This is a genomic window from Rhizobium sp. 1399, from assembly GCF_031455475.1.
Lineage (GTDB): Bacteria > Pseudomonadota > Alphaproteobacteria > Rhizobiales > Rhizobiaceae > Rhizobium.
On the sequence record NZ_JAVDSU010000001.1, the window covers coordinates 945,093 to 1,000,379 of the forward strand.

Sequence of the window (55,287 nt, forward strand, 5' to 3'; positions counted from 1 at the left end):
GCCGAGACGAGACCGGCAGGCAGGACGCCGAGCGGCGCGAGTGCCTGCCTGGAGGAACATGAAGGGCCCTCTGCCTCGTCGGCATTCTTTGTCTTGTTGACCTGCATCTCGACGAGCGCGCCGCCGACGGCCCATACCGCCGGCACACTTGCGAGAACCGTCACGATATAGACTAGGGCAGCTGCGGCATTTTCGCTGTCGCCGTTCGACATGCGGCGCACATCGATGACCAGCAAGGCAAGCGGCAGGATGGACAGGAGGTTTGAGAAGACGGCTCCACGGACCTGGACCAGTGCGACGGCCCAGCTGACGCTCAAGAGCGCCAGAAGGACGAGATGGACCTGCACGCGATCGCCCTGCACGGAGCGGAAAATGCAGACGGCGATCGCGAGCAGGCCAGGCGCATAGAATGCGCCGATGGAAAAGGGATCTGTCCGGCTGAGCGCGAGAATGGATTGCGCTTCCGAGACGTTGCGCAGCCAGAGCTCGACCAGCATGGGATCGAGATCGGCAAGCGGATTGCGCAGGCATTCAGGCGCAATGACCATAACCGAACCGAAAACGGCGGCACCGACCGCCGCAAGCACTGCGAAACGCAAGCCGCGGCCGAGACGGCTGGCAAAGACCGCGGAGGCAAGCAGCAGGCCACCGCCAATCGTCGCCAGGCTGTAGAAGCCGAGCGAGAGATTGTCGCAAGTCACCGCCGAATAGTGCTGTGGCGGCACCGTTGCAAAGAAGAGGATGCTGATCGCAACAGCGAGGCTAAGGCCGAAAGCCCTGGTGGCGGCGGCGAACGGCTCGCCTTCCCAGACCCAGAGAAATGCCACGACCAAGCAATAGATGGCAACGAAGGGCGTGGTTTCCGCACCGATCGCAATCGCCAATGCGGCTGACACGCCAGCGACGGCGTAGTTCCAGGCGCGCTGTTTTTCATCGAAGAGCATCGCCACCATGGTCGCGACGAGCGCGAGCTGGGCATTGTGATGATCGATGGCGCCGGGCGCAAAACGATTGCCAGTATAGATCGCCATGCCGGCAAAGCAGAAAGACAGGTGCATGCCGGCAAGGCCGCCGACACGACGGCCGGCAAGGCCCATGGCAAGCATGGCAGGAAAAACGAGCGACAGGGGCCAGACCACGAGTGCAGCAGCTTCCGCAGCATCATGGCCGAGGAGGAGGCCGAAGAAGCGAATGAGCGCAGCGATCGGCAGGTCGATCAGCCGCGACCAGTGCATGAGCGTGCCTTCCCCCAGACCGAGCCGATACTGCATCAGATCGAACCAGCCCTGCCCGTTCAGGAAATCCCTGACCTCCACCAAGCGCATGCCGTCGTCATTATCGGGGCCGACATAATCGACCGGACCTCCGGCATATTTCATGACGGTGATAATGCCGATCAGGATAACGGTGTAGATGAGAGCGGATGGCAGGAGACGCGTCAGCATCTGCCGGATACTGCCGACGAATCCAGTCCTGGCTGATGCGGATTGCGCCTTGGCGATCGGCTGCACTGCGTTCATCATGATAGCCAGGTCGTTGCGTGATGGGCAAACCTTAGCCTTGGCTTGTCAAGAAAGTGTAAACCACAGGACGTGACAGCTTTCGTTTCTTATAGGGGCTTGTTAACGCTGCATGGCGTAAATTCGCCGCGGTTTCTTTGTAACGAGTGTAACCCCATGGCGCGATCGCTCAGCGAAAGTCCTGATATTGCCGTTCTGCTTCCCTGCTACAACGAAGCGGCGACGATTGGGGCTGTCGTCAGGGGTTTCCGGGCGGCACTGCCCGATGCGCATATCCATGTCTACGACAATAATTCCACCGATGGCACGGCGCTGCATGCCATGCTCGCCGGCGCGCATGTCGTGCGCGAGCGGCGCCAGGGCAAGGGTCATGTGGTGCGGCGCATGTTCGCCGATATCGATGCCGACATCTACATCATCGCCGACGGCGACGGGACCTATGCGCCCGAGGATGCCGAAGAGCTGGTGCGGACGCTGCTGACGGAACGGGCCGATATGGTGGTCGGCACGCGGCGTGGCGTGCATGACGATGCCGGCCGGCAGGGACATGCCCTCGGGAACCGGCTGTTCAACATCCTCTATCGCGCGATCTTCGGGCCTGACTTCACCGACATCTTCTCCGGCTATCGAGCCTTCTCACGCCGTTTCGTCAAGAGTTTCCCCGCGGTTTCCGGCGGCTTCGAGATCGAGACGGAAATGTCGGTGCATGCGTCGCGGCTGAAATTGCCTGTCAGTGAACTGGAACTGCATTACGGGAGGCGCCCGGAAGGCTCGCATTCAAAGCTGTCGACCTTCCGCGACGGCGGCAAGATCCTCTGGATGTTTGCCATGCTGATGAAGGAAACGCGGCCCTTCGCTTTCTTCGGCACGATCAGCGCCCTCTTCATGCTGGCAAGTCTCGGCTTCATGGGGCCGGTGCTGGCAGAATATTTTGCAACCGGCCTCGTCAGCCGCATGCCGACCTGGGTGCTTTCGACGGCACTGGCGATGATCTCCATCATGCTGTTTACTGCCGGTGTAATCCTCGATTCCGTTGCGCGATCGCGGGCTGAGCAGTTGCGCATCCATTATATGAGCCTTGCGGCACCGGTTTCGGTAAAGGATAAAACCTCAGCCATAACGCTTGATGGCAAGAAAGCGGATGCCGCATGAAGAAGCTCGTTCGTTTCGCGATCGCCGGTGGGCTGGGTTTTATCGTCGATGCGGGCGTGCTTGCGCTGCTTCTGCACGTGACGCCACTCGGTCCCTTCATCGCCCGGCTGTTTGCCATTGCGCTCGCGATGGCGACGACATGGGCCTTCAACCGGACTTTCACGTTCGACCGATCAGGCCGGTCGCTGGCCGCAGAAGGCTTCCGCTACGGGTCGGTCGGCGTGACGGCCGCCCTCGTCAATTATGGGCTCTACTCGGCGCTGCTTCTATCGCTACCGGCGCTGCAGCCGCTTGTCGCGATGGTGCTCGCGACCGCAGCGTCGATGTTCTTCAGCTTCTTCGGCTATTCCCGCTTCGTCTTCCGCGGCAAAGCCGAGAAAAATTAAACGGCTTCCCAACCATCCTGCTCGCTGGCGCGGTAGATGGCGTCGATGACCTTCTGGTTGAGCTTGGAATCTTCCAGCGTAACGATCTCTTCCTTTTCGCCTGCAGCAGCGCGGGCAAAAGCTTCCGCCTGGCACCTGTACTGGCGGCTGTCCTGGAAGCGGATGATCTGGGATTCGTTATGACCACGATTGGTCACTTCGATCTCCTCAGGGCCCCAGCGATTGGCGTTGAAGGGCGACTTGACCTCGATATAGCCGTCGGTGCCGTGGAAGACCATGATCTGGCGGCCGGCCATCTGGGTGGAAATATAGAAGCTCAGCTCGAAATCGCCGAAATCGGCCTTCACGCTGGAATAGATATCGGTGCCGAACTCGGCATCGCGCTCGGTGATCGCCTGGACCCAGGACGGCTCTTTGCCGGTGGAGAAGCGGGTACTGATGACGGGATAGACGCCGATGTCAGGCAGGCCGCCGCCACCAAGCGCCGGGATGTTGCGCATGTTGCCGGGGTCGCGGTTGTAATAGGTGAAGGCGCCCTGTACATGCCGAAGTTCGCCGATCGCACCATCTTGCAACAAGGAACGGACCTTCCGCCAGACCGGCGAATAGGCGACCATGAAGGCTTCGCTGATGATGACCTTGTTGCGGTTGCGGGCGGCGATGAGATCGTCGATCTCGGAGGCCTTGAGCGCAATCGGCTTTTCGCAGAGCACGTGCTTGCCGGCATCCGCAGCCTTGATCGACCATTCGATATGCTGGGAGGTCGGCAGCGGAATATAGACGGCATCGATCACGTCGGACGCCAGCATTTCCTCGTAGGAGCCGAAGGCATGCGGCACGGAGAAGCGGTCCGCCATGTCACGGGCGCGCGCAAAATCACGGCTGGCAATGGCGGTAATAACGCAGTTTTCCGCGTCCTGAATGGCGGGAACGACATTGTCCCGGCCGATCTTGGCCGTTGAAAGTATACCGAAACGCAACATGAAAGGTCCTCCTGAAATCCATCGGGCGCACCTTATTCAGCCCTCTCTTGCGGCGCAATGGCGCGACGGCCGATCACGGAAGTTTGGTTTCCTTCCAGGACACTCCGCGCTAGGTTACCGATGGACGGCGTTCTGCCGTTTCAGATTTCAATCACTTCAGCATTTTGGGAGAGCGCCATGGAAATGCGCCGGCTTGGAAAAACAGGTCTTTCGATCTCGCCGATCGTCTTCGGCGGCAATGTCTTCGGCTGGACGGCCGACGAGAAAACGTCCTTCGATATTCTGGACGGCTTCTTCGATGCGGGTCTCAACACGATCGACACCGCCGACGCCTATTCCGCCTGGGTGCCGGGCAATAAGGGCGGCGACTCTGAAGAGATCATCGGCAAGTGGCTGAAAAAGGGAAAGGTCTCCCGCGACAGGGCCGTGATCATCACCAAGGTCGGCTCCGACATGGGTCAGGGCAAGACGCTGAAGGCCAACTATATTCTGAAGGCAGTTGAGGACTCGCTGCGCCGGCTGCAGACCGACTATATCGACCTCTATCTGTCGCACTGGCCGGATGCCGATACGCCGCATGAGGAATCGCTTGGCGCCTATGCCAAGCTGCTCGAACAGGGCAAGATCCGCTCCGTGGGCTGCTCGAACTATGATGCGAGCCTGCTGCAGGCCTCCTTCGATGCCGCCGACAAGGCAGGCCTGCCGCGCTATCAGGCGCTGCAGCCGGAATATAACCTCTATGAGCGTTCGAGCTTTGAAGGCCCGGTTGCCGATCTCTGCGTGAAGGAGGATATCGGCGTCATCACCTATTTCAGCCTCGCAGCCGGCTTCCTGTCGGGCAAATACCGCAGCAAGGCGGATACGGAGGGCCGGGCCCGCGAAGGCCGCGTTTCCCAGTATCTCAATGACAAGGGCACGCGCATTCTCGCAGCACTCGACACGGTCTCGGCCGAGACGGGCGCCATGCCGGCGGAAATCTCTCTCGCCTGGCTCTTGCGCAAGAAGGGCGTGACGGCGCCGATCGCCAGTGCTACGAGCCTTTCGCAGCTTGAAAGCCTGGTGAAATCGGCCACGCTCAAGCTCTCCGACGAGGCAATGGCGCTGCTCGACGAGGCCGGTGCCTAAAACGAGGTGATGACGTGACCGTGACAATCCGCGATGCGAGACCCGAAGACGAGACGCGCTGGCGTGCTCTCTGGGCGGACTATCTCGCTTTCTACGAGGTCACCGTCGATGCCGATATTACCGATTCCACCTGGCGCCGGGTCTTCGATCCGGCGTCGGCAATCTTCATGCGAGTGGCGGAACTCGACGGCGAAGTCGTGGGCTTTACACTCTGCCTGACGCATGAAGGCACATGGATCCGCGGTAGGGACTGCTATCTCGAAGACCTGTTCGTATCAGAAAATGTGCGCGGCAAGGGTGTCGGCCGGGCGCTGATGGACGACCTCGTAGCCCTCTGCAAGAAGAACGGCTGGTCGCGGCTCTACTGGCATACGAGCGAGCAGAACAAGACGGCCCGCGCGCTCTATGAGACATACGTCAAGAGTGACGGCCACATCCGCTACCGCATCAATTTTTGAGTTGCGGAAAGCCCTCATACCATTCGGAATGATCACCTTCCCAATTGGCCATGCCCGGCTTGGTCAGGATGCCGCGCGGGCGCACATAGCTCTGGATCACCCGCTTCGGCCGCTCATGCCACTGGATGTTGAAGGCCCATAGTTTCGGGAAGAAGCAGAGCGAGGCATAGGGTAGGTGGTCATGGATCCACCAGGCGAGCCTCTGCCAATCGCTTTCGTCACTATAACGATCGACCACCCAGGGAACGGCGATGCAGGCGGCCGCTCCCATGCAGCCGTCGAAGTCGCGCATGTCCCAGATATGATGGGCGGCGGTGGCGGCATTGGTCGAGCAGTTCAGGTTGTTCTCATTGCCGAAGCGATTGACCGCAGGCGAGCGGTAGCCGGAGCGGACGTGAAGGCGCCCGAACGTCGCTTCCAGAGGCTCCAGCAATTCCTCGCAGAGACGCCGGCCCGTCTCGACGGCAAGATCGGGATCGTCGGGGATGTTCGGGATACGATAGAAATCGGCGATCTCTGAGTGGAGGAAATCGCGGAAGAAGAAATTCTTCGACAGGCGCACCCGGCCGAGATCCTCGAGCCCCTTCATCGATCCCGGTTTCTTCATGTGCGATCCTCTCCGATTGCTCCAGACATCATTGCCCGGAAAATGGAGCCGTTCCACCCGAAATGCGCCGGGAACAATTAGCGCGGTATTCGCTTCTAAGAGTGTCGCCGAAAGGGCGCGAATCCCCCAACGAAGGAACGGAACAATGGCCAAGGAAAAGACACTGGAAGATCTGTTTTACGATACGCTCAAGGACATCTATTTCGCCGAACGGCAGATATTGCGCGCCCTGCCGAAGATGGCGCGCGCTGCCCAGTCCCAGGAACTGAAGGCGGGTTTCGAGAAGCATCGCGAAGAAACCGAAGGTCATGTCGAGCGGCTGCAGCAGGTCTTCGAAATCATCGGCAAGCGCGCCCAGGGCAAGACCTGTGAGGCGATCCAGGGCATCATTGCCGAAGGCGAGGAAATCATCGAGGATTTCAAAGGTACTGCCGCGATTGATGCAGGCCTGATCTCCTCGGCTCAGGCCGTCGAGCATTATGAAATCGCGCGCTACGGGACACTGAAGACCTGGGCGCAGACGCTGGGCTTCAAGGAAGCCGTCACGCTTCTCGATCAGACGCTGCAGGAAGAAGGCAAGACCGACCAGCTTCTGACGAAGCTTGCAACGACTGCCGCGAACCAGAAAGCGTCTCGCGCAGCCTGATACTTGTCCTCATACCGGCAAGGAGAGCGGCCGGCGCCGGCCGCTCTCCTTCTCCCAGCCTTGCCTTCGCCGACGACCCCGCTATCATTTCCTTCAGAATGTGAGGCGAGGTGTCGATATGGCCGACAGGCAGGCAATCGAAGCGACGGTTCATCTCTATGTCGAGGGCATGGCCTTCGCCAATGAAGCAGCCCTGAAGAAAGCCTTTCACCCGAAGAGCTCGATCATCGGGCACTATCAGAATGCGGTGGAATGGCTCTCGCGCGATGAATTCATCGCGGCAATCCTTGAGGAAGGGGCCGCACCACCCGGAACTCAGCCTTATATGGACATCGGCAGCATCGATATTTCCGGCGATGCGGCGACTGTGAAAGTGACCGACGATTTTGCCGGCATGCGCTTCACCGACTATCTGTCACTGTTGAAGATCGACGGACGCTGGACGATCGTCAGCAAGCTCTATCATCTTCACATATAAAAGACCGGCAGCTTGCGCCGCCGGTCTTCTCAAACTTTCTGTTAGTCGGATCAGCTTCTCAGGACGCCGCCGGTGAACTTGGTGACGCTGGCGACGATCTTCTGCGTCAGCGCCTCAAAATCCTCGTCGGTCAGCGTGCGGTCGGCCGGCTGGATCTGGACCTCGATCGCAACAGATTTCTTACCCTCGCCAACCGAGGCACCTTCGAAAATATCGAAGACGTTGACGCCAGTGATAAGCTTGCGATCGACGCCGGTGGCCGCCTTGATGATGGCGCCGGCTTCCACCGTCTTGTCGACGACGAAGGCGAAGTCGCGCCTGACGGCCTGGAAGGGCGAAAGTTCGAGCGCCGGCTTGGTACGGGTCGCCTTCTTCTTCGGCTCGGCCATGGCGTCGAGATAGACTTCAAAGCCGCAGAGAGCACCGGACACATCAAGCTTTTCAAGCGTGGTCGGATGGAACTCGCCGAAATAGCCGAGGATCACCTTCGGACCCATCTTGATCGTCCCGGAACGGCCGGGGTGATACCATTCCGGACCACCCTGCTCGATCTGGATATTGCCCGTCGGCAGGCCGCAGGCTTCGATAACGGCAAGCGCATCGGCCTTGGCATCGAAGACATCGACCGGCTTGCCGCCGCCCTTTGCCGCATTCGACCACATGCGGCCGGCGCCGGAAAGCGATGCCGTGCCACGGCGGATGCCGCCGGCGACGCGCCGCTGGCCTTCCGGCGTGTCGTTTTCGTAGGTGCCAGAGACTTCGAAGATCGCCACATCGCCATAGCCCTTATCGGCATTGCGCTGGGCAGCCGTAAGCAGGCCCGGCAGCAGCGAGGGGCGCATGTCCGACATTTCAGCTGCGATCGGATTTGCGAGCTTGAGGGCCGGAGAACCGCCGCCGAAGAGCTTTGCCTGATCTTCCGGAATGAAGGACCAGGTGACAGCTTCCAGCATGCCGCGCGAGGCGAGCGCGCGCTTGGCGGAGCGGGTGCGGATCTGCAGCACCGTCAGGATGCGGCCGTTGACAGCAGCGTGACTTTCGAGCGGCGCCGGCTTGATGTTGTCGACGCCGTGGATGCGCATGACCTCTTCGACGAGATCGGCCTTGCCGTCCACGTCAGGACGCCAGGAGGGAACGGCCACGGAGACGCGTTCACCGGAGCCGGAGACCTTGAAGCCGAGACGGGTCAGGATTGTGTTGCTTTCGTCCGTCGAGACTTCGAGGCCGGTCAACCGCTTGACCTCCGAGTAGGGGAAGTCAACGATCTTGGGCTCGTAACCCTTGTAGCCGACAATCTCGGCCTTTGCCGCGCCGCCGCCGCAAAGTTCCAGCACCAGTTCCGTCGTGCGCTCAAGGCCGGGAACCATGTATTCCGGATCGACGCCGCGTTCGAAACGGTAGCGCGCATCGGTGATAATGCCGAGCGCGCGACCAGACTTGGCGATGTTCATCGGATCCCAGAGGGCGGATTCGATCAGCACGTCAACGGTTTTTTCATCACAGCCGGAATGTTCGCCGCCCATGATGCCGCCGATCGATTCAATACCGTTCTCGTCAGCGATGACGACATTGTTCGGGCCGAGCTTATATTCGCGCTGGTCGAGCGCCAGCACGGTTTCGCCTTCCTTGGCGCGACGCACAGTCAGGTTGCCCTTGACCTTGGCGGCGTCGAAGACGTGCATCGGCCGGCCCTGGTCGAAGGTCATGTAGTTGGTGATATCGACGAGCGCATTGATCGGGCGCAGGCCGATGGCGAGCAGCCGCTGCTGCAGCCAGCGCGGGCTCGGACCATTCTTCACGCCGCGCACGAGCCGCAGGCCGAAGCCCGGGCAGAGTTTGGGATCATCGAGATCGAGCGTCAGCTTGACCGGCGTTTCGCCTTCGACGGCGAAGGACGGCGCAGGTCGCGTCTTCAGCGTGCCGAGGCCGGAGGCTGCAAGATCGCGGGCGATGCCATAGATCGAGGTGCAGTCCGGACGGTTCGGCGTCAGGTTGATCTCGATGACCGGATCGTCGAGATGCGAATATGCGGCGTAGCTCGTGCCCACGGGCGCATCTTCCGGAAGGTCGATGATGCCGTCGTGATTGTCGGAGATCTGCAGTTCCTTTTCCGAGCACATCATGCCGCGGCTTTCGACACCGCGGATATTGCCGACCGACAGCGTCACGTCGATGCCGGGAACATAGGTGCCAGGAGCAGCAAAGGCGCCGACGAGGCCTGCACGCGCATTCGGTGCGCCGCAGACGACCTGCACCGGAGCACCTTCACCGATATCGACCATCAGCACCTTCAGGCGATCGGCCTGCGGGTGTTTTTCGGCCGAGAGAACCTTGGCGATGACGAAGGGCTTGAAGGCCGCCTTGTCGTCGACATCTTCCACTTCCAGCCCGATCTCAGTCAGGCGGATGCAGATCTCATCGAGCGTGGCATCCGTTTCCAGATGATCCTTCAGCCAGGAAAGCGTGAATTTCATAGGTCCAATCCTCCCTTAAACGCTGAGACCGCCGAACAGCGTCGGCATGTCGAGCGGGCGGAAGCCATAGTGATTCATCCAGCGGACATCGGCATTGAAGAAGTCGCGCAGGTCGGGCATGCCGTATTTCAGCATGGCGATACGGTCGAGGCCCATGCCCCAGGCAAAGCCCTGATATTCGTCCGGATCGAGCCCGCCGTAACGCAGCACGTTCGGGTGGACCATGCCACAGCCGAGGATTTCCATCCAGTCGGTGCCTTCGCCGAACTTGACGATCGGACCGGAGCGGTCGCACTGGATGTCGACCTCGAAGGAGGGCTCGGTGAAGGGGAAGAAGGACGGGCGGAAACGCATCGTCACGCTGTCGACCTCGAAGAAGGTCTTGCAGAACTCCTCCAGCACCCAGCGGATATTGCCGACATTGGCCTTCTTGTCGATGACCAGGCCTTCGACCTGATGGAACATCGGCGAATGCGTGGCATCGGAATCCTGGCGGTAGGTCTTGCCGGGGATGATGATGCGGATCGGCGGCTTCTGCGATTCCATCGTGCGAACCTGCACCGGCGAGGTATGCGTGCGCAGAACCTTGCGCTCGCCCTTCTCATCCGGATTGAAGAAGAAGGTGTCGTGCATCTCGCGGGCCGGATGTCCCTCGGGGAAGTTCAGAGCCGTGAAATTGTAATAGTCGGTCTCGATATCGGGGCCTTCGGCAATCGAGAAACCCATGTCACCGAAGATTGCGGTGATTTCGTCGACAATCTGGCTGATCGGATGGATGCGGCCGCGCTCGGCCGGTGAGGAACGGACCGGCAGACTGACGTCGACCGTTTCAGCCTTCAGGCGGGCGTTGATCGCAGCTTCCTTCAGCACCGATTTGCGGTCGGCAAGGGCGTCGGTTACTTCGTTCTTCAGTGCATTGATTGCTGCGCCGCGGGTCTGTCGCTCTTCCGGCGTCATGGCGCCGAGCGTCTTCAGCAGCTCAGAAATCGAGCCCTTCTTGCCGAGCGCGGAAACACGAACGGTTTCGAGCGCAGGCTCGTCATTGGCGGCGGCAATTTCGGCAAGCAGAGAGGATTTAAGCTGGTCGATATCTGACATTGTCTTCTTTCCGTCCAGATCAGGCGGCGTTCGAAAGGCGGGCGCGGCAAGGCCGCGCAAGCAGTACAAAGAAAGAAAAACCCGCGCTAGCCCAAACCAGCGCGGGTTTCCCAAAATTCAAAAAAGCGTCAAGCTTGGGAAGCGCTGGTTAACGAACCGCGCCTTCAAACTCGTTAGCCGTGCCGGTTTCCTTGAGGTACTCAAGGGCCTTCTTGGCGGCAGCAACCAGGGCACCGAATGCTTCCGGCTCATGGATTGCCATGTCGGAGAGAACCTTGCGGTCGACTTCGATGCCAGCCTTGTTCAGGCCGTCGATGAAGCGGCCGTAGGTCAGGCCGAATTCGCGGACGGCAGCGTTGATACGCTGGATCCAGAGGGCGCGGAAGTTGCGCTTGTTAACCTTGCGGTCGCGGTATGCGTACTGCTTGGCGCGGTCAACGGCAGCCTTGGCGGTACGGATGGTGTTCTTGCGGCGGCCGTAGAAACCCTTGGCCTGCTTCAGAACCTTCTTGTGCTTGGCGTGGGCGGTGACGCCTCTTTTTACACGTGCCATTTCATGATCTCCTTAATCTAACGCGTTACCGGAATAGTCTCAGAGACCGTTCGGCAGATAGTTCTTCACAACCTTGCGGCCATCGGGTTCTGCCAGAACCATGGTGCCGCGTGCATCGCGAATGAACTTGTTCGTGCGCTTGATCATGCCATGGCGCTTGCCAGCGGCAGCCGCCTTGACCTTGCCGGTGGCGGTGATCTTGAACCGCTTCTTGGCAGAGGACTTCGTCTTCATCTTGGGCATTTTGCTACTCCGTTCTGAGAGCTCCTCACCCGCTTCATCAAAGAAGCCCTTCTGCGAAAGCCCTGTTACGGTCTTCGCCAAAGGCGTGGGAGCGTTTGTTGTTGATCTGCGGGGCCAGTGACGAAACCTGCCCGCAAGCATTCGAAACTGCCACGGCATGCCCTGCCGGTCAGTTCGGACGCGCGCTTATAACCGCAGCGTCATGAAAGTGCAACGGGGCGGATGATGATTCTTGCACCCGCAAGAATCACAAAAGCCGCCCTGTCGGACGGCTTTGAGCGAAAGGATGCGGCACCGGTTACTTCGGCGCCAGCACCATCATCATCTGGCGGCCTTCGAGCTTCGGCTCGGCTTCGACCTTGGCAATCTCAAGCGTGTCGGCCTTGACCTGCTGGAGAAGCTTCATGCCGAGTTCCTGGTGGGCCATTTCGCGGCCACGGAACTTCAGCGTTACCTTCACCTTGTCACCTTCGTCAAAGAAGCGACCCATCGCCTTCATCTTCACTTCATAGTCATGAGTGTCGATGTTCGGACGCATCTTGATTTCTTTGACTTCAACCACCTTCTGCTTCTTGCGCGCTTCGGCGGCCTTCTTCTGGTTGGCATATTTCAGCTTGCCCAGATCGAGGATCTTGCACACCGGCGGCTCGACATTGGGAGAAATTTCGACGAGGTCGAGGCCGGCTTCTTCCGCCATTTTCAAGGCCTGGTCGGTAGGCACGACGCCCAGATTCTCACCGTTCGCCCCAATCAGCTGAACTTTGGGAATGCGGATTTCACGGTTCGAACGCGGTCCATCCTTCACGGGCGCGTCGGTTTTAAAGGGTCTGCGAATGGTCGTATTCTCCTCGCGTTGTTCGGAACGTTGCAGCTTCGTGTCCCAGTTCGAAAGGGGGCACAAACGGGTCACGCCATCACTGCAACGGATTCAATAACATCCTATAGCGGAAAAATCACCCGCTGTCAGCCTGCCAAGAATCTGTTTTATAGACCAAAATAATAGGAGTTCTGCCCAATGTCCGACGAGATGCCCATTCTTCAGCCGAAGTTCCTGACAGTCGGTGAAGACGAGGACGCACGGCAGATCGCCATGCTGCTGCGGCCGGCGCGGACAGGCGCCGACCTTCCCGCCCTCTTCTGGCTATCCGGCTACCGATCCGACATGAGCGGCAGCAAGGCCGTCGAAATCGACCGGCTGGCGGAGGAACTGGGTGCCGCCTGCATCCGCCTCGACTATTCCGGTCACGGGCTTTCCGGCGGTACCTTCACCGACGGCACGATCTCGCGGTGGCTGCAGGAGGCGCTCGCGGTGATCCGCGATACCGCCCCCAAACGGATGATCCTCATCGGCTCTTCGATGGGCGGCTGGATCGCACTCAGAGTGGCGCAGGAGCTTGCGAAAGACGGCGGTCCAAAGCTCGAAGGCATGGTGTTGATAGCGCCGGCGCCGGACTTCACCTCTGATCTCATCGAGCCGCACCTCAAGAAGAAGGAACGCGCCTCGCTGGAGGAGCGCGGCTATTTCGAGGAACGCTCGCAGTATAGCCCGGAGCCCAACATCTATACACGCGCCCTCATCGAGGACGGCCGCCAGAACCGGGTGCTGACCGGCATTATCGAAACAGGCTGCCCGATCCATATCCTGCAGGGCATGAAAGATGCTGACGTGCCCTATCTGCATGCGATGAAACTCGTGGAACATCTTCCTGCCGACGACGTGGTGCTGACCTTCATCCGCGACGGCGACCACAGGCTGTCGCGCCCCCAGGACATCGAGCGGCTGCGCAGCGCCGTCAAAGGCCTCATCCGATAGACTGAAGCCAGTCGTCCACCAAAGAATATGCAACTGCCCGAATAGAGGACTTTGGTTGAGCAAGTTATGCTCAGATATCCCTAAGGTTATGTTGCATTTTAACCATGTCTACGAGTTGCAAGGCCCTCCCAAGAAGTAACGATTGACTCCTTTCAGCCCTCTCCGTTAACTGTTTGTTAATAAATGAAGGGCGATGCAGGGAAGTAGGGCGTGCGGATCAAGGGTTTCCTCGTGGCCATGATGGCCGTGTTTGCAATGGCGCCGGCCGCTATTCCGGCTCCTAGCAAAAATGCCTCCATGGTGACCGGCAATGCGACATCGCAGCCGGTCGGTCATTACGACTTCTGTCAGACGCACCGCAGCGAATGCGGTGCCAACCGCAATACCGGTCCGCTCGCCATGACCGGCGCCAAGTGGGCCACGGTCCGTTCGGTCAACGCGACCGTCAACCGCACCATCACGCCGATGACCGACAAGGAAATCTACGGCAAGGACGAGGTCTGGGCCTATCCGACCACGGCTGGCGACTGCGAGGACTTCGCGCTTCTGAAGCGCCGTATCCTCATCCAGCGCGGCTTCTCACCTGCCGATCTGCTGATGACAGTTGTCCGCAAGCCTGATGGTGAAGGTCATGCGGTGCTGACGTTGCGTACTGCCGAGGGCGATTTCGTGCTCGACAACCTGGCTTCCGACGTCAAGCCGTGGTTTGCGACGCCCTATAGCTTCATCAAGCGCCAGTCGAGCTTCAATGCCGGTCGCTGGGTCACCATCGAGAATGGCCGCGACGTTCTGGTCGGCGCTCTGAAATAATTAATTTTGAGGGGACTGTGGGAAAGGCCGGCGAAAGCCGGCCTTTTTCATTTCTGAGCTATGCTTCACGCGTTCCCGATGAAAATACCGGCTGCGAGCACGAGGCTGCCGCCGACGACCACCTGGAAGGCGGCGCGCAGGAACGGCGTCTCCATATATTTGTTCTGGATGAAGGCGATCGCCCAGAGCTCGAAGAAAACGATGATGGCGGCGGTAATGGTCGCGGTCCAGAAGTCCGGGATCAGGTAGGGCAGTGCGTGGCCGAGACCGCCGAGCGCCGTCATGATGCCGCAGGCAAGGCCGCGCTTGATCGGCGAGCCGCGTCCCGAGATCTTGCCGTCGTCATGGGCGGCCTCCGTGAAGCCCATGGAGATGCCGGCACCGACCGAGGCCGACAGGCCGACGAGGAAGGTCTGCCAGGTATCCTGCGTGGCAAAAGCCGCAGCGAAGATCGGCGCCAGCGTCGAGACCGAACCATCCATCAGACCGGCAAGGCCCGGCTGCACATAGGTCAGGACGAACTGGCGGCGCGCGGTCTCATCCTCCTCCTTTTTTACATCGTCAGGCGTGTGCTTGTCGCCCAGCATGCGGGCGATGTCCTCATGGCCCTGTTCGGCGAGAGCGAGATCGCCAAGCAACTGACGGGTGGAGGCATCGGAGGTCTGCTTGATCGCCTCGACATAGAAGCGGTAGGCCTGCTCCTCCATCGCCTCGGCTTCCTGCCTGATGGCATCGAGAGACAGGTTGGCACGCAGCCAGTCCGGTTTGCGCTCGTAAAAGCCCTCGACATGCTCGCGGCGGATCAGCGGGATGCGTTCACCGAAGCGCTGGCGGTGAATTTCGATCAGCGACTTTCGGTGCGTGTCCTCCACCTCCGCCATATCTTCAAACACCTTGGCAGAGGCCGGAAACTCCTGTCGCAAATGCTCCGCGTAGGCGAGATAGATGCGAGCATCATCTTCTTCCGAGGCGATGGCGAGCGCCAGGATTTCCTGCTCGGAGAGAGAGCGGAAGGAACGTTTCGGTGATCTGAAAAAACGGGCCAACATAAGGAATCTCCAGTAATTTAGAATTATTCTAAATCTAAAGAGGCAACCCGCGTGGGTCAAGATCAAAGCCCGGCGGGATTGACAGAATGCCGCGATCTGCCGATCGCGCTTTGCTGAGGCAGCACGTCAACCTATATGGAAGCTGCTGCAGCACGCGGCACCGGGGTTAAAGATGAATAGCGAGATACAGGGACGGGCCGCGCATGTTGCCGCGATCCGTGAAAAAGCCGAGGCTGAGATGAAGGCGATCGGCGTGGACGAGGCCTTCATTTCGAAGCTGGTGGAGACTTTCTACGGGCGGGTGCTCAGGCATCCCGAGCTCGGACCTGTCTTTGATGCGCGGCTTTCCGGCCGCTGGCCCGAACATATGCAGAAGATGAAGAGCTTCTGGTCGTCCGTCGCCTTCCGCAGCGGCGCCTATGGCGGCAAGCCGGTGCAGGCGCATTTCGGCGTTACGAACATGACGCCGGAGCTTTTCCCGAAATGGCTTTCGCTGTTTTCGCAAACGCTCGACGATGTGGCACCGACGCCGGAAGCCAAGGAGTGGTTCATGGCGACTGCGGAGCGGATCGCAAAGAGCCTGACGCTGTCGCTCTTCTACAATCCGGCGCTTGACGATCCCGCGAAGAAGATGGGCTGACGCTTTACTGCCTTGCCGAAAAGGTCGCGCCAGCGCTCGCGGCGACGACCAAAGCCGTTCCGGCCATCTGCAGAAGCGTCATAGGCTGTGCCAGAATGACGAAGCCTGCGAGGGCTGCAATGGCGGGTTCCAGGCTCATGAGGATGCCGAAGGAGGCCGTCGGCATGCGCCGCAGCGCGATCAGCTCCAGTGTGTAGGGCAGCAGTGGCACCAGAATGGCGAGGCCCGCCATTTCAATCAGGCCGTCGGCATCAAGCTTCGGCACCGTGCCAGCAAAGCCGAAGGGCGTTGCGACCACCGCGGCAACCATGAGCGACATGGAAAGCCCTTCCAGCCCCTTGAAGCTTGCGCCGATCTTCTTCGTGAGCACGATATAGATCGCCCAACCGGCTCCCGCGCCAAATGCAAAGAGAACACCAAGGGGATCCCCAACCCAGCCTTCCCCGTCATGAGCGAGGGCCAGAACGCCGAAAGCGGCAACGAGCGGCCAGATGAGGCGCCGGCTCAATCCGTAGCCAATGGTCGCGACGGAAAGCGGTCCGAGAAAATCGATCGCGACGGCGAGACCGAGCGGAATGCGCTCGATCGACGAGAAAAAACTCATCGTCATCAGCGCCGTGGTCGTGCCGAGGACCAGGGCACTTGTCCACTGGGCGCGGCTGTAGCTGAAGATGCGCGGGCGCACGACGATTGCCAGGATGATGGCAGCGAAAGCGAGGCGCAGCCAAGTGGCACCGACCGGCCCATAGGTTGCGATGGCGGAGGAGGACAGCGCCGCCCCGAACTGGATGGAGGACATGGACATGAGGCACATCAAACCGCCGGCAGCCACGCCGCCAAATGCAGCAGGCGTCTTCGCCGTCAGCGTGCCCGTTCCGGCAGTCGTTCTTTCTTCCATGTTCTTCTCCGATTGCGCGCTCTTCGTATGAGAGCAGCGCATGAGCGACAAATTCAAACTTCTGATAGGGACAGCAAAAGGCTTGATGCGATATCAGAGGCGGCCTGAGAGCATCACCTCTTCGGCCTCTTCGAAGCTCATGTCGAAGATCTTCTTGCCGATCTCGAAGCTGAAGCCGTTGCGGGCGAAGGCGGAGAGCTCCTTTGCCTTTCGTTTTTCATCAAGCTCGACGCGGCGGAACGGGCCGAAGGCGCGTTTGCGGGCGAATATCGCCGCGGCATAGAGATCGTCAGCCTCTTCGAGTGCTGCCTCCACCTTGTCGCTAGAGACGCCTTTGACCGCAAGCTTCTGGGCAATGGCGCGCTTCGACTTGCCGCTGCGCACGGCGGAACGCGTGCTGATTTCAGCATAGGCGCTATCGTCGATCGCCTTGTTGTCATAGGCAAATTTGACGGCGAAATCGGCGACAGCCTTGATCTGCGCTGCGCTGATGTCCTCGAATTTCTCCTTCGCCTTGCGGGTGATGGCGTCAAAGAGCTGCTTTTCCGTCATCATGCGCCGCTCGAGACGATAGATGGTCGAGTTGCGTGCCCAGCTCAGCATGCGGGGCGTCGGGATATCGGATGGAACGGTCTCGTCGGTCATCAGGAGGAGATCAGACTTCCAGACCCTTGAGCACATTGGCGACATTGAGGCCGATCTCCGGCACTCCGTAGCCGCCCTCCATGCAGGTGACGACCGGCAGGCCGGCGGCTGAGATCAGCTCGCCCATGCGAATGAAGTCCTCCGATTTCAGCTTGAAGAAAGAGATCGGATCGCGCTCGAACGTATCGACGCCAAGCGCCACGACGATAGCTTCCGCACCGAAGGCCTTGATGCGGAAAAGCGCATCGGCAAGAGCTGCCGACCAGGTATCGAAACTGGTGCCGGGCGCCATCGGGTAATTGCGGTTGGCGCCCTCGCCCTGCCCTTCGCCGGCTTCATCGGCATGACCGAGGAAATAGGGAAAGGCGTGGATGGGATCACCATGCAGCGAGGCGGTGAAGACATCACTGCGACGATAGAAGAGATCCTGCGTGCCATTGCCATGATGGAAATCGACATCAAGCACGGCAACCTTCCTGGCGCCATGATCCAGCAGACGCTGGGCCGCCACGCCGGAATTATTGATGAAGCAATAGCCGCCGAAGAGATCGATGCCCGCGTGATGGCCCGGCGGGCGGCAGAGCGCGAAGGCGAAGCGGTGGCCGGCATTCAGCCAGTCCGAACCTGTCATCGCGCAGCGCATGGAGGCAACAGCCGCCTCATAAGAGCCCTTGGTGATGGATGTGTCGGCGGCATTCGCATAATGGCCGATCGCGCCGACGATGTTTTCCGGTATGCGCTGGCTAGTGCGGCGGATGGGGAAGGAATTGGCGATCGCCTCGCCCTTATATCCTGCCGCCACCCAGCGATCCCACACTGTCGCCAGGAACTCCAGATAGGCCGGATCATGCACCTTGCGCGCCGTTTCGAGACCGTGCGGTTCGGGGGCGACGACATCCGAAAAGCCCGCCTCCCTCACCGCGGCGAGAATCCATTCCGCCCGGAACGGCGCCTCGAAAGGCGTCACGAGCTGGCCATCATGCAGCTCCGTCTTCGCATCACGCAGCTTGTGGTCTTCGGAATAGATGACGCGCACGAGTGTCCTCCGCAAATCAGTCTGTCAGACTCAAGCCTTACACAGGCCCGTCTAAAGAAAAAAGCGCTGAACACGCCTTGATCGCCACTGCAGATGACGCCACGTTCAACCCGATTTCAGAATGCGTCCCTTTTCCTCAAGAGATTAAGCCCGATGAAAATCCTGATGGTCGATGTCGATGGCGTGCTGGTTCACGGACGGCCGGCGGATGGTCTGCCGCTCTTCACTTATCTCGAGCGCGACCTAGGTCTGCCTGCGCCGTTGCTTCAACAGGAATTCTTCAAGCCTTACTGGGTCGGCATCGTCACCGGCCAGGAGCCGATCGAACCCCGCCTGACGGAGGTTCTCGGCCGGATCGCACCGCATCTTAACGCCCAGACCTTGCTCGACTACTGGTTCGAAAACGACTCCCGCCTCGACCGGCAGCTGCTCGACGATCTCGCCCGCCTAAAGGACAAGGGCACGCTTCTTTACCTCGCCACTAACCAGGAACACCAGCGCGCGGCTTACCTGCGTGACGTGCTGGGGCTCGGCGCGCTTTTCGACGGCATGTTCTATTCTGCCGCACTTGGCGCGCGAAAGCCTTTCAGCGATTTCTTCCGGCTTGCGACGCAAGACGTTGGCGCTGCCCCTGATGACATCGGCTTCATCGACGATGTCGAGGAGAATATCGTGGCGGCCAAGGATTTCGGCTGGAAGGCTCTGCATTGGACGCCGGCTTCAAGACTGGCCGACGCGATAGACACCTTTACACAACGCGATCAGGCCACGCGCTTGTAAAAGAAGGTGGTGGCGCACAGGCCACCTTCAGGCCAGAGCGCATAATCGGGAATGACGCCGACCCGCTCCCAGCCGAGACGTGGGTAGATGGCTTCAGCATCGCTGCCGGTTGCCGTGTCGAGGACGAGAATCGTCTTGCCGCGACGGGCCGCTTCCCGTTCGGCCATGTCCATCAGCAGGCGCGCCAAACCATGGCCGCGAGCGGAGCGGTGAACAAGCAGCTTCTTCAGATCGCCGCGGTGCGGCTGGTTCGGCATCTGCGAAGCGCCGACCTGGACGGTGCCGATTATTTTGTCATCCATTTCGGCGCCGAAGAGCAGAGTGGCGCCATCGGCCACGGCTTCGGCGACGCCGCGCCAATAGGGTTCAGCATCCGCAGGTGTATAGGGCTGCATGAAACCGACCGAGGCGCCGCCATTGACGCAATCGGCAAGCACGTCGCAGAGGTCGGGAATCGCCGCGTGTGCCTCGGCGGCGGAGAGAAGGCGGATGGTCGGCATGATAGGTCCCCTGTAAATGAGCGTGTGAATTAACGGTCGCCGCGGTCCAGCACGACACAATAGCGTGCCGGCGCGTGACCCGGATTGTGAAAGACATGGCCGTCGCCGACCGGCATGAAGAGACAGTCGCCCGGCTTGAGGCGATGGACGGTCTCGCCGACGGTCATTTCCAACTCACCATCGAAGAGCCAGACGTGCTGTGTCATGCCGCGGCTGGCGGCATGCGGCGGGAAGCTGACCCGTGCGCCAGCCGGAAATTCGACATCAACGATATCGACATCCGAGGCTGTGCCCGGCGGCGAGACGGCGCGGCGCATATAGCCGGTTTCCGGATCGCGCCAGATCTGCTGGTCCTGACGACGCGAGAGCGGCGACGCTTCCTGCCCTTCATCGGCAAAAAACTCTGAAAGCGACAGGCCGAGCGCGGCGCAGACCCTCGCCAACAGCGAGGCCGTTGGGCTCGCTTCTGCGCGCTCGATCCGGGAGATCATCGCGCGGCTCACGCCGGAAGCAGTAGCGAGATCATCCAGTGTCAGCCCCTTTTTCGTCCGCAGCGTGCGAATGCGGAGGCCGATTGCCTGCTCGAGTTCCTGTTCCATTATCCGAATCCGAATTTCCACTATAAGAGAAATAGAGGATCCGATGATGGAATCAAGTCCCCGCGAGCCGCCTTGCTTTCACCATCGCGCCGTCGATATATGGCAGCGGCATTCACGAGCGGAGAGCAGCATGGACGGAACCACGCAAGGCACTGAGACGGCGGCAAGCTTCACGACATCCGCCTGGGACCGGATTAAGCCCATCATGGCCGAGATCGAGCGATTGCCGCTGCTGGAACGTCTCTCTGACGGTACGCTGCCGGCGGAGGTTTTCCGCCATTACATCCTGCAGGATGCGATCTACCTGAAGCACTATGCCCGCTGCCTTGCGATCGTCGCGGCCAAGGCGCCCGACAATGCGCAGGTGCTGCGCTTTCTCGGGTCGGCGCAGAAGGCGATCACCGTCGAGCAGGGTCTGCATGCGGGTTTCCTGACGCAGTTCGGGATTTCGAGCGCGGATGTGACGGCGGCAGAGCCCTCGCCCTCGTGCTTTGCCTATACGAATTTCCTGTTGGCGACGGCCTATCACAGCTCCTATGCGGTGGCACTTTCGGCGATCCTGCCCTGCTTCTGGATCTATTGGCATGTCGGGGAAGGCATCAAGAGCAGGCCGGCGATCGAGGGCAATGTGTTCCAGGCCTGGATCAACACCTATGGCGATCCGCAATTTGCAGCCGGCGCGCGCGAAGTGATCGCGCTGACTGACATTGCCGCCCGCGCCGCCTCGCCGGTGGAGCACCAGCAGATGATGGAGGTTTTCGTGCGCGCCTCCCAATATGAATGGATGTTCTGGGATTCGGCCTGGCGGCTGGAGACCTGGCCGGTCTGAGCCACACGCCACAGTCTGCAAAATAGGGTAAACCCCGGTATAATTACCGCTTTGCGGGCGATCTGCGCGCTGCTATATGGCGCGCATGAGCACCAATTCGACGACTCCGCTATCCCATATCCGCAACTTCTCGATCGTGGCCCACATCGACCACGGCAAATCGACGCTTGCTGACCGCCTGATCCAGACGACGGGCGGCCTCGCCGAGCGCGAAATGTCCGAGCAGGTGCTCGACAACATGGATATCGAGCGCGAGCGCGGCATCACCATCAAGGCACAGACCGTGCGCCTGCACTACCAGGCGAATAACGGCGAGAAATACATTCTCAACCTCATCGACACACCCGGCCACGTCGACTTCGCCTATGAAGTCTCTCGTTCGTTGTCGGCCTGCGAGGGTTCGCTGCTTGTCGTCGACGCCTCGCAGGGCGTGGAGGCGCAGACGCTCGCCAACGTCTACCAGGCGATCGACAACAACCATGAGATCGTAACCGTTCTCAACAAGATCGACCTGCCGGCCGCCGAACCCGACCGCATCAAGGAACAGATCGAGGAAGTGATCGGCATCGATGCGTCGGAAGCCGTGCTGATCTCGGCCAAGACCGGCCTCGGCATTCCCGATGTGCTGGAAGCGATCGTCCACAAGCTGCCGGCGCCGAAGAGCCCGGGCGGCGAAAAGGCGCCGCTGAAGGCGCTGCTCGTCGACAGCTGGTACGATACCTATCTCGGCGTCATGGTTCTGGTGCGCGTCATCGACGGTGTGCTGACCAAGGGCCAGACCGTGCGAATGATGGGCACGGATGCGAAATACCAGGTGGAGCGCGTCGGCGTGCTGACACCGAAGATGGTCAATGTCGACAGCCTCGGCCCCGGCGAAATCGGCTTCATCACCGCTTCGATCAAGGAAGTGGCCGATACCCGCGTCGGCGATACAATCACCGAGGACAAGCGGCCGACGGCTGAAGCGCTGCCGGGCTTCAAGCCGGCGCAGCCAGTGGTGTTCTGCGGTCTCTTCCCGGTCGACGCGGCCGATTTCGAGGATCTGCGCGCCGCCATGGGCAAGCTTCGCCTCAACGACGCTTCCTTCTCCTTCGAAATGGAATCGTCTGCTGCCCTCGGCTTCGGTTTCCGTTGCGGCTTCCTTGGCCTTCTGCATCTCGAAATCATCCAGGAACGGCTGGAGCGCGAGTTCGATCTCGACCTCATCGCAACCGCACCGTCCGTCGTCTACAAGATGTACATGACCGACGGCACGGAGCGCGAGCTGCACAACCCGGCCGACATGCCCGATGTCGTCAAGATCTCGGAAATCCACGAACCGTGGATCCGCGCGACGATCCTGACGCCGGACGATTATCTCGGCGGCATCCTGAAGCTCTGTCAGGACCGGCGCGGCATCCAGATCGAGCTCACCTATGTCGGTACGCGCGCGATGCTGACCTACGACCTGCCGCTCAACGAAGTCGTCTTCGATTTCTATGACCGGCTGAAATCAATCTCGAAGGGCTATGCCTCCTTCGACTACACGCTCACCGACCATCGCGAGGGCAACCTCGTGAAGATGTCGATTCTCGTTAACGGCGAGCCGGTCGACGCTCTGTCGATGATGGTGCACCGGACGGCCGCCGAAAAGCGCGGCCGCGACATGTGCGAGAAGCTCAAGGAGCTGATCCCGAAGCACATGTTCAAGATCCCGATCCAAGCCGCGATCGGCGGCAACGTGATTGCCCGCGAGACGATCTCGGCACTGCGCAAGGACGTGACCGCAAAATGCTACGGCGGCGACGCTACCCGCAAGCGCAAGCTGCTCGACAAGCAGAAGGCCGGCAAAAAGCGGATGCGCCAGTTCGGCAAGGTGGAAATCCCGCAGGAAGCATTTATTGCTGCGCTGAAGATGGGCGACGAGTAGGTTAAGCTATCCGGATTCAGCCCAAAATATGAACGAAAGGCTGGCCATCGAGCCAGCCTTTTGCGTCTTAAAGCCCGGCCACCCAGCGGTGCCATTCGTCCTCGCTGCCGCGGAAGACATTGAGGTCGATGCGGCCTTCGACACCATGCGACAGGCCCGAACCGGAATATTGCCAGAAGAGCCATTTGCGGTTCGGATAGACCTTCGAAGGATGCTCGGCGACTGCTCGCAGCCAGAAATGATAGTTCTGGAAGGCGCCTTCGAGATTGTCCGCGTAGAAATCCGGGGCCGTATAGATGATCGGGCGCTTACCGTAATGGCGCTCGATCTTTTCCATGAAGACCTGCATTTTTTCCAGGACACGGGCGCGCGAAAGCTTCACCTTGCAGCTCGATTCGCCGTTCCACTCCACGTCAATGACAGGCGGCAGCGCATCCGGATCACGCGGGACGTTACGGATGAACCAGTCAGCCTGTTCACCGGCCGTGCGGCACCAGTAGAAGAAGTGATAGGCGCCGCGCTTGATGCCGGCTTCCTTGGCGCGCCGCCAATTGGTCTTGAACATCGGGTCCAGATGGTCGCCGCCATCGGTCGCCTTGATGAAGGCGAAGTTGGCGCCGCGGGTCCTCAGTGTCTCCCAATCGATGTCCCCTTGCCAGCGCGAGACGTCGACGCCGTGGACGGCGAGCTTGCGCGGAGAGATCTTGCCGAAGTTGATCGGCTTGGCATCGCGGAAACCGTAGCCATAGACGCGCGAGCGGCCGCGCGTCGGCGGTTCGATGGCAGGTGCTGCCGCCATGGCAAATTCGACGGGGCGTTCGCTCGGAACCGGCATACCCGGCTGCGATGTGGCTGAAGGCGTCACTGCCGAGAAGGCGCGGGACTCCGGCACGGGCGCTTCCCAGGCGAGGCTTGCCTGCGGCATTGCATCGTCCGTTTCAGTTGCAGCGAGTGTTGCCTGCGGCACAGGTGCCGGCGGCGGGGTAACGGAAGCGGTGATTTCCTTCGAAGGCTTCGAAGTGACGCCGGCTGAAAGACTTTCCGGACCGGAAGCCGACGAGCAGCCCGCCAGAGCGAGGCAGGCAACGAGGATCGCTGGGATAGCCGTGGAACGCATGAGCACCGTTACGCAAAACAAGAACCAGGGCGCTTCTGCCATTCTGCGAAGACACCAATCCGGAATAGCTAACGGAAAATTATCAAAAAAGACTGAATCCGAACTTTCGGTCCGCTGATTCGGCAGCGGGCACATTGCAGCGCCTTTTGCGAGCGTCTAGATCCCTCAGATAAAAGGAGATTCCCATGACCGAGAAAGCCCGTGTGACGATCCTCTACTGCACCCAGTGCAACTGGCTGCTACGCGCCGCCTGGATGGCGCAGGAACTGCTGCAGACGTTTACAGACAGCCTTGGCGAGGTGGCGCTCATTCCCGGCACCGGCGGCAATTTCGAAATCCGCGTCAACGGCGATCTGATCTGGGAGCGCAAGCGCGACGGCGGTTTTCCGGGGCCGAAGGAACTCAAGCAGCGCGTGCGGGACATCATCGAGCCCGACCGCGACCTCGGCCATACCGACCGCGCTTCGCTGGAGAGCTGACGCTCAATTATAGGGCGAGTTGCAGGTCTTGTAGATGCCTTCATAGGTCAGGAAGCGATCGGTGCGCGGATTGTAGGACCGGTATTCGTTCCGGCACCATTGCTGATGGCGGGCCTGATTATCTGCCGAAGGCTGCACGCGTGGTGCCTGCGGCGGATCGTAGGTCAGCCGCGGCGGCAATTGTCCGGGCGGCTGGTAATATTTTGGACCGGCGGCATTCGGCGGGCGATAGTTCGGCTGCACGTAGGCTGGGCGATGCCACTGCTGCGGACCGAAGCCGAAGCAGCCACGATAATCGCAGATCGTCGACTGCGTATTGATAGGCCCAAGCGACGGCGAGGCGGCATTGGCCCCGGCCAACGGCACTGCGGCAAGAAAACCGGCAAGAAGAGCGGGGCGAAGGTCGAACATGGCGCGTTCCTTTCCAATATCCCCTTATATAGGGCGGAGAAACAGGCCATGCCATCCACTGAGCCGTGGCGTGCGACCACAGCTTCGTGAAGCTTTTTCACAGGCTGTCAGGAAAACTTTAAAAACCCTGTTGACAGCAAAGAGCGACCCCCGTACATGGCTCTCCGTCGCCCAGATGGCGGAATTGGTAGACGCGCCAGCTTCAGGTGCTGGTACCCGAAAGGGTGTGGAGGTTCGAGTCCTCTTCTGGGCACCATTCCCATTGATCTTTAATGAGATCAAACAGATACAGGTTCTTCCTGTTATCTGTGCCCACCGTTGTGGTGGTCGTTTTCTGCGTCTTTATTCACCGACAATAATTTGATCTCGAGCGACGCTTGGCACTGCCACATAAATGCCGATATGCCGCATTCTGATGGAATCATGCGCATTCAAGTTTACATCATCGCGTTTCTTCTCAGCGCCATCATGTGGGGCGTGACGTTCGATGCTGCGCGCAATGCTTATCGCGCCGCGCATACGGCTGGTTTGATGCCCAATCTGCACATCCAGCATAAGATCGACCGGATTCTTTAAGCGCCTCGATCCTGGCGAACGTCACTGCCGCTCGGCATCGTCACCATTTGCTTCCAACTCACCGACGAGAGCGCTGAAGCAGGTCGCGAACGCCTCTTCCAAAGTCACCTTGTGCGACCAGCCGGGAAGAACCGGACCATCCGTGTAGGAGTCCATGACCTCCCCTTGATTGTAGGATCTTGCGCCCCAGGAGATGTTCAGCATTCTGCCGCTTTCCTCTTCGATCACCGCCATAAGCTCCCGGAGCGTAAACTTCCGGCCGGAAACGAGGAAATACTCATCGGTGCGCTCCGCCATATCTGACAAAATGCGCCTGGCCGTAAGCCACATATCCAGTTCCGCATCGACGAGAAGATCGTGTCCCAGCAGGTGGGGTAGGTGGCGGGAGGTAGCAAAGCCGATTGCCCGCGCGCTTTTCATAGCGCTGTAGCGGGTAATTGGGTTTGCGGGCGGCCATCAGTGTTTTCCGATAGGGTTGGGTTGTTGAAGACCAACCTGACGGAAAGACCACCGATGACCAATGGCATGATGAACGTACGGTCGCTGATGCCATGCTTGCGACACAGCTCCTTGGCTCCCATCCCGGCCTGGTGTTCTTTCAGGATAACTATGATTGCTCTTCGCTGAATCGGCTCTTTCGCATTGTCTGTCTCCTCGTTCGAGGAACAGGCTAACGTCAACCGCGGACTTTTTCAGGGGAGCGGGTCAAAGCCCACCCCCTTGGAGAGAAAAGCGTCCCGATGGCCGGACTAGTTCACCAACAATTTAGGAAGATTTAACCATAAATTGTTAAAAAAATTTCAAGATAAACTAGAGCGAAACAAACCTGACATGACATCCGCAAGCGAGCAGATTGAACAGTTGAACGTGCAGAAGGAAATCCGCCGAAAGGCCTTTTCTGAAGGCATGAAACTGCGCCCGCAAACCCGGGTTCGGTTAAGCGAGGGGATTTTTAGCAAGGCCGAGAAGACCGACCAGATCTCGTTGGTGAACCTGAAGGCCATCGAACAGTTCGAGCCCGACACTATCTACATACTGAACAACAATGATATCGCTCAGGCTGGGCAGAAATACGTGGGCATGTTTGTCAACGAGCCGCGTGCCCATGTCTGCATCTGGGATTTCGACAATCATCATGACGTTGCGGCGTCCCTGAATTTTGCGGCTCTGTCCGACTTTTACGTGCCGTGCCATCCGCACCACAATGAGACTTACGCGCAGGTGACCAAGGCGATGGGAAGCCCCGTGAGTGCAGCGGTCATCCAGTGGTCACGCGCCTATCTCAGCGAATATCGCGATCGCCTACTGGCTGCCACGCGTGATCCGGAACCCCTTGGGCGGCATATCCTCTATCCGCAATTCCCCGAGCGCAATGCGCTGCTCCAGAGGCTGAACACGCATTTCAAACACGTCGGTCCGGCGGGGCGGACGTATCATGACCGCACAGAGCTGGACCGGTTGGACGAATGGGCGGCCCATATGAGCCATTGGATCATCCCGGTTCGCGGCGATCTGCCGATCCGTGTCTTTGATGCGCTGATCACCGGGGGGGTGCCGATCCTTCCGGCCAGCCTGAGAGACCTTCCAGCCCTGGCCTCTTTGCAGGAGCATCTGTTCTACTTCGAGCCGAGCGATGTGGAGGCCCCGCAGGCCATCGTGGAGGCAGCGAATGCACATTTCCGCATGCAGGGCGAGGCCGGTGTACTCGCGCGTCACGAGGCGGCCATGGCAGCCGGCCATCTGGACACGCGCGTTCAGGAAATCCTCACGCAGATCTACCGACACCTCAATCCGGCCAATTGATCGCGACCGGGGCGCCCTCTGCTGCTGCGGAGCGTTCGATGGCATCCAGGTTGCGCAGCACGTCCTCTGCCGCGTCTAGCGGGGAGGGGTTGTCGCGCACGCCACGGATCAACTCGACAAAGGCGCGCAGTTCGCGGGTTAGAGGCAGCTCTGGATCATAGCTAAGGGCGACACTGTTGCCGTCGCGTATGAACGTGACTTTCTGCGCGGCTTTGTCATCAAAGATGAGGCGTCCCTTGGTGCCCGTGGCCGTGATCCGAAAGGCTGGATCAGGCGATAGCCAGCTAGCCTCAAGGTCGAAAGGTCGCCCTTCGTAGGACAATTGCGCAGCCACGCGAAGCGAGCGCGCTCCGCCTTCAAGTGATCGGGCCGTGGCGCGCTCTGCCGGAGCGCCGAAGATCCGTACTGCCAGCGAGAGCGGATGTGGCAACCAATCCCAGATCACGGACGTATCGTCGCGCGGCTTGCCATTGGCGCAGAGCGAAGTTGCCGATTGGATCGGGCCGATCTCTGGCAAGGCCGCACAAAAGGCCTCTGCGGCCGGGTTGAACCGGTGCAGGTGCCCCGCAAAGACGGGGCCGCCCGCTGCACCAGCCGCCGCCTTGAGGCGCAAGAAGTCCTTGAGGCATGTGGCCAGAGGTTTTTCAATAAAGCACGGCACCCCCGCCTCTACGAAGGGGAGGGCCGAGGACACGTGGTCTTTGCTCCTGTTGGCGATGATGACGCCATCAACAGAAGCGCCGGGGCCGGTGAGCGGCACCCAGCGCACTTCGGGCAGGCTGTCCAGAGTGGCGCCAATGATGCGCGCCCAGGCACCCCGCCCGATGAGACCCAGTGTTACCACGTATCGTTATCCGGCCTTTTTGAGCGTCGCTTCGGGCTCGAAATCGATATAGTTCTGCTCATGGCGAGCCCAGTCGATGAAGCGCGCCAGACCATCTTCGACATCCACCTCAGAGGTATAGCCAAAGGTTTCCCGCGCCTTGGTGATATCCGGGCAGCGACGGTTGGGTTCTCCCGCCGGATAGGTGTCCGGATAGTCGATTCTGGTGAAGGAGGCGCCCGGCAGCAGCTTGGGATACATCTCCGCCAGCTTGATCATTGAGATTTCGTTGTCCGGGTTGCCGATGTTGTAGGCCTCGCCGCGCTTGCCCTCGAGCAGCGTCATCAGGAAGCCGTAAATGGCGTCGGTGATGTAGCAGAAGGTGCGCGTTTGCAGGCCGGTGCCATGGACCGGGATCGTACGGCCATTGAGCGCCTGATAGGTGAACATAGGGATCACGCGGCGGTCGTTGTGGCCCATGCCGGGACCAAAGACGTTGAACGGGCGCACGATCTTTGCCGGCACGCCGTGGTGCTCGTTATAGATCGTGCAGAGCGTCTCGCCCAGGCGTTTGGATTCGTCGTAGCAGGCGCGCGGCCCAACAGTCGAAACGTTGCCGTGGTAGTCTTCCTTGATCGGCACCGCGCGCGGGTCAGGATCGCCGTAGATCTCGGAGGAACTGAAGAACAGGAAGCCCTCGAGGTTCTTGTTGCGTGAAGCCAGATCCAAGAGGTTGCGGGTGCCATGCACCGCGCTCTCGATGGTCTCGAGCGGATAGCGCATATAGAAAACGGGTGAGGCGATGCCCGCAGCTTGGATGATGAAGTCGATATCTTCGCGCACGGGCAGCGGATGGGTCACATCGGCCCAGACCTGCATGATGTTGGGATCGCGCACGATGCTTTCATCGAGGTTCTTGGTGCCGGTGATGTAGTTATCCACCGAGATGACCGAGCAGGGCTTGTCCAGCACATCGTTATTCAGCTTCTGAAACACCTTGAGGAAGTGCTTCCCAAGGAAACCCGCACCCCCTGCCAGCAGGACAGTCTTTCCGGAAAACCGATGGGCATCAGCACCGAGGCGCTCGACAATACGTTGAATTTCTTTCGACATTTCTTTCCCCATTCCAGTGATCAGGAAGCTTTGAGCTCAACAAGCGGAATTGGCATGTAGTAGTCATACGCATTGCCAGTCTTTTTCCGAATGTCATCGATGTATTCGTAGGCGAAGACCACCAGCACTTCGGGCTGATAGGTCTCAAGTTCAGAGGCAGCCACAACCGGAATATGCGCGCCGGGCGAGGTGCGCCCCTGTTTCAGCGGGCTGTCATCAATCGTGAACGGCAGCAGTTCGCTGTCGATGCCACCAAAGTTGGTGATGGTCGAAAGCCGGGCAGGCGCGCCGTAGCCTGCCACCTTGATGCCCTCTTCCCGCCAGCGTTTCAGGCCAGCGACCAGCTTGTCGGTCAGATCGCGGCAGCGCTGGCCAAAATCTGTCAGTGCCACAGTGTTCAGCACCTTCAGCTCGGTCGCAATTAGCTCCTCCAACTCCGGGGCCTCGGTGCCGGCCGCGTCGCGCATCAATGTGAACCGAAGGGAGCCGCCGTGCTGGGCCACAGGCTCAACCCCGGTGATCACCATGCCGTGCTTGCCGAACAGCTCCTTCATCGACGAGATCGAGTAGTAGAAGATCCGGTCGAGGTAGAATCGCTCGAACTGCACCTGGCTGATCATGTTAAGGATATACTCGACTTCGATCACCAGCTTGCCGTCTTTGGCCAGCAGGATGTCCGCTGCGCGGATGAACTGAGCTGGTGCGTCGAGATGCGTGAAGACGCTGCTAGCGACGATCACATCCGCCGGGCCGTGGCTGTCCAGCACCTGCCGTGCCGAGGTTTCCTCGAAGAAGGCGCAGAGCGTTTCCAGCCCCTCGTCATTGGCGAGCTTGGAGACATTGACCGAAGGTTCGACCCCCAGTGCCCGAACTCCGAGACCTTTGAGTGGACGCAGCAACACGCCATCGTTGGAGCCCACATCGACGACGAATTTCGCCTCCTTCAGCTCCTCGGCGAGGGCTTCAAAATGGCGGACCAGGCCCCCATTGACCGAACTCAGGTAATAATAATCCTCGAACATGAGGGATCGCGGGACCATCTCGCCAAGTTGAACATTCTTGCAGGTCTCGCAAAAGAACACCTCGAGCGGGAAGAACTTCTCCTCCTGAAAATCACTCGGCTTTGGATATTTGTTCGCGAGGGGCTGGCGCCCCAAATCCAGAAACTTGTTCAAAATCTGCCCATGACACAGAGAACAACACTTTGACATTGGGAATCCTTGATCATTGGCTTTGTTAAACCACACCGAAGTCTTCAGCTTGAGGCGTAGAACGACAAAATGTTTCTAGAGATTTAAGCTTGTGGGAGGCTTTCGAGCGCCCCATCCAACTCTCGCAATATTTGCGCCTCGCTCGGAACACTCTGGGACAGAGATCCGCGCAGCCAGGAACGGTCATTGAGATAGTTGGCCATGAAGCCCTGCTTCGTGATTGCGAAGCTTGCCGGCGACAGGATGGCTTTCGTGGCAAGAAGGAAGCGATACAGGCCCATGAATACGTTCGCCCAATCCTCCTGGGCGCCGTCGCTGGTCATATCCGCGGCGAAGTAATTCAAGGGATAGTCGAAGAACATCGCCCTGTTCTTCTCGAGCGCCAGCAGGAAAGGCACGGCATAGAGATGCAGCGTGTTTCGGAAGGCAGCAAGCTTCCCGAGATTTTCGATGATGAAGCTGCTCCGGTACAGAAGGCCGACATGTCGGGGAACGTGGCCGAGGAAGTGCCTGCGAAACGCTTCCGGCTCGTCCATCAGCTTGGGATTGGTATAGAATGGCGGCGACAGCGTATATGTCAGCTCGGTCGCGAGCATGTCTGCCGATCTGTATTCGCAATGATTGAACAGAACGACATCGTGCTGCTGCCTGGCAGCGAGTTCCAGCAGATCGAGCGGATTCACCTGACCGCAGCTGAAAACGTCGCCATCGCCTATGCTGAAGATGAAGTCGTAGTTCCGAGCATGGTCGGCGTAAAAGTGAAACAGGTTGTCGTCGAAGCCGGACCCCTTGTTGGTTACATAGAGATCACAAAGCGGCTCGAGAATGTGTCTGGCGGCGTTGTCGAGTTCGGAGTCCGTCACCGCTGTCTCGAAGACGGCGGAGCCGGTATATTTGCTTCGCAGATCCATGATTTGGGAAAGCAGGCGTACCAGCTGGATATCGCGCCTATACGTTGTTATCAGGAGGCATATTTTCATGGTGTTAAGCTTTCCCGGGTGTTGTCCTAGTCAACTCGACTGGTTCTTTTGGTCCAGGCCTGCGTCAGTTCGCTGGTTCCGCACCACTCAATTGTCGCGCGTATTCAGGAAACTTTGATAGGTTTGCTTGAGACCGGTCATCAGCGGACGGGCATTGTTCCAGCCGAGTTCACGCAGACGGCGAAGATCGGCAAGTTTACGCGGCATCCCATCCGGCCGCGTGGTGTCGAAAGTGAGCGAACCATCGAAGCCGATCGTCTTGCTCACGAGGCGGGCAAGCTCGGCAATCGACAATTCCTCACCTGAACCGATATTGATCGGCACCGGACCGGAATAATTGCGCAGCAGGAAGATGACGGCCTCGGCAAGATCATCCACGTGCAGGAATTCCCGCAACGGAGTACCGCTGCCCCAGATCGTCAGGGATTGCGCACCATTCACCTTGGCCTCATGGGCCTTGCGGATCAGGGCTGGCAGCACATGGCTTGTTTCCAGGTCGTAATTGTCGCCGGGACCGTAGAGATTGGTGGGCTGAGCCGATATGAAATCGCGTCCCTGCTCCTGGCGATAAGCCTGGCAAAGCTTGATGCCGGCAATCTTGGCAATGGCATACCACTCGTTGGTCTTTTCGAGCGGACCGGTCAGCAGCGCTTCCTCGCGGATCGGCTGTTCGGCGTCTCGCGGATAGATGCAGGTGGAGCCGAGCAGCAGAAGCTTGCTCACGTCGGCGCGCGCGGCTGCTTCGATGATGTTGGCCTCAATCATGAGGTTGTCATAGAGAAAGGCGACCGGCGAGGCGCTGTTGGCGGCAATGCCGCCCACCCGTGCTGCCGCCACGATGACGACATCCGGCTTGTTGTCCATCACCCAACGCCGCGTCGCGGCCTGATCGGTGAGATCGACCTCACTGCGAGGTGCGGTCAGCACCTCGCAACTCAGCTGCGAGAGCACCCGGACCAGGGCCGAGCCGGCCATGCCGCGATGACCGGCGACCCAGATCCGTTTTCCCTCAATCTGAAAAACAGGGTTCATCCGTCAGTCCTTGTCTCGCTGATGAACCGAGTTTGCAGCATGTTCCCGGATATCGGAATTGACCATTTCCACGATCATTTCCTCAAGCGTCGTTGTGGCGCGCCATCCGAGTTCTCTCTCGGCCTTGCTGGGATCGCCAAGCAGGAGGTCGACCTCCGTCGGACGGAAATAGCGCGGATCGACTTCGATCAGGCAGCGATCGGTGCCGCGGATGTAACCGCGCTCATCCACGCCCTTACCGTGCCATTCTATATCCATGCCTGCGACCCGGAAAGCCGTATCCACAAACTCGCGCACGCTGACGGTACGCCCAGTCGCCAGCACGTAGTCATCCGGCTTATCCTGCTGCAATATCCGCCACATGCCCTCGACATAGTCACGGGCATGGCCCCAGTCACGCATGGAATCCAGATTGCCGAGATAGAGGCGATCCTGGTCGCCGGCGGCAATGGCAGCCACGGCGCGGGTGATCTTGCGGGTCACGAAGGTTTCACCGCGACGCGGGCTCTCGTGGTTGAAGAGAATGCCGTTCGAGGCGTGGATTCCGTAGGATTCGCGGTAGTTGACCGTGATCCAGTATGCGTAGAGCTTGGCGACACCATAGGGCGAACGCGGGTAGAAGGGAGTTGTCTCCTTCTGAGGCGTCTCCACCACCTTGCCGTAGAGCTCGGAGGTCGAGGCCTGATAGAAACGCGTCTTGTCCATGCGCAGGATACGCAGGGCTTCCAGGATGCGCAGCGTACCCATGCCGTCGGCGTTAGCCGTATATTCAGGCGTCTCGAAGCTCACATGGACGTGAGACTGGGCGGCCAGGTTATAGATCTCGTCCGGCTGCACTTCCTGAATCAGGCGGATCAGGTTGGTGGAATCGGTCATGTCGCCATAGTGCATCGTGAAGCGGCGATCGACCTCATGCACGTCTTCATAGAGGTGATCGACGCGCGCCGAGTTGAAACTCGATGATCGGCGCTTGATGCCGTGGACCTGATAACCCTTGGAGAGCAGCAGCTCCGCAAGATAGGAACCGTCCTGTCCGGTTACGCCCGTGATCAGAGCGCGCTTTGGAGCCGTATTCGTCATGTGTCTTCGCTCTTAGCAGGGGCGGGCAACAGAGGCGAAGGCGTCGGCCACGCGCGCAATGTCCGCTTCATTCAGATTATGGTGGTTCGGCAGATAGATGCCGTAGTCATGCACCTTGTCGGCGTTCGGAAGGACAAGCCGCGGATGGTCGCGGAGCCAGAAGGGATGGCGCGCGATGTTGCCGCAGATCAACGGCCGGCATTCAATGTCGAGCGCATTGATGTGCTTGTAGGTTTCCAGCCGGTTCTCGATGAAGGTGCCGTAGGCGAAGGACGACAGAACCTCCGTATCACCCGACTGGGAGAAGAAGTCCGGCAACGCCTTGCGGTAGAGGTCGAAATTGATGCGGCGGCGTTCGACGATCTGGTCAAGCTTCTTGAGCTGCGACCGGCCGAGGAATGCCTGGAGGTCGGTGGAGCGCAAGTTATAGCCGGCATGGTAGAAGGTGTAGAGATTCTTGAACTCATCGACGCCGTTCTGCTCCGCCAGAGATTGGCGCAGTTCGGGCTTGAGATCGCGGCTCCAGCCGTGCGAACGCAGAGAAAGCATCAGCTGATGCAGGTCGGCATCGTCGGTGACGACCATGCCACCCTCGATCGTCGAGATGTGGTGGCCGTAATAGAAGGAGAAACTGCCAGCAGCGCCGATCGCGCCCAGCTTGCGACCCTTGTAGGTCGAACCGAGGGCCTCGCAGGCATCTTCCAGCAGGATGACATCATAGCGCTGGCAAATATCGCGGATGGCATCCATGTCGCCGGCATGGCCGAGAACGTGGACGATGATCAGCAGTGCCGGCGGATCCGTGCGGCAAAGGTCTTCCAGATGATTGAGGTCGATGCCCAGCGACTTCGAATCGCAATCGCAGAGGCGTACATCGAAGCCGAGCTGGAGCAGTGGTGAAACCGTGGTGACCCAGCTGACGCCGGCAGCGATCGCCTTGTTATTGCGCAGGCGGCCTGCTTCCTTGAGCGCGGCGATCATCAACAGGTTCGCCGACGACCCGGAGTTGACATAAACCGCGTGGCGGCAGTCCATCCAGGCAGCGAATTCCTGCTCGAAGGCGAGCGTCTGCTCAGCCTTGGTCAGGCGGTTGCCTGCAAGCATCCACTCGGAGAGGGCCTCGAGTTCACCCTGATCGATGGTTTCCTCTGCAAGGCGGATTGGACGATCTTGAGTAACTAAGCGGATTGGACGCCCTACAGTCATTACGATGCCTCCCTGATACGCACAGCGCGCATCACTTTCATTTCGAGATAGTGGCGGGTTACTTCTGCATAAGCGGCGCGCAACCGTGCGGTCTTCTCGCCGGATGCAAAGGCGTCGATGGTGATAGACCCCTCGTGAAAGCGGAAGAAAGCGAGCGGTTCACGGACGTAGCCGACCGCTGGATAGCGCAGCATCGAAAGCAATGAGACGAAAGCATCCGGGCCGACGCCGCGATATTCGTTTATCTGAAGCGGCAACCGACCCGGATAAAGTGCATCGATGAGGATCTGTCGGCGATAGAGCGCCGCGCCGGGCGAGATCAGCGAGCCGAGAATCTGTCTTTCGATGGCATCGACCGGATAGGTGCCGGTTGCGGGCAGCCAGTCCATAAACTGGCGAAGCTTGATGGGCAGGCCAGGACCATCCGTCACGTCAGCGCCGCTGAAGGCGAAGCCGGTTTCCGGCGTGATGACCGCAAGGCACGCCTCGATGAAGGTTGGCGCGATCCAGTCGTCGTCATATTGCAGGTGAACGAATTCACCGCTGGCGTGCAACGCGCCTTCCAGCCAGCAGAAATGCGGCCCGAAATCGCGCTCGCGGCGGATGTAGAGGATGCGGTCACCGTAAGCCTCGGCAACTTTCGGCGTATCGTCGGTGGAGCCGTGGTCGACGACGATAACCTCGCACGCTTTCGTTTGGTTCAAGGCGCTGTCAATAGCGACAGGCAGCATTCCGGCTCTGTTAAAGGTCGGAATGACAATGGAAACAGTCTCAGACATCAGAGTCTCCTAGTAATTGTCTAAGCCTTGAGATATCGGCGACCAGGGTGTCGGAGCCGCCGGTCGCCCTGATATCGAGGAGCCGGGGGCTGAAACTCTGCACGAAATCGCGAATGGTTGTGCCACGCCCGGAGCCGACATTGACCGGCCCCGTCGCGGAAGAAAGGGCAAGGCGTACGACCAGTTCTGCGGCATCTTCTGCCGGCAGAAAATCCCTGACACTGTCACCGCCCGGAAGCGTGAAGGGTTGGCTCAGGTCCTCTTCTGCCAGCCGACGCTCGATGGATGGTCGAAGGAACGAGCCAGTTTGCGCTGGGTCATGAATCGAGAAAACACGCGCCGCACAAAAGGTGCGGCCGGATGCCTCGCAAATGTCGGACGCAACGCTCTCGGCCACCCATTTTGTCCGTCCGTAGAAAGAGGGTGGCGCCTTTTCGGCGTCCTCGGTTATCGGCAGATGGGACGGCGCATAGATATGGCTCGATGAGCAGTAGAGGAACGTGGCCGGGTGCCCCTCGAGCGCCGAGAGAAGATTGATCGTGCCGCCGACATTCACGGCATAGGCGCGGGCCGGGTCTGCCTTAACTGATGCCACCGGCACCAGGGCCGCCAGATGAACAACCTTATCGATCGGCTGCAGGGCAGCGATTGCCGCTCGGGTCGCATCCAGATTCGTCAGGTCCGCCTTGTTGGCGATCACATCTGCGCTTGGCGCAAACTGAGCGAAATGCCTGATAACATGCCTACCCAGGATGCCGCCCGCCCCGGTTATCAGGAAACGCATGGACGCCCCTCTCGATGGCCCGCGCAGCACCCTGCAGAGACCCTTCGGCTGGCAGAGGTCAGATCGCGCTTCTGCTGCATCCAATTTCCTTATTTCCCGTCGCCGCGCGTTCTTCGCGACACAACGAACACGTTCAAATGCCGATTTCAGATGACCGGGCGGCCGCCCCCAGGATTTCTAACCACGGCAATTGACGCGAATGCCCGGCTCATGCCATCTCCTTCGTGGTTAACACCAATGCCGCCTCTGCCATGCGCGAACCTTGCGCGAAAGGAATTGCCCGACATGCACTTTATTAAAGCAAGGACGCAGAGTGATAATGAGACGGCGCTGGTCACCGTGTTCTGTGCGGTATGGCACCGTCAAAACAACAAGTTCGAGCTGCTGAAGTCGCACTACATAAACCTGCGCCAACAAAGTGTCGGCGTGCGCATCATCTATATCTTCGACAATGGTGATATGCCGCCCGAATGGCTGGACGCGGACTGTTACGTCTTCTCTCAGCCACTCTCGATCTACGAGGCCTGGTCGGCGGCAGTGGCATTGAGCAATTCACTGTTCGTGATGAACCTCAATATGGACGACCGCCTGGCCACAAATGCGGTCGAGCTCCTGGTCGGAGCAGCTTGCGCTTCTTCCGCCGGAATGGTTGGAGGCGAGTGGCTGGTCTGCTTTGATAATTCCCATCTCGATGAGCCTTTCAAAGCGCCGATACTGACGGCATCCGAATTTGCGCCGGACTGGCCTCCGAAGCCGCGTGAACGCCTGAGGCTTGGATCGGGTACCGGTGAGCGCGGTACTTTCGGTCCGGCAACACTCTGGAGCCCGAAAATGGTCGGGAAATACTATCCGAGCTACTTTGGCGACGGATCCCTGATCAGATCGGTCGGCGATGCACTGTTCTGGCATGTGTTCCAGCAAAAGAACCTGAAAACCGTTCGCCTGCCGCTCTTGATTGGGAAATATTTCTCTTCGCCGTCCGATCAGGCGGAGTTTCGGGCCAACCAGGACAATGAGCTGTATCAGCGCTACGGTCTCTCCAACGTGTCCTTTGCCGACCGTATCCTTGGTGGCGAAGTGCCGCAATTGGCATTTCAGCCCGCTCGTTGAAGATTGATGCGGCCAAAAGATTGGTTGCAGTCGCCGTCAATTCATTGAACGGTGATCAAGCTATCTCGCCTTGCAGGCAATAACCTCGCGGGGACTCGCTGCGGTTTTCACCGCACCGGCTGATAATGGCCGCGCAACGGCACCCGGCTATCCATGGATACGACACCGTCGCGTTCGCAGACATACATCAGTGTCGGCATGCCGCCCGAGCGGAAGATCTGGTCATAGCGGCGGCGGATCTGCACCGTCTCGGTGTGGCAGTCGTACGACTCCTCCACCTTCTTGTCCGGTTGCGCCTTCACGCCCGGAAGATCCTTGTAGGGATAGAGCGGTTGCACGGCCTGCTTGCCGGAATTCTGCCAATCGATGGCAGAGGCGGGCGCAGCCGAAGCGCCGGCAACAAGCGACAACAGGAGAACCGCAGCGAACCGCATCACAACCTCTTTCACGGGCGTCTTTCGTTCAGTACCCGTGTTCAGGATGTAGGAAGATTGGAAGTCGCCATCAAGCGGAAGCGCGAGCAGGCTTGCGGAAATAGCTCCTGATGACGGGATGAGAGAAGAGGCCGGCGAGGATTGCAAAACCAGCGCCGACAGCAAAGCCGGCAAGCAAGCCACCAATCACGCCTGCGACCATGATGATTTTCTTACTCGGCCCATCTGCCTTAACAGGAACTTCGGCTGGTGAGACGACGCGGATATTGCTCTGGTTGAGGTTCTGCTCTTCGCTGGTCTCACCGGAACGCTTCAGAACTGATTCGTAAAGTTCACGGGCGGCCGTCGCCTTGCGCTGCAGTTCGTTCAGCTGCACCTGCTTGTCCGATGTCGTGGCTTGCAGGGCTTTCTGCACCGCCAGTTCCTTGGCGATATCGTCTTCGGCCTTCTTGGCCTGTTCATATTCGGCTCTTGCCGAGGTCGCGACCCGCTGCAACTCGCCCCTGATTTCTACCCCGATGCTGTCGAGCGAAGAGCGCGCGGCCTGAAGGCGCGGATGACGCGAACCCATCTGGCTCTGCAGGCTGCCGACGACAGCGGCCTGGGCGGAATATTGCTGCCGCAGGCTGACGAGCGGCGATGTGCCCGTGGCGCCATCCGTCTGGCTGCCGGCGACGATATCTTCGACGCGCAGACTTGCAGCGGCATCGGCACGGGCCTTGGCCTGAATAGTCTTTTCCTGGGCGGTAATGAGCAGCGTATTCAGGGACGAAAGGCGCTGATCGGAAATCAGGTTGCCCTCGGTCGCCGCCATGTCGTTGTCGGCGCGGAAGGTTTCGACCGCCTGTTCGGCTTCCTGCACCTTCTGGCGCAGATCGTCGAGGCGACCGCCGAGCGCTGAGGAGGTGGTCTCATAAAGGCCGGTCGATGCGCTGCTTTCCTCCTGCATGAAGGAGGTGACGACCTGATTTGCGAGCTTCGCGGATTTCTCAGGATCGTGCGTCGTCGCAGCAAGCGAGACCACATAGGTATTATTCTCACGCGTGATCAGCAGGGCCTTTTGAAGAGCGCCGATGATAGCGGCACCATCCGTCCTGCCGCCGGTGAATTCCGGATCCTGATCGAGCTTCATGGCGTCGGCTACGCGACGCAATACGTTGCCCGAGGTCAGCAGCTGAACCTGGCTATCGATCAGCGTCGAAATCATTTCCGGTGACGGGGCCGCGGTCTGCGCGCCGCTGTCGGCAAGTCCGATCTGACGCGGATCGAAATAGAGGGCGGCAACGGCAGTGAATTTTTGCTGAATGCGAGGCGCGATCACCGCGCCGGCAGCGGCACCGACGAGGCAAAGACCGGCAATAATCAGGCGCCTGCTCCAGATGGCGGCAACCGCGGATCTGATATCCAGCAATGGTCCGACGACATCAGGTGCTTGCTGGACCACGGGTTCAGGCGCTGATGAGGGTTCGGGGATGGCAGGAATATCGCGGCGTGGCGGCTCAGCGGGGCGGCTTTCCGACGCTGCAGGGCGAACCGGAAGAGGACCAGGCTCGGGAGTCGGTGGAGGCGGAACGAAATCGGTCGGCCGGATGATAGGGCTGCGCGCACGGGTGCCTTCAGGCGCAGGCTGAGACGACTCATAACTGCGCCAGGCAGGCAGGCGGCTCACCCTGTTCCCGTCATACTGATTCATAAACACCGCATCCGCCCGGCAGGAAAGGATGGCCGAGACAGAGCGACTTTAGAAATTCTTAGCTAACGGACCGTTAAGATGACGGCATTGAAGCCGACGTGGCGACCTGCCGCGACCCGCGAGGATAGCCATGAAACGGAAAAGACTGCTGCACAGGCTGCTGGTTGCCGCCGTCATGAGCATTTCGTCCACCGCCCATGCCGCGAGCGCACCACTTTGCTATTATGGCGTCAATCTCTCCGGCGCCGAATATGGCGAGCGCGGCGGCGTCTACGGCACGAACTACACCTACCCGACCGAAGAAACGATCCGCTATTTCGCCAAGAAGGGAATGACGATCATCCGCCTGCCCTTCCGCTGGGAGCGGCTGCAGCCGACGCTTGGCGCGCGGCTCGACGATGATGAACTGCAGCGTTTGAAGGATACGGTAGCGCTGGTTCGCAAGCACAAGATGAGCGTGCTGCTCGATCCGCATAATTTCGGCTACTATGACAAGGATCAGGTCGGCAAGCCGCCCGTAGCGAATGCAGCCTTTGCCGATTTCTGGGCTCGGCTTTCCGTCGAATTTGCCAACCAGGACGGCGTGCTCTTCGGGCTGATGAACGAGCCGCATGACATTCCCGCGACCGATTGGCTGAAAGCCGCCAACGCCGCGATCCGCGGCATTCGAGCGGTCGGCGCGCGCAATCTCATCCTCGTTCCCGGTACGGCCTGGAGCGGAGCTGCAAGCTGGGAAACCGATGTGATCGGCGGCGCGAACGGAACCGTCATGCTCGGCGTGCGTGATCCGCTCGATTTCTACGCCTATGAATTCCATCAGTATCTCGACGCGGATTCTTCGGGCACGCACGAGACCTGCGAGGGCGCAAAGGCCGCGACCGATGCCGTCAGCAATGTGACCGCCTGGCTGAAGAAGAACGGCAAACGCGGTTTCCTCGGTGAATTTGGCGCGTCTGCAAATGCGGATTGCCTCGATGGCCTGAAGACCATGTTCACCACCATGTCCGACAATAGCGATGCGTGGATCGGCTTCTCCTACTGGGCGGCTGGCGAATGGTGGCCGGCCAGCGAACCTTTCAACGTGCAGCCGCGTGACACGCCGGAGCGCCCGCAAATGCGTCTGCTTGAGCAAATGGTTGCCAAGCATGCGCCCGCCTGTGCAGCAGTAAAGCCTGCGGGGAAGTGACATGGCAGCAATCGGAGAGACAAGCACGAGATTCGAAACGGCTGCCGGTGCGGCGAGCCCGGCTTCGCGTCTCGATTACCCGATTCTGATCCTCGGGCTGCTCTCGGTTCTCTACAATGGCATCCTGGCCTTCATAAACCACAACGTCATGCCGCTTTCGATGACGCACGTGGCGGCCAGCGAAGGCCTGATCATGGCGAGCGCAATCATCTACATCCTGCACAAAGGGATCTATGAGGAAGACCTTCCGGCCTTCCTGTTCATGCTCTTCACGCTGATCGTGACGGTCTATGTCAGCGTGATCAACCGCATGGCCTTCATCGATCATTTCCGCAACGTGCTGATCATCTTCTGCTTCACGGGGCTTGGAGGCTGGTGCAACGAGCGGACGCTGAAGCTGATCTTCCGTGTGGCCTGTTTCATGGTGCTGCTTTTCCTGATCTTCGAGATCATCAGCGTGCCCTTCTATGTCAGTATCGTGCATCCCTCGGACTATTTCGCCAACACGCGCGGGCTGAAGCCGCTCAGTTTCAACACGACGGGCCTGTTCCAGAATGCACTCGGCTTTCCCGGCCGATTCTCATTCGGCATCATCGATCACCGCTCGTCCTCGATCTTTCTGGAGCAGGTGTCGCTCGCCAATTTCTGTGGCGTGATCGCGATCTACCTTATTTCGATGTGGGAACGGCTGACGCGGATCGACCGGGCGCTGGCCATTGCGACAGCGCTGCTGATCCTCACGACCAATGATACCCGCACGATGCTCATCTTCTGCATCTGCTGTATCGGCGGCTATTTCGTCTTTCCCAGAATCCCCAAGGCTTTCAATCTGGCGCTGATGCCGCTCATCGTTTGCGCCGGCTTTCTTGTCTACATGAAGGACCCCAATGCGATCGGCGACAATTTCACCGGGCGCATCAATCTGACGATGAAGAAACTGATGGATCTCGATCCACTGGCGATCCTCGGGCTTTCCGTCGATAAAGTCGCCGAATTCGCCGATAGCGGCTATGTCTACCTCGTCTATGGCGCAACGATCTTCGGCGTCATCGCCTTCTGGCTCTTCGTCTGCCTGTTTCCCGCGGGCACGACCCCGGCACAAAGGCGCTGCGCCCATTCACTTTCTCTTTTCATTTTTCTGAATATGATGATCGGGGGAACGGCAATCTTCTCGATGAAGATCGCCGGTCTCGTCTGGCTTGTCATCGGGTTCATGCGTTTCCGCGACACGCCACGTATCCGGCAGGGTCGTCCGGCAAATGTACTGAGTTGACGAAGCGGCTTGCCTGAAGGGCGATCCGCAGAGCCTGTGGGAGCAAGACACCAGATGCTTGTCCAGCTGCAATATCTGCGTGCCATCGCGGCGCTGATGGTCGTCTATTTCCACGCGATCCTGCAGCTTGCCAAGGTCAATCCCGCCATAGACGCGACCTCGTTCATCTATGGCGAAACGGGTGTCGATATCTTCTTCGTGCTCAGCGGCTTCGTGATGTGGCTGACGACAAGCGGACGAAACATGACGCCGGTCGATTTCGTCCGCAAGCGCGTCAAGAGGATCGTGCCGCTCTACTGGCTGGCGACGCTATTTTCGGCGGCTGTCGCGCTTATCGCACCGTCGCTTCTCAAGTCTACCGTTTTCGATCTGCCGCATCTCATGGCCTCGATGCTGTTCCTGCCCTGGATCAATCCGGTCGACCCGACGATGATCGCGCCCGTCATCGTGCCCGGCTGGACGCTGAATTATGAGATGTTCTTCTATTTCGTCTTCGCGCTGCTATTGCCGATCCGCGAGGACTATCGCCTGCCCGCCCTCTTCGGTGCCTTTGCAGCCATCCTGATCGTCTGCCACCTGCTGCCGGAAACGACAGCCACTAAATTCTATGGCGAACCCATCATCCTGGAATTCCTGGCCGGCGTGGCGCTCGGCTGGCTCTATGGCCAGAAGCTTCTGCTGCCGCAGCGCTGGGCCTGGGCTCTGCTTGCTGTCGGCTTCGCCTTCCTCTTCATCAACGAGGATCTGGTGCGGCCTGGAGACCGTTATTATGGCTGGGGCATACCGGCAATCTTCATCGTCTATAGCGCTATTTCCATCGACTTTTCGAAACTTCCCTTTGTGCGCTGGCTCAACTATCTCGGCGACGCCTCATACGAGATCTACATCACGCATGCCTTCACGCTGGCTTTCCTCCGGATCATCGCCAATCATTTCCCGGTCGGCGCGCTTCAGCAGCCTGTCATCTTCGTGATCCTCTGCCTCGCGCTCTCCTCCATCGTGGGAGCGATCATTCACGAAATCATCACGCCGCGCAGAAAAGTCCGGGTCGCCAGCCGGCCGGCCGTCTGACCTCAAACTATCAGAGGGCGAGGACGGGATTTCGAACGGCGCAGGCAGAACGGAATCCCGCGCGTCCTGTCATAAGCTTGCGGCCATGAAAGCAAATGCCGCAGGCATGAAGGTTCGGCTTGCAATTTATTGCAGAAATGAAAGCTTGCCGGCCTGTTCGCGGCCGGGGGTTTGATCTAAGGACGGCCCGGCGGCTTAAGAGAGGGAAGAGGACATGACGGACTACGTATTGACGGTAACCTGCAAGTCGACGCGCGGCGTCGTGGCGGCGATTTCGACCTATCTCGCCGAAAAGGGTTGCAACATCATCGATAGTTCGCAGTTCGACGACCTCGATACCGGCAAGTTCTTCATGCGCGTCAGCTTCATTTCCGAAGAGGGTGCAACGCTTGCCGAGATCCGCGAAGGCTTCAAGCCGATCTACGAGAAGTTCGGCATGGATGCGGAGGTACATGACGGGAGCGAGCGCCTGAAGGTGCTTCTGATGGTCTCCCGCTTCGGCCACTGTCTCAACGACCTGCTCTACCGCTGGAAGATCGGTGCGCTGCCGATCGACATCGTCGGCGTCGTCTCCAACCATTTCGAATACCAGAAAGTCGTGGTCAACCACGACATTCCCTTCCACCACATCAAGGTGACGAAGGAAAACAAGCCGCAGGCCGAAGCCCAGATCCTCGACATCGTCGAGCAGACCGGCACCGAACTCATCGTGCTTGCCCGCTACATGCAGGTGCTGTCGGATGCGATGTGCCGGAAGATGTCAGGCCGTATCATCAACATCCACCACTCCTTCCTGCCGAGCTTCAAGGGCGCCAACCCTTACAAACAGGCCTATGAGCGCGGCGTGAAGCTGATCGGCGCGACAGCGCATTACGTGACGGCCGATCTCGACGAAGGCCCGATCATCGAGCAGGACACTGCTCGCATCACCCATGCGCAGAGCGCCGAAGACTATGTCTCGATCGGCCGCGATGTCGAAAGCCAGGTGCTGGCGCGCGCCATCCATGCGCATATCCATCGCCGCGTCTTCCTCAACGGCAACCGCACGATCGTCTTCCCCGCCAGCCCCGGCAGCTATGCCTCCGAACGCATGGGTTGAGGCAAACAACGCACTTCCCCTAAATCCGCGGCTGGCGCAATCTTCCGTTGCTTGTCGGCAAGTGCTTGATTATCTGTTTCATTAGGTAATCGAATCATGCTGCGGAGGGGTGCCATGACCGACGAAGCGCTTGTTGACCGCATGGCGCTGCCGCGCCCCGATGTTACCGCTTCCGAAGCCACGGATATCCTTCTTTCCCACTACGGGCTTTCCGGCACGCTGTCCGAACTCGGCAGCCAGCAGGACCGCAACTACCGGCTCGACACGGAAGACGGCCGCTATGTGCTGAAGATCTGCCATGCCGCCTATGCGACCGAGGAACTCGAGGCGCAGAATGCGGCGATCCATCATTTACGCGCCAAGGCGGATGCGCCGCGTGTTCCAAACGTGATGGCGTCCACCGAAGGGCAGGAGATCGTTTCCGTCAACGTGCGGGAGCAGGATTACCAGGTCCGTTTGCTGGAATATCTCGAAGGCGAAGGCCTGACCCACCGCGCCTATCTGGCGCCCACCTCGGTCGCGGCGCTCGGTGCGCTCTGCGCGCGACTGGCTGAGGCGCTTGCCGATTTTAGCCATCCCGGGCTCGACCGCAGCCTGCAATGGGACCTGCGCCGCGCCGGGCCCGTGGCCGTGCAACTGCTTTCCTCCATTACCGACAGCGCCGCGCGCGACAGGATCGCCAAGACGATGGTCATGGCTGTGCGCCGCATCCAGCCGCTTGCGCCGTCGCTGCGGCTTCAGGCGGTTCATCACGACGTGACCGGTGATAATGTCGTCAGCCGCCCTGATGTGCATGGGCGGCCCGTTCCCGACGGCGTGATCGATTTCGGCGACATCATCCGCGGCTGGCTGGTCGGCGACCTTGCCGTGACCTGCGCCTCTCTGCTGCATCAGGCAGATGGCGATCCCTTTTACATCCTGCCGGCGGTGAAAGCCTATCACGAGATTTACCCGTTGATGGATGACGAGCTGAAGGCGCTCTGGCCGCTCATCGTGGCGCGCGCCGTCATTCTCGTCGCCAGCAGCGAGCAGCAGATCGCAATCGATCCCGATAATGACTATGTCAGAGGAAATCTGGAGGGCGAACGGCGCATTTTCGATACGGCGATGTCCGTACCGTTCGAACTGATGGAAGCGGCTATCCTGAAAGCGGCCGGTCTCGATATTGCCGGTGTCGATACGACGGACTGGCAGCCGCTCTTGCCGGAGATCGATCCTGCATCCATCGCCTATGTCGATCTCGGTGTGCAGAGCCCGCATTTTTCTGACGGTAACTGGCTGGCGACCGATATGGACTGGCGGCTTCTTGCCCGCGCGGCGGCGGAAACGGGAACCGCGGCGACGCGTTACGGCGAATATCGCCTGTCCCGCGCCGGCCTGCACCGTGCAAAAGCCCAGGCGACCTATGCCCTGCATATGGATATCTGCCTTGCAGCGGGCAGCCTCGTTGCCGCACCCTTTGCCGGTCGGATCACCTGGTACGACCAGCATCTGGTCCTCACAGGCGCCGATATGAAACTGCATATCGACGGCATCGAACTTTCAGTCGAGGACGGCAGCGAGGTCGCCGCCGGTCAGGGGCTCGGCACGGTCTCCGGCGAGACGTCCTCGCTCGGCGGATTGCGGCTGCAGCTTTGCAGCATCGCCGGCTTCGAGCCGCCACTCTTTTCGACACCGCAACAAGCCGAGGCGTGGTCCGCGCTCTGCCCCTCGCCTTCGGTGCTCCTCGGGCCGGGTGCCGATGCACCAAAACCCGAAACGGCAACGCTTCTCGAGCTGCGGCAGGCACATTTCGCCAGTCCGCAGAAGAATTATTACGCGCACCCGCCGCAGGTCGAGCGCGGCTGGAAGGAGCATCTCTTCGATATCGAGGGTCGCGCCTATCTCGACATGGTCAACAATGTCACGATCCTCGGCCATGGTCATCCGCGCATGGCGGAAGCGATCGGCCAGCAATGGCTGATGCTGAACACCAATTCGCGCTTCCACTATGCCGCCGTCGCGGAATTCTCCGAGAGCCTAGCATCGCTGGCGCCCGACGGCATGGATGCCGTCTTCCTCGTCAACAGCGGCTCGGAAGCCAACGACCTGGCGTTGCGGCTTGCCTGGACGCATAGCGGCCAACGCAACATGCTCTGCCTGCTGGAGGGCTATCACGGCTGGTCGGTGGCAAGCGATGCCGTCTCCACCTCTGTCGCCGACAATCCGCAGGCGCTGACGACACGGCCGGACTGGGTTCACGCCGTCGTCTCGCCCAATACCTATCGCGGCCAGTTCCGTGGGCCGGAAACCGCAGCGGATTATCTCGGCACGATAACACCGGTGCTGGAAGCCATCGATGCCAAGAGCGAAGGGCTGGCCGGCTTCATTGCCGAATCTGTCTATGGCAATGCCGGCGGCATTCCACTGCCCGACGGCTATCTCACGGAGGTCTACCGGCACGTGCGAGAGCGCGGCGGCCTCTGCATCGCCGACGAAGTGCAGGTGGGCTACGGGCGGCTCGGCCATTATTTCTGGGGTTTCGAGCAGCAAGGCGTCGTGCCCGATATCATCACCATCGCCAAGGGCATGGGTGACGGCCATCCGCTCGGCGCCGTCATCACGACGAAGGAGATCGCCGCTTCGCTGGAGAAGGAAGGTTATTTCTTCTCCTCGGCCGGCGGCAGCCCGGTCAGTTGCGTTGCCGGCATGACGGTTCTCGACGTCATGGCCGAGGAGCGGCTGCAGGACAATGCCCGGGAGGTGGGCGACCATCTGAAGGCGCGACTGGCGGCACTCATCGACAGCTATCCGATTGTCGGCGCCGTGCATGGAATGGGCCTCTATCTCGGCCTCGAATTCGTGCGCGACAGGACGACGCTGGAGCCGGCGACCGAAGAGACGGTGGCGATCTGCGACCGGCTGCTGGAACTCGGCGTCATCATGCAGCCGACAGGTGATCACCTGAATGTGTTGAAGATCAAGCCGCCGCTCTGCCTCACCGAACAAAGCGCCGATTTCTTCGCCGATATGCTGGAAAAGGTGCTTCGGGAAGGCTGGTAGACGAGGGCTCCAGCCGTTTACTAATTCGGTCTTTTCAAGGCTTTCCAAATTTTAACCAAACGCCCCATTGCCGGAATCAGATCGGCCTCCTATGTCTGCTTCGGCGATTACGAGACTACTCGGACCGTCACATGGGTTGCACGAAGACGTGATAGATTTCTTTCTGCAAACCGACGTGCGATGGAATGAAATTTTTCGGATCGCCGATATTTTGACACGTTTCGGAATATGTTTCTTATAGGCCATCGGCTATTCTCTACTAAGTTAGTAGATTAAAGAGATGGTCTTTCACCGGCCCCGGGCTCTACCGGGACCACGCAAGTGCAACGCCAATACAAGGAACGAGACATGATCGATTTCGCAATTCTCGCCAGAGTCCTTGGGCGATCTGTGCTTGGCAATGACCGTCCGGGCGCCCTCTCCCGCCCGAACTGTCGAATGTGACGTTCGTCCCCTTTCAACGGTAACAGACAAGTCAATTCGCCATAGCCAGCGCATCCGCGCGGCAGGAGTTCTACGCATGAAAAAAGAAGTTATCGAATATGCAGGCATCCCGGTCGGGATCGTCATTCCGGACGATGACCGGTTGAAGTTCATTGCCGTCAAGTTCCATGTCCATGACCTCGACGAGCAGCATTTCAGCTCGCCCGCCGAGGTGAAGCTGGCCATTCACGACCTGATGACCCGCCGCCACCCGAAGCCCCTTCATGCCTAACGCAGAACGCGGCTTTAATACTCAGAGGATTTCCGACCGGCCCGGCAAAACGGGCCGGTCTTGTCTTTTAAACGCATTTGACTTCCTATCGGCGCGCTTCCCTTCAAGACAGGAGCCAGCGCTTGTCCGATCTTCTCAACCTCCTCACCGATATCGAAGGCGTCTCCGTCGGCCACGCAACCGACCTCTCGCTTGGTTCTGGCGTCACGGCCATCGTCTTCGATGAAGCGGCAGTAGCTTCCGGCAGCGTGCTCGGCGGTGCGCCGGGCGGGCGCGATACAGCGCTGCTCGACCCTTCCATGGTCGTCGATGCTGTCGACGCCTTCGTGCTGTCGGGCGGATCGGCCTTCGGTCTCGACGCTGCGGGCGGCGTGCAAGCAGGCTTGCGAGAGATGGGACGTGGATTTCAGGTCGGCCCGGTTCGCATTCCGATCGTGCCCCAGGCGATCCTGATGGATCTGCTTAATGGCGGCGACAAGGATTGGGGCGTGCATTCGCCCTATCGCGAGATGGGCTATGAGGCCGTGAAAGCCGCCTGCAAGGGCGCGTTCGATCTCGGCACTGTTGGTGCGGGCACGGGGGCAACGACCGCGACCTTCAAGGGCGGGCTCGGCTCGGCAAGTGCGGTCAGCAGCGCCGGGCATCGCATCGCGGCCATCGTCGCCGTCAATGCCGTCGGTACGGCGACGATCGGCGAAGGCCCGCATTTCTGGGCCGCCCCCTTCGAGCAGAATGCAGAATTCGGCGGGCTCGGCTTGCCCAGCCTGATGGACCATAGCCTGCGGCTGAAGGGCGTGAAGACGACGGCCACGACGATCGGCGCCATCGTCACCGATGCATCGCTGATCAAGGCGGAGGCGCACCGGCTTTCCATCGCCGCCCATGACGGGCTGGCGCGTGCGGTGCTGCCCGCCCACCTGCCGCTCGACGGCGATACGATTTTTGCGGCCTCCACCGGCCGGCAGAAGCGCAACGACATGGCAAGCCTGATGGAATTGTGTCATCTGGCCGGGATCGTTATGGCGCGGGCGATCGCGCGCGGCGTCTACGAGGCGACGGCGCTTCCGGTGCCGGATGCGCTGATGGCATGGCGCGACCGCTATCCGGCCGGACGCTAGTTGCCTAGATTACATAAAAGAGCCTCACGGCGGAGAACGGGTGAATGCAGATTCGGGCGCTGATGTATTTCGACGAGCTGGTGCGAACCAACTCCATGCGCCAGGCCGCCGAAAACCTGAATGTCGCGCCGACGGCCATCAGCCGGCAGATCGAGAACCTCGAATACCACTTCGGCGCGCCCCTTGTGGAACGCAGCGCCCGCGGTGTGAAGCTGACGGCTGCCGGCGAGCTGCTGGCGGCGCGTGCCGGGCGCACCCTGCGCGAGCTCGACCATGTACAGCAGCTGATCGAGGATCTGAAAGGCCTGCAGCGCGGCCGTGTCAACATTTACGCAAACGGCGCGACCGTCGCTAATCTGCTTGCGCCTGCGCTGGCCGAGTTCAGCCTGAAATATCCCAAGCTGCGCTTTGCCGTGACGATCACCAGCGCACGGGCGGCCATCGAAGCCGTAAACAGCGCGGAAGCCGATATTGCGGTGACTCTGTTTGCGCCGCCGATGTCCGGCACCAAGGTGCGGCTGCGCTCGGAAATCGCCTACGACCTCATCACTTCACCGAGCCATCCAGCTGCGGCGCGTCCGGATATTCCCCTGAAGGAATTGGCCGATTACGCGCTGGCTCTGCCCGATCAATCCTTCGGCTTTCGCCAGGCCTTCGACGCGCTCTTCGACAAGGAAGGGCTGAGCCTCGATCCGGTTTTCGTGACGAGTTCGCTGGAGATGCTCAAAGAACTGGTGTTGAGCAACGCAGCGGTGACGCTGCTGCCGGCGCTGACCGTTCGCCGCGAGATCGAGGCCGGGCAGCTCTGCGCCATTCCCCTTGCCGGCAAGACCAGTATCCGCACGCATGTCGATCTCTGCGTGGCGCCCGATCGACAGCTTTCCTTTGCCGCAACCAAGCTTCTCGATTTCATCGAACGCTTCATGCGCGAGCAATCGAACCGCAAGACCGACAGCAAAGAGTAGAACTCGCGGACTTGCATCACGGCAAGAATTGCGGTGTAGCTTTTTCGGCTACGCTGAGCACACAAAATCGTCATTGTGTGTGCACTGCCGTAGTGTCACTCTACTCGCAAAAGGGATCCGTCCAGCAGCGGAACCAAACAGGGGAACAGGATGATCAAGGTTTCGCTCGCGCCGTCGGCGCGTCTCATGCGGCGTCTTTCCATGGGTGCGGCGCTTTCCGCCGGCATCATGATGCTGGCGCTGACGCCCGCCGAAGCCGCCAAGACCACACTCAATCTCGGGATGAGCGTCGAGCCAACCGGCCTTGACCCGACGATCGCTGCACCTGTCGCCATCGGCCAGGTGACCTGGCAGAACATTTTCGAAGGACTGGTCAGTATCGACGAGACCGGTAAAGTGCAGCCGCAGCTCGCCAAGAGCTGGGAAATTTCCCCCGATGGCCTGGCCTATACGTTCAAGCTGCAGAGCGGCGTGAAATTCCACGACGGCGAGGCTTTTGATTCGGCCGCCGCCAAGTTCGCTCTCGACCGCGCCCGCGGCAAGGATTCCGTCAATCCGCAGAAGCGCTTCTTCGCGTCGATCGCCTCCATCGATACGCCGGATGCCGAAACACTGGTGCTGCATCTTTCCAGCCCGACCGGCAGCCTGATCTACTGGCTCGGCTGGCCGGCTTCCGTCATGGTCGGACCGAAGTCTGCAGCCGACGACAAGACGACGCCTGTCGGTACCGGGCCGTTCAAATTCTCCACCTGGGCCAAGGGCGACCACGTGGAACTGATCAAGAATACCGATTACTGGAACAAGGTGGGTGCGGCCAAGCTCGACAAGGTCACCTTCCGCTTCATCAACGATCCGCAAGCACAGGCGGCAGCGCTGAAATCCGGCGATCTCGACGCCTTTCCGGAATTCGCAGCACCCGAGCTGATGAGCTCCTTCGATGGCGACGCGCGTCTCGCGACCAAGGTCGGCAATACCGAGCTCAAGGTCGTTGCCGGCATGAACAATGCCCGCAAGCCTTTCGACGACAAACGCGTGCGCCAGGCACTGATGATGGCAATCGACCGCCAGACCGTCATCGACGGTGCTTGGTCCGGCCTCGGCACGGCGATCGGCAGCCACTATACGCCGAACGATCCCGGTTATCAGGACATGACAGGCGTGCTGCCTTACAATGTCGAAAAGGCGAGGGCACTGCTTGCGGAGGCCGGTTATCCCAGTGGTTTCACCTTCACGATCAAATCGCCGCAGATGGCCTATGCTCCACGTAGCGCGCAGGTGATGCAGGCGATGTTTGCCGAAATCGGCGTGACTGTTAACATCGAGCCCACGGAATTTCCGGCAAAGTGGGTGAAGGATGTGATGACCAGCCGCGATTACGACATGACGATCGTTGCCCATGCCGAGCCGATGGACATCGATGTCTATTCGCGTGATCCCTATTACTTCAACTACAAGAACCCCGCCTTCAACGATCTCATGAAGAAGGTGCAGGAGACTACTGATACGGCCGAACAGGCCAAGATCTACGGCGAGGCACAGAAGATCCTCGCCGAGGAAGTGCCGGCGCTCTACCTCTTCGTCATGCCCAAGCTCGGCGTCTGGGACAAGAAGCTGAAGGGCCTGTGGGAGAACGAGCCGATCCCTTCCAACGTTCTCAGCAACGTTTCCTGGGAAGATTGAACAACCGAGTGCGGGCGGCGACTGACAGGGTGATGAAGACGATATGATCGCACTGCTTTCCCGCCGCCTCGCCGGCCTCGTCATCACTCTTCTCGTCGTGTCGCTGGTGATCTTCGCCGTCATGGATCTGCTGCCCGGTGATCCTGCTTCGATCATGCTCGGCACCTCGGCAAGCCCGGAGACACTGACGGCGCTGCGGCATGAGCTCGGCCTAGACCAGCCGCTTCTGTTTCGTTACGGCCAATGGCTTGCCGGTGTCTTCTCGGGCAATCTCGGACAATCCTACACCTATGGCGTTCCGGTCGCCGGGCTGATTATCGAGCGACTGGCCGTGACGCTGCCGCTCGCGCTGATCGCCATCATGCTCTCCGTGCTGATTGCCTTGCCGCTCGGCGTGCTGGCCGCGGCGCGGCGCGGCGGTATCGTCGATGCGATCGCCACGGTCTTCTCGCAGGTGAGCATCGCCGTGCCGGCCTTCTGGGTGGCGCTGCTGCTCATCATCCTGTTTTCCACTACGCTCGGTCTCATGCCGGCAGGCGGTTTTCCGGGATGGGACGCCGGGCTTCTGCCTGCATTGCAGGCGCTGGTGATGCCGGCCGTAGCGCTGGCTCTGCCGCAAGCCGGAGTGCTGACGCGCGTGACGCGATCTGCCGTGCTCGACACAATGCATGAGGATTTCGCCCGTACGGCCGTCGCCAAAGGATTGGCGCGCAGCACCGTGCTCTGGCGGCATATCGTGCCGAATGCACTGGTCCCGATCCTGACCATCCTAGGGCTGCAATTCACCTTTCTCGTCGCCGGCGCGGTGCTGGTCGAAAACGTCTTCAACCTTCCCGGCCTCGGGCGGCTTGCCTTTCAGGCGCTGTCGCAGCGCGACATCGTTGTCATGCAGGATGTCGTGCTGTTCTTCGCGGGCCTCGTCATCGTCATGAACTTCATCGTCGATCTCTCCTATCTCATGGTCGATCCGCGCATGCGAAAGGCGGCATGATGGCACCCATCGTCTCCTCCGCCGTCGTTCCGCGACGCCGTAGCTTCAGGCTTAGCCGACGAAAGAACCTGATCGTCGGGACCATCATCGTCGGCTTTCTCGCTGCCATTGCCCTGCTGTCGCTCTTCTGGACGCCGCTGCCTCCGGCAAAGATGCAGATCATTCACAAGCTGCAGCCGCCGCTTGCCTTCGGCCTGCTTGGCACGGACCAGTTCGGCCGCGATGTGCTCTCCATGCTGATGGTCGGATGCTGGAATTCGCTGTCTATCGCCGTCAGCGCGGTCGCCATCGGTGGGACGCTTGGCTCGATCGCCGGCATTTCCGCGGCTGCGATCCGTGGCCCCTATGAGACGCTGATGATGCGCGCCTGCGACGTGATCTTCGCCCTACCTCCGATCCTTTCGGCCATGATCCTCGGCGCCTTTCTGGGACCGGGGCGCTTTACCGCCATCACGGCAATCGCGGTCTTCATGGTACCTGTCTTTGCCCGCGTGACGCTCGCTACCTCCTTGCAGGCCTGGAGCCGAGATTACGTTCTGGCGGCGCAGGCGATCGGCAACAGCCGCTTCACGATCTCGGTCCGACATGTGCTGCCGAACATCATAAGCCAGATCATTGTGCATGCAGCGATCCAGCTCGGCTTGGCGATTCTTACCGAGGCCGGCCTTTCCTTCCTCGGCCTCGGCATGGCGCCGCCGGCGCCGACCTGGGGGCGAATGCTGGCGGATGCCCAGACCTTCCTTTCGCTGGCCCCTTGGCTGGCGATTATGCCCGGCCTTGCGATCGCGCTCACCGTCTTCGGCTTCAACATGCTGGGCGACGGGCTGCGTGATCTTTTCGACCCGCGCGAAGCGAGCCGCTGATGTCCTCCCAAGACAAAACGCCCGAAAGACCAGACCATGCCAGATACCGATTTCACCATCCACGAACTCAGGCGGCGCTTCACTGACAAAAGCCTCTCGCCGCTCGAATACTGGCTTGCCCTCGAAAGGCATATCGACGCCTGGGAACCTTCGATCGCAGCGCTTTATCTCTACGATCCGCAGGCGGCGCGCGAGCAGGCGAAGGCATCGAGCGAACGCTGGATGAAAGGCGGAACACTCGGTCCACTGGACGGTATCCCGGTCACGCTGAAAGAGCTGATCGCGACCAAAGGCCAGCCAGTACCGCTTGGCACGAAAGCGATCGAACTGAAGCCCGCGGAAGCGGATGCCCCGGCGGCGGCTCGTCTGCGGGAGGACGGCGCAATCATCTTCGCCAAGACGACCTGCCCCGATTACGGCATGCTCTCTTCGGGCCTTTCCAGCTTTCATCCTCTGAGCCGCAATCCCTGGGACATTACGCAAAACCCCGGCGGTTCGAGCGCTGGCGCCTCGGCGGCAACCGCTGCCGGCTACGGGCCGCTGCATGTCGGCACCGATATTGGCGGCTCTGTGCGCCTGCCGGCGGGCTGGACTGGCGTCTTCGGCTTCAAGCCAAGCCATGGGCGCATTCCGGTCGATCCCTATTATGTCGGGCGCTGTGCGGGGCCGATGACCCGCACCGTGGAGGATGCCGCCTATTCGATGGCGACCCTTTCCCGTCCCGACTGGCGCGACGGCACCAGCCTGCCGCCGAATGACTTCGACTGGATGGACCTCGATATCGATGTCAGCGGCATGCGGATCGGGCTGATGCTCGATGCCGGCTGCGGTCTTGCGGTCGATGAAGATGTGAGGATAGCCGTCGAAGAAGCAGCTAGGCTCTTCGAGAAGGCCGGGGCAACGATCGTTCCAGCCGCACCGGTGCTGACGCGCGCCATGCTGGATGGGCTCGACACTTTCTGGCGCGCGCGTTTCTGGGGCGACATTGCCGGGCTCAGCGAGGAACGCCGCGAGAGTATTCTTCCCTATATCTACGAGTGGGCGAAGGGCGGTGCCGATGTCAGCGGCGTGGACGCCGTCAAGGGTTTCAATCAGACGATCGAGATGCGCAAGACCTGCGGCCGGCTTTTCACCGAGGTCGATGCGGTGTTGTCACCGACCAATCCGATCGTCTCCTATCCGGCCGAATGGCCCTCGCCGACCAACGATCCGAAGCTGCCCTTCGAGCATATCGCCTTCACGGTGCCGTGGAACATGTCGGACCAGCCGGCGTCATCGATCAATTGCGGCTTCTCGAAATCCGGCATGCCGATCGGCCTGCAGATCGTCGGGCCGCGCTTCGATGACATGCGGGTGCTCAGGCTCTCGAAAGCCTTCGAAAACTGGACGGGTGGCGTGAAAGACTGGCCAAAGCCGCCAGCG

Annotated in this window: 56 protein-coding genes, 1 tRNA gene and 1 pseudogene (2 of these 58 running past the window's edge); 29 read left to right on the top strand and 29 right to left on the bottom strand. The window is 60.0% G+C overall.

The window, feature by feature from the left end; translation table 11 throughout:
* Positions 1-1,520: the 5' portion of a hypothetical protein gene (locus J2X71_RS04895; protein WP_310380074.1), read on the bottom strand. It extends 328 nt beyond the left edge of the window; only the first 1,520 of its 1,848 coding nucleotides appear in the window; its start codon is at positions 1,518-1,520; its stop codon lies off the left edge, out of view.
* A 156-nt stretch (positions 1,521-1,676) separates the two neighbouring features.
* On the opposite strand from J2X71_RS04895, the gene J2X71_RS04900 reads away from it, so the two are divergent.
* Together J2X71_RS04900 and J2X71_RS04905 are read left to right on the top strand one after the other, a co-directional pair.
* A complete protein-coding gene (locus J2X71_RS04900) occupies positions 1,677-2,672 on the top strand; it encodes a glycosyltransferase (protein WP_310379635.1) in 996 nt (331 codons plus the stop codon).
* Positions 2,669-3,058 (top strand): GtrA family protein, encoded by a 390-nt coding sequence (locus tag J2X71_RS04905; protein ID WP_310379637.1) that lies wholly within the window; start codon positions 2,669-2,671, stop codon positions 3,056-3,058. The genes J2X71_RS04900 and J2X71_RS04905 overlap by 4 nt, the downstream gene beginning before the upstream one ends.
* Here the strand turns inward: J2X71_RS04905 and J2X71_RS04910 are convergent.
* The gene (locus tag J2X71_RS04910; RefSeq protein ID WP_310379640.1) at positions 3,055-4,041 is read right to left on the bottom strand and encodes a Gfo/Idh/MocA family oxidoreductase; all 987 of its coding nucleotides are present in this window, start codon (positions 4,039-4,041) and stop codon (positions 3,055-3,057) included. The genes J2X71_RS04905 and J2X71_RS04910 overlap by 4 nt on opposite strands.
* A gap of 177 nt (positions 4,042-4,218) precedes the next feature.
* Between J2X71_RS04910 and J2X71_RS04915 the strand changes: the two genes are divergently transcribed.
* Positions 4,219-5,166: an aldo/keto reductase gene (locus J2X71_RS04915; RefSeq protein WP_310379641.1), complete on the top strand. Its 948-nt coding sequence runs from the start codon at positions 4,219-4,221 to the stop codon at positions 5,164-5,166.
* 14 nt (positions 5,167-5,180) lie between these two features.
* Complete coding sequence (locus J2X71_RS04920; RefSeq protein WP_113325696.1) at positions 5,181-5,624, top strand: GNAT family N-acetyltransferase; 444 nt, start codon at positions 5,181-5,183, stop codon at positions 5,622-5,624.
* On the opposite strand, the gene J2X71_RS04925 is transcribed toward J2X71_RS04920, so the two are convergent.
* On the bottom strand, positions 5,614-6,231 hold the full coding sequence (locus tag J2X71_RS04925) for a hypothetical protein (RefSeq protein ID WP_310379645.1): 618 nt from the start codon (positions 6,229-6,231) through the stop codon (positions 5,614-5,616). The genes J2X71_RS04920 and J2X71_RS04925 overlap by 11 nt on opposite strands.
* A 145-nt stretch (positions 6,232-6,376) precedes the next feature.
* Between J2X71_RS04925 and J2X71_RS04930 the strand changes: the two genes are divergently transcribed.
* Complete coding sequence (locus J2X71_RS04930) at positions 6,377-6,877, top strand: ferritin-like domain-containing protein (protein ID WP_113325694.1); 501 nt, start codon at positions 6,377-6,379, stop codon at positions 6,875-6,877.
* Positions 6,878-6,995: 118 nt separating this feature from the next.
* A complete protein-coding gene (locus tag J2X71_RS04935; RefSeq protein WP_113182234.1) occupies positions 6,996-7,355 on the top strand; it encodes a nuclear transport factor 2 family protein in 360 nt (119 codons plus the stop codon).
* Positions 7,356-7,405: 50 nt separating this feature from the next.
* Here the strand turns inward: J2X71_RS04935 and pheT are convergent, their stop codons facing one another.
* The 5 genes from pheT to infC form a co-directional block, all read right to left on the bottom strand.
* Positions 7,406-9,829 (bottom strand): phenylalanine--tRNA ligase subunit beta, encoded by a 2,424-nt coding sequence (gene pheT / locus J2X71_RS04940; protein ID WP_310379648.1) that lies wholly within the window; start codon positions 9,827-9,829, stop codon positions 7,406-7,408.
* A gap of 15 nt (positions 9,830-9,844) precedes the next feature.
* A complete protein-coding gene (pheS, locus tag J2X71_RS04945) occupies positions 9,845-10,927 on the bottom strand; it encodes a phenylalanine--tRNA ligase subunit alpha (RefSeq protein WP_310379650.1) in 1,083 nt (360 codons plus the stop codon).
* Between the two features lie 148 nt (positions 10,928-11,075).
* Positions 11,076-11,480 carry a 50S ribosomal protein L20 gene (rplT, locus tag J2X71_RS04950; protein ID WP_007813309.1) on the bottom strand — a complete coding sequence of 135 codons (405 nt, stop codon included), beginning with the start codon at positions 11,478-11,480 and terminating at the stop codon, positions 11,076-11,078.
* A gap of 39 nt (positions 11,481-11,519) precedes the next feature.
* Entirely contained in the window at positions 11,520-11,723 is a 204-nt protein-coding gene (gene rpmI, locus J2X71_RS04955; protein WP_004108077.1) for a 50S ribosomal protein L35, read from the bottom strand.
* A gap of 298 nt (positions 11,724-12,021) precedes the next feature.
* A complete protein-coding gene (gene infC / locus J2X71_RS04960) occupies positions 12,022-12,558 on the bottom strand; it encodes a translation initiation factor IF-3 (protein WP_310380076.1) in 537 nt (178 codons plus the stop codon).
* A gap of 180 nt (positions 12,559-12,738) precedes the next feature.
* Between infC and J2X71_RS04965 the strand changes: the two genes are divergently transcribed.
* On the top strand, positions 12,739-13,536 hold the full coding sequence (locus J2X71_RS04965; protein WP_310379660.1) for an alpha/beta hydrolase: 798 nt from the start codon (positions 12,739-12,741) through the stop codon (positions 13,534-13,536).
* A 210-nt stretch (positions 13,537-13,746) separates the two neighbouring features.
* A complete protein-coding gene (locus tag J2X71_RS04970) occupies positions 13,747-14,346 on the top strand; it encodes a transglutaminase-like cysteine peptidase (protein ID WP_310379662.1) in 600 nt (199 codons plus the stop codon).
* 65 nt (positions 14,347-14,411) lie between these two features.
* On the opposite strand, the gene mbfA is transcribed toward J2X71_RS04970, so the two are convergent.
* Entirely contained in the window at positions 14,412-15,395 is a 984-nt protein-coding gene (gene mbfA / locus J2X71_RS04975; protein WP_113325689.1) for an iron exporter MbfA, read from the bottom strand.
* Between the two features lie 172 nt (positions 15,396-15,567).
* On the opposite strand from mbfA, the gene J2X71_RS04980 reads away from it, so the two are divergent.
* Positions 15,568-16,035: a truncated hemoglobin gene (locus tag J2X71_RS04980; protein ID WP_310379665.1), complete on the top strand. Its 468-nt coding sequence runs from the start codon at positions 15,568-15,570 to the stop codon at positions 16,033-16,035.
* Positions 16,036-16,039: 4 nt separating this feature from the next.
* Here the strand turns inward: J2X71_RS04980 and J2X71_RS04985 are convergent, their stop codons facing one another.
* The 3 genes from J2X71_RS04985 to J2X71_RS04995 form a co-directional block, all read right to left on the bottom strand.
* Positions 16,040-16,933: an EamA family transporter gene (locus tag J2X71_RS04985; RefSeq protein ID WP_310379667.1), complete on the bottom strand. Its 894-nt coding sequence runs from the start codon at positions 16,931-16,933 to the stop codon at positions 16,040-16,042.
* 93 nt (positions 16,934-17,026) lie between these two features.
* The gene (gene recX / locus J2X71_RS04990; RefSeq protein WP_310379669.1) at positions 17,027-17,578 is read right to left on the bottom strand and encodes a recombination regulator RecX; all 552 of its coding nucleotides are present in this window, start codon (positions 17,576-17,578) and stop codon (positions 17,027-17,029) included.
* 10 nt (positions 17,579-17,588) lie between these two features.
* Positions 17,589-18,614, bottom strand: a complete 1,026-nt coding sequence (locus J2X71_RS04995) for a histone deacetylase family protein (protein ID WP_310379671.1) — start codon at positions 18,612-18,614, stop codon at positions 17,589-17,591.
* A 153-nt stretch (positions 18,615-18,767) separates the two neighbouring features.
* Here J2X71_RS04995 and J2X71_RS05000 point away from each other — a divergent pair, with 153 nt between their 5' ends.
* A complete protein-coding gene (locus tag J2X71_RS05000) occupies positions 18,768-19,394 on the top strand; it encodes an HAD-IA family hydrolase (protein ID WP_310379673.1) in 627 nt (208 codons plus the stop codon).
* Here J2X71_RS05000 and J2X71_RS05005 read toward each other — a convergent pair.
* Together J2X71_RS05005 and J2X71_RS05010 are read right to left on the bottom strand one after the other, a co-directional pair.
* Positions 19,376-19,894: a GNAT family N-acetyltransferase gene (locus J2X71_RS05005; RefSeq protein WP_310379675.1), complete on the bottom strand. Its 519-nt coding sequence runs from the start codon at positions 19,892-19,894 to the stop codon at positions 19,376-19,378. The two genes, J2X71_RS05000 and J2X71_RS05005, sit on opposite strands and share 19 nt — an antisense overlap.
* A gap of 29 nt (positions 19,895-19,923) precedes the next feature.
* Positions 19,924-20,493 carry an XRE family transcriptional regulator gene (locus tag J2X71_RS05010; RefSeq protein ID WP_310379677.1) on the bottom strand — a complete coding sequence of 190 codons (570 nt, stop codon included), beginning with the start codon at positions 20,491-20,493 and terminating at the stop codon, positions 19,924-19,926.
* Positions 20,494-20,623: 130 nt separating this feature from the next.
* On the opposite strand from J2X71_RS05010, the gene tenA reads away from it, so the two are divergent.
* Positions 20,624-21,322: a thiaminase II gene (gene tenA / locus J2X71_RS05015; RefSeq protein WP_310379679.1), complete on the top strand. Its 699-nt coding sequence runs from the start codon at positions 20,624-20,626 to the stop codon at positions 21,320-21,322.
* 76 nt (positions 21,323-21,398) lie between these two features.
* Positions 21,399-23,231 (top strand): translation elongation factor 4, encoded by a 1,833-nt coding sequence (gene lepA, locus J2X71_RS05020; protein WP_037100640.1) that lies wholly within the window; start codon positions 21,399-21,401, stop codon positions 23,229-23,231.
* 67 nt (positions 23,232-23,298) lie between these two features.
* Here lepA and J2X71_RS05025 read toward each other — a convergent pair whose 3' ends face one another.
* Entirely contained in the window at positions 23,299-24,348 is a 1,050-nt protein-coding gene (locus tag J2X71_RS05025; RefSeq protein ID WP_310380077.1) for a GH25 family lysozyme, read from the bottom strand.
* A gap of 185 nt (positions 24,349-24,533) precedes the next feature.
* Here J2X71_RS05025 and J2X71_RS05030 point away from each other — a divergent pair, with 185 nt between their 5' ends.
* Entirely contained in the window at positions 24,534-24,827 is a 294-nt protein-coding gene (locus tag J2X71_RS05030) for a SelT/SelW/SelH family protein (protein WP_007813273.1), read from the top strand.
* Between the two features lie 3 nt (positions 24,828-24,830).
* Here the strand turns inward: J2X71_RS05030 and J2X71_RS05035 are convergent, their stop codons facing one another.
* Positions 24,831-25,238, bottom strand: coding sequence for a BA14K family protein (locus tag J2X71_RS05035; protein WP_310379684.1), 408 nt, complete (start codon positions 25,236-25,238; stop codon positions 24,831-24,833).
* Between the two features lie 169 nt (positions 25,239-25,407).
* Here J2X71_RS05035 and J2X71_RS05040 point away from each other — a divergent pair.
* Together J2X71_RS05040 and J2X71_RS05045 are read left to right on the top strand one after the other, a co-directional pair.
* Positions 25,408-25,494: transfer RNA gene (locus J2X71_RS05040), tRNA-Leu, on the top strand.
* A 146-nt stretch (positions 25,495-25,640) separates the two neighbouring features.
* Entirely contained in the window at positions 25,641-25,814 is a 174-nt protein-coding gene (locus J2X71_RS05045) for a hypothetical protein (RefSeq protein WP_310379686.1), read from the top strand.
* Between the two features lie 21 nt (positions 25,815-25,835).
* Here the strand turns inward: J2X71_RS05045 and J2X71_RS05050 are convergent, their stop codons facing one another.
* The gene (locus J2X71_RS05050; protein WP_310379688.1) at positions 25,836-26,234 is read right to left on the bottom strand and encodes a hypothetical protein; all 399 of its coding nucleotides are present in this window, start codon (positions 26,232-26,234) and stop codon (positions 25,836-25,838) included.
* Positions 26,235-26,344: 110 nt separating this feature from the next.
* A pseudogene (locus J2X71_RS05055) lies at positions 26,345-26,457 on the bottom strand (transposase); the annotation flags it as partial.
* A 143-nt stretch (positions 26,458-26,600) separates the two neighbouring features.
* Here J2X71_RS05055 and J2X71_RS05060 point away from each other — a divergent pair.
* Entirely contained in the window at positions 26,601-27,617 is a 1,017-nt protein-coding gene (locus J2X71_RS05060; RefSeq protein ID WP_310379690.1) for a hypothetical protein, read from the top strand.
* On the opposite strand, the gene J2X71_RS05065 is transcribed toward J2X71_RS05060, so the two are convergent.
* The 9 genes from J2X71_RS05065 to J2X71_RS05105 form a co-directional block, all read right to left on the bottom strand.
* Positions 27,601-28,461, bottom strand: coding sequence for a Gfo/Idh/MocA family oxidoreductase (locus J2X71_RS05065; protein WP_310379691.1), 861 nt, complete (start codon positions 28,459-28,461; stop codon positions 27,601-27,603). The two genes, J2X71_RS05060 and J2X71_RS05065, sit on opposite strands and share 17 nt — an antisense overlap.
* Before the next feature lie 6 nt (positions 28,462-28,467).
* The gene (locus J2X71_RS05070; RefSeq protein ID WP_310379693.1) at positions 28,468-29,553 is read right to left on the bottom strand and encodes an NAD-dependent epimerase/dehydratase family protein; all 1,086 of its coding nucleotides are present in this window, start codon (positions 29,551-29,553) and stop codon (positions 28,468-28,470) included.
* Between the two features lie 20 nt (positions 29,554-29,573).
* Entirely contained in the window at positions 29,574-30,764 is a 1,191-nt protein-coding gene (locus J2X71_RS05075) for a class I SAM-dependent methyltransferase (protein WP_310380079.1), read from the bottom strand.
* A gap of 83 nt (positions 30,765-30,847) precedes the next feature.
* A complete protein-coding gene (locus J2X71_RS05080; protein WP_310379695.1) occupies positions 30,848-31,627 on the bottom strand; it encodes a hypothetical protein in 780 nt (259 codons plus the stop codon).
* A gap of 204 nt (positions 31,628-31,831) precedes the next feature.
* Positions 31,832-32,776 carry a GDP-L-fucose synthase gene (locus J2X71_RS05085; RefSeq protein ID WP_310379698.1) on the bottom strand — a complete coding sequence of 315 codons (945 nt, stop codon included), beginning with the start codon at positions 32,774-32,776 and terminating at the stop codon, positions 31,832-31,834.
* A gap of 3 nt (positions 32,777-32,779) precedes the next feature.
* Positions 32,780-33,856 carry a GDP-mannose 4,6-dehydratase gene (gene gmd, locus J2X71_RS05090; RefSeq protein WP_310379700.1) on the bottom strand — a complete coding sequence of 359 codons (1,077 nt, stop codon included), beginning with the start codon at positions 33,854-33,856 and terminating at the stop codon, positions 32,780-32,782.
* Between the two features lie 12 nt (positions 33,857-33,868).
* A complete protein-coding gene (locus tag J2X71_RS05095; RefSeq protein WP_310379702.1) occupies positions 33,869-35,062 on the bottom strand; it encodes a DegT/DnrJ/EryC1/StrS family aminotransferase in 1,194 nt (397 codons plus the stop codon).
* Entirely contained in the window at positions 35,062-35,841 is a 780-nt protein-coding gene (locus tag J2X71_RS05100) for a glycosyltransferase family 2 protein (protein ID WP_310379704.1), read from the bottom strand. The genes J2X71_RS05095 and J2X71_RS05100 overlap by 1 nt, the downstream gene beginning before the upstream one ends.
* Positions 35,834-36,625, bottom strand: a complete 792-nt coding sequence (locus J2X71_RS05105) for an NAD(P)-dependent oxidoreductase (protein WP_310380081.1) — start codon at positions 36,623-36,625, stop codon at positions 35,834-35,836. Before J2X71_RS05105 ends, J2X71_RS05100 begins: the two co-directional genes overlap by 8 nt.
* A gap of 285 nt (positions 36,626-36,910) precedes the next feature.
* Between J2X71_RS05105 and J2X71_RS05110 the strand changes: the two genes are divergently transcribed.
* On the top strand, positions 36,911-37,735 hold the full coding sequence (locus J2X71_RS05110) for a glycosyltransferase family 2 protein (RefSeq protein WP_310379706.1): 825 nt from the start codon (positions 36,911-36,913) through the stop codon (positions 37,733-37,735).
* Positions 37,736-37,842: 107 nt separating this feature from the next.
* Here the strand turns inward: J2X71_RS05110 and J2X71_RS05115 are convergent, their stop codons facing one another.
* Entirely contained in the window at positions 37,843-38,169 is a 327-nt protein-coding gene (locus tag J2X71_RS05115) for a hypothetical protein (RefSeq protein ID WP_310379709.1), read from the bottom strand.
* Positions 38,170-38,239: 70 nt separating this feature from the next.
* Positions 38,240-39,862 carry a GumC family protein gene (locus tag J2X71_RS05120; RefSeq protein ID WP_310380083.1) on the bottom strand — a complete coding sequence of 541 codons (1,623 nt, stop codon included), beginning with the start codon at positions 39,860-39,862 and terminating at the stop codon, positions 38,240-38,242.
* A 130-nt stretch (positions 39,863-39,992) separates the two neighbouring features.
* Here J2X71_RS05120 and J2X71_RS05125 point away from each other — a divergent pair, with 130 nt between their 5' ends.
* The 12 genes from J2X71_RS05125 to J2X71_RS05180 form a co-directional block, all read left to right on the top strand.
* Positions 39,993-41,048, top strand: coding sequence for a glycoside hydrolase family 5 protein (locus J2X71_RS05125; protein ID WP_310379711.1), 1,056 nt, complete (start codon positions 39,993-39,995; stop codon positions 41,046-41,048).
* Between the two features lies 1 nt (position 41,049).
* A complete protein-coding gene (locus tag J2X71_RS05130) occupies positions 41,050-42,321 on the top strand; it encodes a hypothetical protein (RefSeq protein ID WP_310379713.1) in 1,272 nt (423 codons plus the stop codon).
* Positions 42,322-42,375: 54 nt separating this feature from the next.
* Positions 42,376-43,392: an acyltransferase gene (locus tag J2X71_RS05135; protein WP_310379715.1), complete on the top strand. Its 1,017-nt coding sequence runs from the start codon at positions 42,376-42,378 to the stop codon at positions 43,390-43,392.
* Between the two features lie 214 nt (positions 43,393-43,606).
* Positions 43,607-44,491, top strand: a complete 885-nt coding sequence (gene purU, locus J2X71_RS05140) for a formyltetrahydrofolate deformylase (RefSeq protein ID WP_310379717.1) — start codon at positions 43,607-43,609, stop codon at positions 44,489-44,491.
* Positions 44,492-44,605: 114 nt separating this feature from the next.
* Positions 44,606-47,533, top strand: a complete 2,928-nt coding sequence (locus tag J2X71_RS05145) for an aminotransferase (RefSeq protein ID WP_310379719.1) — start codon at positions 44,606-44,608, stop codon at positions 47,531-47,533.
* 520 nt (positions 47,534-48,053) lie between these two features.
* Positions 48,054-48,248, top strand: coding sequence for a hypothetical protein (locus J2X71_RS05150; RefSeq protein ID WP_025669973.1), 195 nt, complete (start codon positions 48,054-48,056; stop codon positions 48,246-48,248).
* A gap of 122 nt (positions 48,249-48,370) precedes the next feature.
* The gene (locus tag J2X71_RS05155) at positions 48,371-49,366 is read left to right on the top strand and encodes a P1 family peptidase (protein WP_310379722.1); all 996 of its coding nucleotides are present in this window, start codon (positions 48,371-48,373) and stop codon (positions 49,364-49,366) included.
* Positions 49,367-49,410: 44 nt separating this feature from the next.
* Positions 49,411-50,331, top strand: a complete 921-nt coding sequence (locus J2X71_RS05160) for a LysR family transcriptional regulator (protein WP_310379724.1) — start codon at positions 49,411-49,413, stop codon at positions 50,329-50,331.
* A gap of 150 nt (positions 50,332-50,481) precedes the next feature.
* Entirely contained in the window at positions 50,482-52,011 is a 1,530-nt protein-coding gene (locus tag J2X71_RS05165) for an ABC transporter substrate-binding protein (RefSeq protein ID WP_310379726.1), read from the top strand.
* 43 nt (positions 52,012-52,054) lie between these two features.
* Complete coding sequence (locus J2X71_RS05170; protein WP_310379728.1) at positions 52,055-53,002, top strand: ABC transporter permease; 948 nt, start codon at positions 52,055-52,057, stop codon at positions 53,000-53,002.
* Positions 53,002-53,865 (top strand): ABC transporter permease, encoded by an 864-nt coding sequence (locus J2X71_RS05175; protein WP_310380085.1) that lies wholly within the window; start codon positions 53,002-53,004, stop codon positions 53,863-53,865. Before J2X71_RS05170 ends, J2X71_RS05175 begins: the two co-directional genes overlap by 1 nt.
* A 36-nt stretch (positions 53,866-53,901) precedes the next feature.
* Positions 53,902-55,287, top strand: the 5' portion of a protein-coding gene (locus J2X71_RS05180) for an amidase (protein WP_310379731.1). It continues 6 nt past the right edge of the window; only the first 1,386 of its 1,392 coding nucleotides appear in the window; it begins with the start codon at positions 53,902-53,904; its stop codon lies off the right edge, out of view.

What these genes read in the sequence shown, in the direction of transcription:
- J2X71_RS04900 (WP_310379635.1), top strand. Translation starts at nt 1,677, where the DNA reads ATGGCGCGATCGCTCAGCGAAAGTCCTGATATTGCCGTTCTGCTTCCC.
- J2X71_RS04905 (WP_310379637.1), top strand. Translation starts at nt 2,669, where the DNA reads ATGAAGAAGCTCGTTCGTTTCGCGATCGCCGGTGGGCTGGGTTTTATC.
- J2X71_RS04910 (WP_310379640.1), bottom strand. Translation starts at nt 4,041, where the DNA reads ATGTTGCGTTTCGGTATACTTTCAACGGCCAAGATCGGCCGGGACAAT.
- J2X71_RS04915 (WP_310379641.1), top strand. Translation starts at nt 4,219, where the DNA reads ATGGAAATGCGCCGGCTTGGAAAAACAGGTCTTTCGATCTCGCCGATC.
- J2X71_RS04925 (WP_310379645.1), bottom strand. Translation starts at nt 6,231, where the DNA reads ATGAAGAAACCGGGATCGATGAAGGGGCTCGAGGATCTCGGCCGGGTG.
- J2X71_RS04930 (WP_113325694.1), top strand. Translation starts at nt 6,377, where the DNA reads ATGGCCAAGGAAAAGACACTGGAAGATCTGTTTTACGATACGCTCAAG.
- J2X71_RS04935 (WP_113182234.1), top strand. Translation starts at nt 6,996, where the DNA reads ATGGCCGACAGGCAGGCAATCGAAGCGACGGTTCATCTCTATGTCGAG.
- pheT (WP_310379648.1), bottom strand. Translation starts at nt 9,829, where the DNA reads ATGAAATTCACGCTTTCCTGGCTGAAGGATCATCTGGAAACGGATGCC.
- pheS (WP_310379650.1), bottom strand. Translation starts at nt 10,927, where the DNA reads ATGTCAGATATCGACCAGCTTAAATCCTCTCTGCTTGCCGAAATTGCC.
- rplT (WP_007813309.1), bottom strand. Translation starts at nt 11,480, where the DNA reads ATGGCACGTGTAAAAAGAGGCGTCACCGCCCACGCCAAGCACAAGAAG.
- rpmI (WP_004108077.1), bottom strand. Translation starts at nt 11,723, where the DNA reads ATGCCCAAGATGAAGACGAAGTCCTCTGCCAAGAAGCGGTTCAAGATC.
- J2X71_RS04965 (WP_310379660.1), top strand. Translation starts at nt 12,739, where the DNA reads ATGTCCGACGAGATGCCCATTCTTCAGCCGAAGTTCCTGACAGTCGGT.
- mbfA (WP_113325689.1), bottom strand. Translation starts at nt 15,395, where the DNA reads ATGTTGGCCCGTTTTTTCAGATCACCGAAACGTTCCTTCCGCTCTCTC.
- J2X71_RS04980 (WP_310379665.1), top strand. Translation starts at nt 15,568, where the DNA reads ATGAATAGCGAGATACAGGGACGGGCCGCGCATGTTGCCGCGATCCGT.
- J2X71_RS04985 (WP_310379667.1), bottom strand. Translation starts at nt 16,933, where the DNA reads ATGGAAGAAAGAACGACTGCCGGAACGGGCACGCTGACGGCGAAGACG.
- recX (WP_310379669.1), bottom strand. Translation starts at nt 17,578, where the DNA reads ATGACCGACGAGACCGTTCCATCCGATATCCCGACGCCCCGCATGCTG.
- J2X71_RS05000 (WP_310379673.1), top strand. Translation starts at nt 18,768, where the DNA reads ATGAAAATCCTGATGGTCGATGTCGATGGCGTGCTGGTTCACGGACGG.
- J2X71_RS05005 (WP_310379675.1), bottom strand. Translation starts at nt 19,894, where the DNA reads ATGCCGACCATCCGCCTTCTCTCCGCCGCCGAGGCACACGCGGCGATT.
- J2X71_RS05010 (WP_310379677.1), bottom strand. Translation starts at nt 20,493, where the DNA reads ATGGAACAGGAACTCGAGCAGGCAATCGGCCTCCGCATTCGCACGCTG.
- tenA (WP_310379679.1), top strand. Translation starts at nt 20,624, where the DNA reads ATGGACGGAACCACGCAAGGCACTGAGACGGCGGCAAGCTTCACGACA.
- lepA (WP_037100640.1), top strand. Translation starts at nt 21,399, where the DNA reads ATGGCGCGCATGAGCACCAATTCGACGACTCCGCTATCCCATATCCGC.
- J2X71_RS05025 (WP_310380077.1), bottom strand. Translation starts at nt 24,348, where the DNA reads ATGCGTTCCACGGCTATCCCAGCGATCCTCGTTGCCTGCCTCGCTCTG.
- J2X71_RS05030 (WP_007813273.1), top strand. Translation starts at nt 24,534, where the DNA reads ATGACCGAGAAAGCCCGTGTGACGATCCTCTACTGCACCCAGTGCAAC.
- J2X71_RS05035 (WP_310379684.1), bottom strand. Translation starts at nt 25,238, where the DNA reads ATGTTCGACCTTCGCCCCGCTCTTCTTGCCGGTTTTCTTGCCGCAGTG.
- J2X71_RS05045 (WP_310379686.1), top strand. Translation starts at nt 25,641, where the DNA reads ATGCCGCATTCTGATGGAATCATGCGCATTCAAGTTTACATCATCGCG.
- J2X71_RS05050 (WP_310379688.1), bottom strand. Translation starts at nt 26,234, where the DNA reads ATGAAAAGCGCGCGGGCAATCGGCTTTGCTACCTCCCGCCACCTACCC.
- J2X71_RS05070 (WP_310379693.1), bottom strand. Translation starts at nt 29,553, where the DNA reads ATGTCGAAAGAAATTCAACGTATTGTCGAGCGCCTCGGTGCTGATGCC.
- J2X71_RS05075 (WP_310380079.1), bottom strand. Translation starts at nt 30,764, where the DNA reads ATGTCAAAGTGTTGTTCTCTGTGTCATGGGCAGATTTTGAACAAGTTT.
- J2X71_RS05085 (WP_310379698.1), bottom strand. Translation starts at nt 32,776, where the DNA reads ATGAACCCTGTTTTTCAGATTGAGGGAAAACGGATCTGGGTCGCCGGT.
- gmd (WP_310379700.1), bottom strand. Translation starts at nt 33,856, where the DNA reads ATGACGAATACGGCTCCAAAGCGCGCTCTGATCACGGGCGTAACCGGA.
- J2X71_RS05095 (WP_310379702.1), bottom strand. Translation starts at nt 35,062, where the DNA reads ATGACTGTAGGGCGTCCAATCCGCTTAGTTACTCAAGATCGTCCAATC.
- J2X71_RS05100 (WP_310379704.1), bottom strand. Translation starts at nt 35,841, where the DNA reads ATGTCTGAGACTGTTTCCATTGTCATTCCGACCTTTAACAGAGCCGGA.
- J2X71_RS05105 (WP_310380081.1), bottom strand. Translation starts at nt 36,625, where the DNA reads ATGCGTTTCCTGATAACCGGGGCGGGCGGCATCCTGGGTAGGCATGTT.
- J2X71_RS05110 (WP_310379706.1), top strand. Translation starts at nt 36,911, where the DNA reads ATGCACTTTATTAAAGCAAGGACGCAGAGTGATAATGAGACGGCGCTG.
- J2X71_RS05115 (WP_310379709.1), bottom strand. Translation starts at nt 38,169, where the DNA reads ATGCGGTTCGCTGCGGTTCTCCTGTTGTCGCTTGTTGCCGGCGCTTCG.
- J2X71_RS05120 (WP_310380083.1), bottom strand. Translation starts at nt 39,862, where the DNA reads ATGAATCAGTATGACGGGAACAGGGTGAGCCGCCTGCCTGCCTGGCGC.
- J2X71_RS05125 (WP_310379711.1), top strand. Translation starts at nt 39,993, where the DNA reads ATGAAACGGAAAAGACTGCTGCACAGGCTGCTGGTTGCCGCCGTCATG.
- J2X71_RS05130 (WP_310379713.1), top strand. Translation starts at nt 41,050, where the DNA reads ATGGCAGCAATCGGAGAGACAAGCACGAGATTCGAAACGGCTGCCGGT.
- J2X71_RS05135 (WP_310379715.1), top strand. Translation starts at nt 42,376, where the DNA reads ATGCTTGTCCAGCTGCAATATCTGCGTGCCATCGCGGCGCTGATGGTC.
- purU (WP_310379717.1), top strand. Translation starts at nt 43,607, where the DNA reads ATGACGGACTACGTATTGACGGTAACCTGCAAGTCGACGCGCGGCGTC.
- J2X71_RS05145 (WP_310379719.1), top strand. Translation starts at nt 44,606, where the DNA reads ATGACCGACGAAGCGCTTGTTGACCGCATGGCGCTGCCGCGCCCCGAT.
- J2X71_RS05150 (WP_025669973.1), top strand. Translation starts at nt 48,054, where the DNA reads ATGAAAAAAGAAGTTATCGAATATGCAGGCATCCCGGTCGGGATCGTC.
- J2X71_RS05160 (WP_310379724.1), top strand. Translation starts at nt 49,411, where the DNA reads ATGCAGATTCGGGCGCTGATGTATTTCGACGAGCTGGTGCGAACCAAC.
- J2X71_RS05165 (WP_310379726.1), top strand. Translation starts at nt 50,482, where the DNA reads ATGATCAAGGTTTCGCTCGCGCCGTCGGCGCGTCTCATGCGGCGTCTT.
- J2X71_RS05170 (WP_310379728.1), top strand. Translation starts at nt 52,055, where the DNA reads ATGATCGCACTGCTTTCCCGCCGCCTCGCCGGCCTCGTCATCACTCTT.
- J2X71_RS05175 (WP_310380085.1), top strand. Translation starts at nt 53,002, where the DNA reads ATGGCACCCATCGTCTCCTCCGCCGTCGTTCCGCGACGCCGTAGCTTC.